The organism is Alteromonas antoniana (assembly GCF_019249295.1).
Taxonomy (GTDB): domain Bacteria; phylum Pseudomonadota; class Gammaproteobacteria; order Enterobacterales; family Alteromonadaceae; genus Alteromonas; species Alteromonas antoniana.
In genome coordinates this window covers 115344-156927 of record NZ_JAESDH010000011.1, presented here as the reverse complement: position 1 = coordinate 156927, position 41584 = coordinate 115344, and the positions used below count along the sequence as shown (strand labels likewise).

35 protein-coding genes and 1 tRNA gene (1 of these 36 running past the window's edge) are annotated in these 41584 nt (G+C 50.0%); 10 read left to right on the top strand and 26 right to left on the bottom strand.

Annotated elements, in window-relative coordinates:
• The 11 genes from JKP77_RS11340 to JKP77_RS11290 form a co-directional block, all read right to left on the bottom strand.
• Positions 1–92: GTP-binding protein (locus JKP77_RS11340; RefSeq protein ID WP_018003793.1), on the bottom strand; the 92-nt coding region annotated here is incomplete at its 3' end.
• Between the two features lie 63 nt (positions 93–155).
• Complete coding sequence (gene fusA / locus JKP77_RS11335; RefSeq protein WP_218311285.1) at positions 156–2258, bottom strand: elongation factor G; 2103 nt, start codon at positions 2256–2258, stop codon at positions 156–158.
• 27 nt (positions 2259–2285) lie between these two features.
• Positions 2286–2756 (bottom strand): 30S ribosomal protein S7, encoded by a 471-nt coding sequence (gene rpsG, locus JKP77_RS11330; RefSeq protein ID WP_218311284.1) that lies wholly within the window; start codon positions 2754–2756, stop codon positions 2286–2288.
• Positions 2757–2832: 76 nt separating this feature from the next.
• Positions 2833–3207, bottom strand: a complete 375-nt coding sequence (rpsL, locus tag JKP77_RS11325; RefSeq protein WP_014951037.1) for a 30S ribosomal protein S12 — start codon at positions 3205–3207, stop codon at positions 2833–2835.
• A gap of 312 nt (positions 3208–3519) precedes the next feature.
• Positions 3520–7698, bottom strand: coding sequence for a DNA-directed RNA polymerase subunit beta' (gene rpoC / locus JKP77_RS11320; protein ID WP_218311283.1), 4179 nt, complete (start codon positions 7696–7698; stop codon positions 3520–3522).
• Positions 7699–7778: 80 nt separating this feature from the next.
• Positions 7779–11807 carry a DNA-directed RNA polymerase subunit beta gene (rpoB, locus tag JKP77_RS11315; protein ID WP_218311282.1) on the bottom strand — a complete coding sequence of 1343 codons (4029 nt, stop codon included), beginning with the start codon at positions 11805–11807 and terminating at the stop codon, positions 7779–7781.
• 292 nt (positions 11808–12099) lie between these two features.
• On the bottom strand, positions 12100–12471 hold the full coding sequence (gene rplL / locus JKP77_RS11310) for a 50S ribosomal protein L7/L12 (protein WP_218311281.1): 372 nt from the start codon (positions 12469–12471) through the stop codon (positions 12100–12102).
• A gap of 56 nt (positions 12472–12527) precedes the next feature.
• Positions 12528–13046, bottom strand: a complete 519-nt coding sequence (gene rplJ / locus JKP77_RS11305; RefSeq protein WP_218311280.1) for a 50S ribosomal protein L10 — start codon at positions 13044–13046, stop codon at positions 12528–12530.
• Between the two features lie 307 nt (positions 13047–13353).
• Positions 13354–14049 (bottom strand): 50S ribosomal protein L1, encoded by a 696-nt coding sequence (gene rplA, locus JKP77_RS11300; RefSeq protein WP_218311278.1) that lies wholly within the window; start codon positions 14047–14049, stop codon positions 13354–13356.
• 4 nt (positions 14050–14053) lie between these two features.
• A complete protein-coding gene (gene rplK, locus JKP77_RS11295; protein WP_169211502.1) occupies positions 14054–14482 on the bottom strand; it encodes a 50S ribosomal protein L11 in 429 nt (142 codons plus the stop codon).
• 130 nt (positions 14483–14612) lie between these two features.
• A complete protein-coding gene (locus JKP77_RS11290) occupies positions 14613–15812 on the bottom strand; it encodes a serine hydrolase domain-containing protein (protein ID WP_218311277.1) in 1200 nt (399 codons plus the stop codon).
• 192 nt (positions 15813–16004) lie between these two features.
• Between JKP77_RS11290 and JKP77_RS11285 the strand changes: the two genes are divergently transcribed.
• Both JKP77_RS11285 and JKP77_RS11280 read left to right on the top strand, forming a co-directional pair.
• Positions 16005–16538, top strand: coding sequence for a methanogen output domain 1-containing protein (locus JKP77_RS11285; protein WP_218311276.1), 534 nt, complete (start codon positions 16005–16007; stop codon positions 16536–16538).
• Positions 16519–17481 carry a sensor domain-containing diguanylate cyclase gene (locus tag JKP77_RS11280; protein WP_218311275.1) on the top strand — a complete coding sequence of 321 codons (963 nt, stop codon included), beginning with the start codon at positions 16519–16521 and terminating at the stop codon, positions 17479–17481. Before JKP77_RS11285 ends, JKP77_RS11280 begins: the two co-directional genes overlap by 20 nt.
• Before the next feature lie 186 nt (positions 17482–17667).
• Here the strand turns inward: JKP77_RS11280 and nusG are convergent, their stop codons facing one another.
• From nusG to JKP77_RS11255, 5 genes are all read right to left on the bottom strand, one after another.
• The gene (gene nusG, locus JKP77_RS11275; RefSeq protein WP_218311273.1) at positions 17668–18213 is read right to left on the bottom strand and encodes a transcription termination/antitermination protein NusG; all 546 of its coding nucleotides are present in this window, start codon (positions 18211–18213) and stop codon (positions 17668–17670) included.
• Between the two features lie 3 nt (positions 18214–18216).
• Positions 18217–18594 carry a preprotein translocase subunit SecE gene (gene secE, locus JKP77_RS11270; RefSeq protein ID WP_218311272.1) on the bottom strand — a complete coding sequence of 126 codons (378 nt, stop codon included), beginning with the start codon at positions 18592–18594 and terminating at the stop codon, positions 18217–18219.
• Between the two features lie 246 nt (positions 18595–18840).
• Positions 18841–18917, bottom strand: a tRNA-Trp gene (locus tag JKP77_RS11265).
• 171 nt (positions 18918–19088) lie between these two features.
• On the bottom strand, positions 19089–20930 hold the full coding sequence (locus tag JKP77_RS11260; protein ID WP_218311271.1) for an ABC transporter ATP-binding protein: 1842 nt from the start codon (positions 20928–20930) through the stop codon (positions 19089–19091).
• Positions 20931–21099: 169 nt separating this feature from the next.
• Entirely contained in the window at positions 21100–21717 is a 618-nt protein-coding gene (locus JKP77_RS11255; RefSeq protein ID WP_218311270.1) for an RraA family protein, read from the bottom strand.
• A gap of 306 nt (positions 21718–22023) precedes the next feature.
• Between JKP77_RS11255 and JKP77_RS11250 the strand changes: the two genes are divergently transcribed.
• A complete protein-coding gene (locus JKP77_RS11250; RefSeq protein ID WP_218311268.1) occupies positions 22024–24096 on the top strand; it encodes a M13 family metallopeptidase in 2073 nt (690 codons plus the stop codon).
• 140 nt (positions 24097–24236) lie between these two features.
• On the opposite strand, the gene JKP77_RS11245 is transcribed toward JKP77_RS11250, so the two are convergent.
• The 7 genes from JKP77_RS11245 to JKP77_RS11215 form a co-directional block, all read right to left on the bottom strand.
• The gene (locus JKP77_RS11245) at positions 24237–24647 is read right to left on the bottom strand and encodes an ACT domain-containing protein (RefSeq protein WP_218311267.1); all 411 of its coding nucleotides are present in this window, start codon (positions 24645–24647) and stop codon (positions 24237–24239) included.
• Between the two features lie 354 nt (positions 24648–25001).
• Positions 25002–26384, bottom strand: a complete 1383-nt coding sequence (gene dbpA / locus JKP77_RS11240) for an ATP-dependent RNA helicase DbpA (protein ID WP_218311265.1) — start codon at positions 26382–26384, stop codon at positions 25002–25004.
• Complete coding sequence (locus JKP77_RS11235) at positions 26385–27938, bottom strand: substrate-binding periplasmic protein (protein WP_218311264.1); 1554 nt, start codon at positions 27936–27938, stop codon at positions 26385–26387.
• Between the two features lie 24 nt (positions 27939–27962).
• Positions 27963–28994: a dihydroorotase gene (pyrC, locus tag JKP77_RS11230; RefSeq protein WP_218311263.1), complete on the bottom strand. Its 1032-nt coding sequence runs from the start codon at positions 28992–28994 to the stop codon at positions 27963–27965.
• 270 nt (positions 28995–29264) lie between these two features.
• A complete protein-coding gene (locus JKP77_RS11225) occupies positions 29265–29828 on the bottom strand; it encodes a PhnA domain-containing protein (protein WP_218311262.1) in 564 nt (187 codons plus the stop codon).
• A 218-nt stretch (positions 29829–30046) separates the two neighbouring features.
• The gene (locus JKP77_RS11220) at positions 30047–30592 is read right to left on the bottom strand and encodes a lipocalin family protein (RefSeq protein WP_218311261.1); all 546 of its coding nucleotides are present in this window, start codon (positions 30590–30592) and stop codon (positions 30047–30049) included.
• Entirely contained in the window at positions 30579–31259 is a 681-nt protein-coding gene (locus JKP77_RS11215; protein ID WP_218311260.1) for a cupin domain-containing protein, read from the bottom strand. The genes JKP77_RS11220 and JKP77_RS11215 overlap by 14 nt, the downstream gene beginning before the upstream one ends.
• A gap of 287 nt (positions 31260–31546) precedes the next feature.
• Between JKP77_RS11215 and JKP77_RS11210 the strand changes: the two genes are divergently transcribed.
• A complete protein-coding gene (locus tag JKP77_RS11210; RefSeq protein WP_218311300.1) occupies positions 31547–32497 on the top strand; it encodes an aldo/keto reductase in 951 nt (316 codons plus the stop codon).
• Positions 32498–32887 (top strand): SMU1112c/YaeR family gloxylase I-like metalloprotein, encoded by a 390-nt coding sequence (gene gloA2 / locus JKP77_RS11205; RefSeq protein WP_218311259.1) that lies wholly within the window; start codon positions 32498–32500, stop codon positions 32885–32887.
• Between the two features lie 58 nt (positions 32888–32945).
• On the opposite strand, the gene JKP77_RS11200 is transcribed toward gloA2, so the two are convergent.
• A complete protein-coding gene (locus JKP77_RS11200; protein WP_218311258.1) occupies positions 32946–33839 on the bottom strand; it encodes an ROK family protein in 894 nt (297 codons plus the stop codon).
• The gene (locus tag JKP77_RS11195; protein ID WP_218311298.1) at positions 33823–35046 is read right to left on the bottom strand and encodes an MFS transporter; all 1224 of its coding nucleotides are present in this window, start codon (positions 35044–35046) and stop codon (positions 33823–33825) included. Before JKP77_RS11195 ends, JKP77_RS11200 begins: the two co-directional genes overlap by 17 nt.
• Before the next feature lie 379 nt (positions 35047–35425).
• On the opposite strand from JKP77_RS11195, the gene JKP77_RS11190 reads away from it, so the two are divergent.
• Both JKP77_RS11190 and JKP77_RS11185 read left to right on the top strand, forming a co-directional pair.
• Entirely contained in the window at positions 35426–37375 is a 1950-nt protein-coding gene (locus JKP77_RS11190) for an alpha-amylase family protein (RefSeq protein WP_218311257.1), read from the top strand.
• A gap of 508 nt (positions 37376–37883) precedes the next feature.
• Positions 37884–38093 (top strand): hypothetical protein, encoded by a 210-nt coding sequence (locus JKP77_RS11185; RefSeq protein ID WP_218311256.1) that lies wholly within the window; start codon positions 37884–37886, stop codon positions 38091–38093.
• 150 nt (positions 38094–38243) lie between these two features.
• On the opposite strand, the gene folE is transcribed toward JKP77_RS11185, so the two are convergent.
• On the bottom strand, positions 38244–38933 hold the full coding sequence (gene folE / locus JKP77_RS11180) for a GTP cyclohydrolase I FolE (RefSeq protein ID WP_218311255.1): 690 nt from the start codon (positions 38931–38933) through the stop codon (positions 38244–38246).
• A 165-nt stretch (positions 38934–39098) separates the two neighbouring features.
• Here folE and folM point away from each other — a divergent pair, with 165 nt between their 5' ends.
• The 3 genes from folM to JKP77_RS11165 all read left to right on the top strand — a co-directional run.
• A complete protein-coding gene (gene folM, locus JKP77_RS11175; protein ID WP_218311254.1) occupies positions 39099–39806 on the top strand; it encodes a dihydromonapterin reductase in 708 nt (235 codons plus the stop codon).
• A gap of 93 nt (positions 39807–39899) precedes the next feature.
• Positions 39900–40979: an agmatine deiminase family protein gene (locus JKP77_RS11170; protein ID WP_218311253.1), complete on the top strand. Its 1080-nt coding sequence runs from the start codon at positions 39900–39902 to the stop codon at positions 40977–40979.
• Positions 40960–41584 carry the 5' portion of a carbon-nitrogen hydrolase gene (locus JKP77_RS11165; RefSeq protein WP_218311252.1) on the top strand. Its footprint extends 269 nt past the window's final position, so only the first 625 of its 894 coding nucleotides appear in the window; its start codon is at positions 40960–40962; its stop codon lies beyond the right edge, outside the window. The genes JKP77_RS11170 and JKP77_RS11165 overlap by 20 nt, the downstream gene beginning before the upstream one ends.

Here is a 41584-nt window from a genome sequence, read left to right as displayed (position 1 = left end):
GCTGCAGTCAGAGTGGTTTTACCGTGGTCAACGTGGCCGATTGTACCCACGTTTACGTGGGGTTTCGTACGTTCAAATTTTTCTTTTGCCATTTTTCTCGTTTCCTAAGTTAAAAGTCCGACCCAATATAGACCGGACCGAACCTTCATTAAGATTTAGATTCTTGCTTCAATAATAGCTTGCGCAACATTGTTAGGCGCTTCGGAATAATTGAAGAACTCCATTGAGTATGACGCTCTGCCCTGTGTCTGAGAACGCAGGTCAGTGGCATAGCCGAACATTTCTGAAAGTGGCACTTTAGCACGAACAATTTTAATGCCCGCTACACCTTCGTCCATACCTTCGATCATACCGCGACGACGATTAAGGTCACCAACGACATCACCCATCCAGTCTTCCGGAGTGGTTACTTCAACTTTCATCATGGGCTCAAGCAACACCGGATTTGCTTCCGCGGCGCCTTTTTTGAAACCCATTGAGCCGGCGATCTTAAACGCCATTTCAGAAGAGTCAACATCATGGAATGAGCCATCGAACAAGGTAACCTTTACATCAAGTACCGGATATCCTGCGACCACACCACTTTGCATTTGCTCCTGAATTCCTTTATCAACCGCTGGAATGAATTCTTTTGGAATCACGCCACCGACGATTTCATTTACGAACTCGTAGCCCTTGCCTTCTTCCTGCGGCTCAATGCGCAGCCAGACGTGACCGAATTGTCCCCGGCCACCGGACTGTCGAATAAACTTGCCTTCGACTTCCACTTTCTTGCGGATAGTCTCGCGGTACGCAACCTGGGGATTACCCACGTTACATTCCACTTTAAATTCGCGCTTCATACGGTCGACAATAATGTCCAGGTGGAGTTCACCCATTCCTGAAATGATTGTCTGACCTGTTTCATCATCTGTCTTAACGCGGAAAGACGGGTCTTCAGCAGCCAGTTTATTTAGCGCAATACCCATTTTTTCCTGATCGGCCTGTGACTTTGGCTCAACGGCAATTGAAATTACCGGATCCGGGAACTCCATACGCTCCAGCGTAATGATGTGATTTGGATCACATAGCGTGTCACCGGTTGTCACATCTTTCAGTCCGATCGCAGCGGCGATATCGCCAGCGCGAACTTCTTTTAACTCTTCACGATCTTTCGAGTGCATCTGCACTATACGACCGAAGCGCTCACGCTTGCCTTTTACCGGGTTGTAGACGGTGTCACCCGTATTGACTACACCCGAATAGCAGCGGAAGAATGTCAGTGTGCCCACGAACGGGTCGGTGGCAATCTTGAATGCCAACGCCGAGAACGGCTCGCTGTCATCTGCTTTACGATGCGCTTCAGTTTCGTTTTTGTCGTCCAGGATACCAGTGATGGGTTTCACTTCGGTGGGTGATGGTAAATATTCAATCACCGCATCCAGTACTGCCTGAACGCCCTTATTCTTAAATGCGCTACCACACGTCGCCAGAACAATCTCATTGTTCAGGGTACGGGTACGCAGTCCGTGACGGATTTCCGCTTCGGTCAGCTCTTCGCCTTCCAGGTACTTTTCCATCAGTTCTTCGTTTGCCTCAGCGGCCGCTTCAATCATCTCTGAGCGGTACTTTTCGGCTTTTTCTACATACTCAGCAGGGATGTCTTCGTAAGTGAAGGTCATACCCATGTCTTCAGAATTCCAGTTGATAGCCTTCATTTTCAGAAGGTCAATAACGCCACGGAATTCTTCTTCGGCACCAATGTTCAGTTGAATCGGAACACAGGTTGCGCCTAAACGCTTGCGGATTTGCGCCACAACACGTTCAAAATCGGCGCCTGCCCGGTCCATCTTATTGACGAAAACCAGACGAGGCACCTCATATTTGTCAGCCTGTCGCCAGACTGTCTCTGATTGAGGCTCTACCCCGGAAGACCCACAAAATACGACGACAGCGCCGTCGAGAACACGCAGTGAACGCTCTACTTCGATAGTAAAGTCCACGTGTCCCGGTGTATCGATGATATTAATCCGGTGCTGGTCAAACTGCTGCTGCATTCCTGACCAGAAACAAGTTGTCGCAGCAGAGGTAATGGTAATACCACGTTCCTGCTCCTGCTCCATCCAGTCCATGGTGGCAGCGCCATCATGAACTTCACCAATTTTGTGTGACAGGCCCGTGTAGAAAAGTACACGTTCCGTGGTTGTGGTTTTACCCGCATCCACGTGTGCCACAATACCAATATTACGATAACGCTCAATTGAGGTCTTGCGAGGCATACGTCTCTCTCAGTTATTAAACGTTGATTACCAACGGTAGTGAGCAAACGCTTTGTTTGCTTCGGCCATACGGTGAACGTCTTCACGTTTCTTAACCGCAGAACCTTTGTTGTCTGCTGCATCTAACATTTCTGCAGCCAGGCGCTGAGCCATTGACTTCTCACCACGTTTACGCGCAGCTTCTACCATCCAACGCATACCCAGAGCGTTACGACGAACAGGACGAACTTCTACTGGAACCTGATAAGTAGAACCACCTACACGACGAGACTTAACCTCGACTGTAGGACGGATGTTGTCCAGTGCATCTTCAAACACATCCAGGTGTGCCTTGCCGGTTTTTTCAGCAACAATATCAAGCGCACCGTAAACGATTTTTTCAGCGACTGACTTTTTGCCGTCGAGCATTACGACATTCATGAATTTCGCAAGCAGCTGTGAACCATATTTTGGTTCAGGTAGGATTTTACGTTGACCTACGACTCTTCTTCTTGGCATCTTCTATTCTCCGTATGAATTCAGGGAAAACCCAAAACTCTAATTACTTCAGTTTGGCCTTACTAACGGAGAACCGTTAAGATTTAGGCTTCTTCGCGCCGTACTTAGAACGGGCTTGTTTACGATCGTTTACACCTGCGCAGTCCAAAGTACCGCGAACTGTGTGATAACGAACACCTGGCAGGTCTTTAACACGACCACCACGGATTAACACAACACTGTGCTCTTGCAGGTTGTGGCCTTCACCACCGATATATGAAGAAACTTCAAAACCGTTGGTCAGACGCACACGACATACTTTACGCAGTGCAGAGTTTGGTTTCTTAGGCGTAGTAGTATATACACGAGTACATACACCACGTCTTTGCGGACAAGCTTGCAGTGCAGCTACGTTGCTTTTTTCAACGGGCTTTCTGCGTGGCTTGCGCACTAACTGGTTAACTGTTGCCATTAACTAGCTCCTGATTAAAAACTACGAAAACCCGAGACAAATGTCCGGGTCCAATTTTTGCGATATTTTCGCTGTTGACCAACTCTGTGCTCGTCAGGGTTGGACAGACTCTAATACAAAAAACCGCGCCCTGTTTTTGCTGCCTTTTTAGGCTAACCAAAAATTGGGTCGCGGAATATTAATGATCAAAGCCTTGCCTGTCAAGCTGTACAAAGGATAACCACCAGATTTAACGGTATTCTTTGTCAACTTAAACGGGCATTCCCTTGCGGGAAATCTGAGTGGGGTGAGTGTTCTCACCCCACGTTAAGCTTACTCGTCAGCAGACTGCTGGCCGCTCACTTCCGCATTCAATGCTTCAGTCAGGGCCTGCTCGGCATCTGCTGCCGATACAGACATCTCTTCGATCTCTTCTTTACGGCGTTGCGCACGACGTTCGTGATAAGCGAAACCAGTACCGGCAGGGATCAGACGTCCCACGATAACGTTTTCTTTCAGACCACGCAGGTCGTCTTCTTTGCCTTGTACTGCCGCTTCGGTCAGTACGCGCGTTGTTTCCTGGAACGACGCGGCAGAGATGAACGACTCTGTAGACAGTGACGCTTTGGTGATACCCAGCAGCTGTGTTTCATACTGTGCAGGGATCTTGCCGTGTTTTTCAACTTCACGGTTAGTCACTTTCACAGTAGATACTTCAACCTGCTCGCCTTCAAGGAACTGCGTATCGCCCGGATGTGTAATGATACACTTACGCAGCATCTGGCGAATAACTACCTCGATGTGCTTATCGTTAATCTTAACACCTTGCAGACGGTAAACTTCCTGAACTTCGTTCACGATGTAGTTTGCTACCGCAGAGATACCACGCAGACGCAGGATATCATGTGGTGACTCAGGACCGTCGGCGATAACTTCACCTTTCTCGACCTTTTCACCTTCGAACACGTTCAGCTGACGCCATTTCGGAATCATCTCTTCGTAAGCATCACCCTCTGCAGGTGTGATAACCAGACGTTTCTTACCTTTGGTTTCTTTACCGAAGCCAATGGTACCTGAGATTTCCGCCAGGATAGCTGGTTCTTTCGGCTTACGTGCTTCAAACAGGTCGGCTACGCGAGGCAGACCACCGGTAATATCACGCGTTTTCGAACTTTCCTGAGGAATACGTGCCAGCACGTCACCTTCGTTAGCCATCTTGCCGTCAGAGGCTTCAATGGTAGTGAAGCTCGGCAGGCGAATTTCCTGCAGACCGAATTCGTCGCTTTCCAGGATAAGCTTAGGCTCTTTTGCATTCACCTTGGACAGGTCTTTCACCACGATACGGGTAAGACCGGTCAGCTCGTCCTGCTGCATCTCTGTGTTTGAGTCATCAACGTCCGAGAAGCTGATCTTAGCTGCACGTTCAGTGATGATTGGGTGACTATGCGGGTCCCAGTTAGCCACAACGTCGCCGGCAGAAACTGCTGCGCCGTCATCGACTGTCAGGATTGCACCGTAAGGCACCTTATAGCGTTCCTTCTCACGACCCTGGTCGTCAATCATTGTCAGTTCAGTTGAACGTGACACGATAACCACTTTGTCGTCAGAGTTACGTACGTATTTCGCATTGTGTAGCTTCAGGCTACCGCTTGTCTTAACCTGTACGCTGTTTTCGGCAGAAGCACGCGATGCGGCACCACCGATGTGGAACGTACGCATGGTCAGCTGCGTACCTGGCTCACCGATTGACTGTGCCGCGATAACGCCCACAGATTCACCGCTTCCAACCATATGACCACGTGCAAGGTCACGACCGTAACACTTCGCACATACGCCATAGTCGTTATCACAGGTGATAACCGAACGAACCTTGATCTGATCAACAGAGTTGGCTTCAAGCATATCAACCATGGCTTCGTCCAGCATGTCGTTACGCTGTGCCAGTACTTCGTCAGAACCTGGTTTAATCACATCTTCTGCAACCACACGACCCAGTACACGCTCACGTAGCGGCTCAACAACGTCACCACCTTCAATCAGCGGAGTCATCTGAACACCTTCGAAGGTGCCACAGTCGTCGTTAGTGATTACCAAGTCTTGTGCAACATCAACCAAACGACGCGTCAGGTAACCCGAGTTCGCTGTCTTCAATGCGGTATCGGCAAGACCTTTACGCGCACCGTGGGTTGAGATGAAGTACTGTAGTACGTTCAGACCTTCACGGAAGTTAGCCGTAATCGGCGTCTCGATGATTGAACCATCTGGTTTAGCCATCAGACCACGCATACCAGCCAGCTGACGAATCTGTGCGGCACTACCACGAGCACCGGAGTCGGCCATCATATAAACAGAGTTAAATGATTGCTGCTCTTCTTCTTCGCCTTTGGCATTGATAACAATGTCGGTCTTCAGGTTGTCCATCATGGCCTTGGCGACTTTTTCGTTCGCGTTTGACCAGATATCGATAACTTTGTTGTAACGCTCACCGGCAGTTACAAGACCGTTCTGGAATTGCTCCTGAATCTCGATAACTTCAGCTTCTGCTGCGTCGATGATTTCTTTTTTCGCTTCCGGGATAACCATATCGTCGATACCAACAGAGGCACCGGCAATCATTGCATAGTGGAAACCGCTATACATGATTTGGTCAGCCGCGATAACGGTGTCTTTCAGACCCAGTGTACGGTAGCAAGCGTTAAGAAGACGTGAAATCTGCTTCTTACCCATTGCCTGGTTGATGATCTCAAACGGCAGACCTTTAGGCAGAATAAGTGAGAAGATTGCACGACCTACAGTAGTGTCTGTCAGTGTCACTTTTTCTGTTTTGGTACCGTCTTCAGCAACGTCATATTCTGTGATACGTACTTTTACACGAGCGTGCAGTTCCGCGTTACCGGTACGGTACGCTTTTTCTGCTTCGTTCGGGCTGGTGAAAACCATGCCTTCACCCAGACCGTTGACTTTGTCGCGAGTCAGGTAGTACAGACCCAATACAACGTCCTGTGAAGGTACGATGATTGGATCACCGTTTGCCGGCGACAGAATGTTGTTGGTAGACATCATCAGCGCACGGGCTTCAAGCTGTGCTTCAATTGTCAGCGGTACGTGTACCGCCATTTGGTCACCATCGAAGTCGGCGTTGTAGGCCGCACATACCAGTGGGTGCAACTGAATCGCTTTACCTTCAATCAGGGTAGGCTCAAACGCCTGGATACCCAAACGGTGAAGCGTGGGTGCACGGTTAAGTAATACCGGGTGTTCGCGGATAACTTCATCCAGAACATCCCATACTTCCGGAGCTTCACGCTCAACCAGCTTCTTCGCAGCTTTAATGGTTGTCGCTAAACCACGACCTTCCAGCTTGCCGTAGATGAAAGGCTTGAACAGTTCAAGTGCCATCTTCTTAGGCAGACCACACTGGTGCAGGCGCAGCGTAGGACCAACGGTAATAACAGAACGGCCAGAGTAGTCAACACGCTTACCCAGCAGGTTCTGACGGAAACGACCTTGTTTACCTTTGATCATATCTGCCAAAGATTTCAGAGGACGCTTGTTAGAACCGGTGATAGCGCGGCCACGACGACCGTTATCCAGCAATGCATCAACTGCTTCCTGAAGCATACGCTTTTCGTTACGTACGATAATGTCAGGTGCCGCCAGGTCCAGAAGACGCTTCAGACGGTTGTTACGGTTGATTACACGACGGTATAAATCGTTCAGATCTGACGTCGCAAAACGGCCACCATCCAGTGGTACCAATGGACGTAGATCCGGTGGTAGTACTGGCAGAACCGTCATGATCATCCACTCTGGCTTGTTGCCAGATTGCTGGAATGATTCAAGCAGCTTCAGGCGCTTAGTAATTTTCTTACGCTTGGTTTCAGAGTTGATGCTGGGCAGCTCTTCACGCATCGCTGCAACGTCAGCGTCTACGTCCAGTACTTTCAGCAGGTCAAATACTGCTTCTGCACCCATTTTGGCATCAAACTCATCGCCGTGCTCTTCCAGTGAATCCAGATACTCTTCTTCACCCAGCAGTTGGCCACGCTCAAGCGTAGTCATACCTGGCTCGGTTACCACGTAAGATTCAAAGTAAAGTACACGTTCGATATCACGTAGCGTCATATCCAGCATCAGACCGATGCGTGACGGTAGTGATTTTAAGAACCAGATATGGGCAACCGGGCTGGCCAGCTCGATGTGACCCATGCGCTCACGACGTACCTTGGTCAGTGTTACTTCAACGCCACACTTCTCACAGATTACACCGCGGTGCTTCAGACGCTTATACTTGCCGCAAAGACACTCGTAGTCTTTTACCGGACCAAAGATACGCGCACAGAACAGACCGTCACGCTCTGGTTTGAACGTACGGTAGTTGATGGTTTCAGGCTTTTTCACTTCACCATAAGACCATGAACGGATCATGTCCGGTGAAGAAAGACCGATTCGAATATTATCGAATTCTTCAGTCTTGTTTTGTTGCTTTAGAAACTTTAATAAGTCTTTCACATTACTCTCCCAGCGGAGTCAGTCTCTAGAACCCGGCGCAAGCGCCGGGCCATCTCAGTCAATACGTGGCAATTGCCGTCTTACTTTTCTTCCAGCTCGATGTTGATACCCAGCGAGCGGATTTCTTTAAGTAACACGTTGAAGGATTCAGGCATGCCTGGCTCCATTCTGTGATCGCCATCGACGATGTTCTTGTACATTTTGGTACGACCGTTAACGTCATCCGACTTAACAGTAAGCATTTCCTGAAGCGTATAGGCTGCACCGTATGCTTCAAGGGCCCACACTTCCATCTCACCGAAGCGCTGACCACCAAACTGAGCTTTACCACCCAGCGGCTGCTGTGTAACCAGGCTGTAAGAACCGGTTGAACGCGCGTGCATCTTGTCGTCAACCAAGTGGTTCAGTTTCAGCATGTACATGTAACCCACGGTTACAGGACGCTCGAACGCGCGACCAGTACGGCCGTCAAACATCGTAATCTGTCCGCTTTCTGGCAGATCTGCCAGTTTCAGCATCTCTTTGATTTCCGATTCGCGAGCACCGTCGAATACTGGCGTTGCTACCGGGACACCTTTACGCAGGTTGTCAGCAAGACGCTTCACTTCATCATCAGAGAAGCTGTCGATGTCGACTTCCTGGTGGTTCTCACCCAGCTCGTACACTTCTTTTAAGAAGCTACGCAGCTTCGCCAGTTCTTCCTGCTCTTTCAGCATGCGGTCGATTTTCACACCGATACCGTGAGCAGCCATCCCTAAGTGGGTTTCAAGAATCTGACCAATGTTCATCCGCGAAGGTACACCCAGCGGGTTAAGAACGATATCTACCGGAGTACCGTGCTCATCGTAAGGCATATCTTCTACTGGCTGGATTGTCGAGATAACACCTTTGTTACCGTGACGTCCGGCCATTTTATCACCCGGTTGGATGTGACGTTTAACAGCCAGGTAGACCTTAACGATCTTCAGTACGCCTGGTGCCAGGTCATCACCCTGGGTGATCTTGCGACGCTTGATTTCAAACTTCTTATCGAAGTTTTCTTTCGTTTCTGCATGCTGATCTGCGATTTGATCCAGTTCAAGCTGCGCGTCTTCGTCTTTCAGTGTAATTTCGAACCACTTCTCACGTGGCAAGCTGTCAAGCTTAGCTTGCTCGATACCGTTACGAAGCAACATGTTCTGAGCACGGGCAAAGATGCCGTCAGCCAGAATGTTGAACTCGTCAGACAGATCTTTCTTAACCTGACGCAGTTGCATGTCTTCGATTTCCAGCGCGCGCTTGTCTTTCTCTACGCCGTCACGGGTAAATACCTGTACGTCAATTACAGTACCGTGAACAGAGTTAGGAACACGCAGAGACGTGTCTTTCACGTCAGACGCTTTTTCACCGAAGATGGCTCTTAACAGTTTCTCTTCTGGTGTCAGTTGCGTTTCGCCCTTAGGCGTCACTTTACCTACCAGAATGTCGCCGCCTTTTACTTCTGCACCGATGTAAACAACGCCTGATTCATCAAGCTTGCTTAGCGCAGATTCACCCACGTTAGGAATATCAGAAGAAATTTCTTCTGGCCCAAGCTTGGTATCACGAGCGATACAGCTTAGCTCCTGAATGTGGATAGTCGTAAAGCGGTCTTCCTGAGCGACACGCTCAGAAATCAGGATAGAATCCTCGAAGTTATAACCGTTCCAAGGCATGAACGCGATACGCATGTTCTGCCCCAGTGCAAGGTCACCTAAGTCCGTTGAAGGACCATCCGCCAGCACGTCACCGGCAACGATAGGATCACCTACGTTACAGGTTGGTTTCTGGTTAATACAGGTGTTCTGGTTCGAACGGGTGTACTTGGTCAGGTTGTAGATATCAATACCGGCTTCACCTGCCAGCATTTCTTCTTCATCAACCTTAATTACGATACGGCTCGCGTCTACGTAATCAACCACACCGCCACGCTTCGCCACAACTGTTACACCAGAGTCAACCGCAATGGTTTTCTCCATACCAGTACCAACCAGCGGCTTGTCAGCACGCAGTGTAGGTACTGCCTGACGTTGCATGTTGGCACCCATCAGTGCACGGTTAGCATCATCGTGTTCAAGGAACGGGATAATGCTGGCAGCGATTGAGACGATCTGCTGTGGAGACACGTCCATATATTTGATGTCTTCTTTCGGCATCAGCGTGGTTTCACCACGGTGACGACATGGAATCAGATCATCAACCAGTTCTCCGCCTTCGGTCAGAGCAATGTTTGCCTGTGCGATGGCGTACTGGCCTTCTTCAATGGCCGACAGATAATCGATTTCTTCGGTAACCACACCATCGACGATGCGACGGAACGGAGTTTCCAGGAAACCAAAGTCATTGGTACGCGCGAAGCTTGCCAATGAGTTAATCAGACCGATGTTTGGACCTTCAGGCGTTTCGATTGGACACAGACGACCGTAGTGCGTCGGGTGTACGTCTCGAACTTCGAAGCCTGCACGTTCACGTGTCAGACCGCCCGGGCCTAATGCAGAAATACGACGCTTGTGCGTCACTTCTGACAGCGGGTTGTTCTGATCCATAAACTGCGACAGCTGAGAAGAACCAAAGAATTCTTTTACTGCAGCAGAGATTGGCTTGGCGTTGATCAGATCCTGAGGCATCGTGCTATCAAGATCGCCTAAGCTCAGACGTTCTTTAACCGCACGCTCAACACGTACCAGACCGACACGGAACTGGTTTTCTGCCATTTCACCAACAGAACGGATACGACGGTTACCCAGGTGATCGATATCGTCCACCTCGTCTTTACCGTCACGGATTTCGATCAACTGCTTCATCACAGAGACGATATCGTCACGATCCAGCGTACCGTTGCCAACCAGTTCTTCGCGGCCAAGGCGACGGTTGAACTTCATGCGACCAACAGAAGACAGATCGTAACGCTCTTCAGAGAAGAACAGGTTATCGAACAACGTTTCTGCAGCGTCTTTCGTTGGTGGCTCACCAGGACGCATCATGCGGTAGATTTCTACCAGTGCTTCCAGACGGTTTGTGCTTGAATCGATGCGCAAGGTGTCGGAAATATACGAACCGTGATCCAGCTCGTTAATGTAAAGCGTTTCGAATTCTTTGATACCGGCCTGGCTCAGCTCTGCCAGATTTTCCAGTGTCAGTTCATCGTTTGCATTTACAATCACTTCGCCAGTGTCTTCGTTAACGTAAGTCGCCGCGAACACTTTACCAATCAGGTATTCTGCTGGTACTTCAAGCTCAGTGATACCGGCTTTTTCAAGACTGCGAGTATGACGCGCAGAAATACGACGGCCAGTTTCAACAACCACGTTGCCTTCTTTGTCCAGAATTTCGAATTGCGCCGTTTCACCACGCAGACGATCCGGAACCACTTCCATCATCAACTTATCTTTATCGATGCGAACCTGCACTTTCTCGAAGAACATTTCCAGAATTTCTTCTGTTGTCATTTCCAGTGCACGTAAGATGATGGTTGCAGGCAATTTACGACGACGGTCGATACGTACAAACAGGTTATCTTTTGGATCGAATTCGAAATCCAGCCAAGAACCACGGTATGGAATAACTCGAGCGTTATACAATACTTTACCAGACGAGTGCGTTTTACCTTTGTCGTGATCAAAGAATACACCAGGGGAACGGTGCAGCTGCGATACGATAACACGCTCTGTTCCGTTAATGACGAACGTACCGTTCTCTGTCATTAATGGAATCTCACCCATGTACACTTCTTGTTCTTTAATGTCTTTTACGGTACCTGGGGCGGCTTCTTTATCGAATAATACTAACCGCAGCTTTACTCTTAAGGGAGCGGAATAAGTGACACCACGAATTTGACATTCTTTGACGTCGAATACCGGCTCACCCAGACGATAGCTTACATACTGAAGCTCTGAGTTGCCTGAATAGCTTTTGATAGGGAATACAGAGCGGAAGGCAGCTTCCAGTCCGTACTGACCATCAGAATCGATTTCAATAAATTTTTTGAAGGAATCAAGCTGAATTGAAAGAAGGTATGGAATTTCCAATACCTGTGGGCGTTTGCCAAAATCCTTACGGATACGTTTCTTTTCGCTATAAGAGTAAACCATGGGTTCCTCAGCCTGCTGATTTATGACCCAACCTGCTGTTCGATAAATGCACTAGACAAGCACCAAACAACAAACTTCCACGACCCTTTTCCGGGCAATTCGACCAGCATACAACAAAATTTAACCAATTATTAGTTAACTTATTGGTTTTATGCTTTTTTTGGTGAACTTCCGGAGTTCCTGATAATGCACAGTTAAGGGCTAAAAACTGTACACCCTACAGCGCAAAAAGGCTGGTGGTCAATAATAACCACCAGCCTCGCCGTCTCAGGCAGGTAATCTGAATGTCAGATTACTTGATTTCTACTTCTGCACCAGCTTCTTCAAGCTCTTTCTTCAGTGCTTCAGCTTCATCTTTGCTTACGCCTTCTTTGATAGCTTTAGGAGCAGATTCAACTACTTCTTTCGCTTCTTTCAGGCCAAGACCAGTTGCGCCGCGAACTGCTTTGATAACTGCAACTTTGTTACCACCGAATGAAGTCATAACAACGTCGAATTCAGTTTTCTCTTCTGCAGCTTCAGCAGCAGCTACTGGTGCAGCAGCTGCAACAGCAGCTGTTGCTTCAACGCCGAATTTTTCTTCAGCTGCTTCGATTAGCTCAACCAGTTCCATAACTGGCATTTCAGCAATCGCGTTCAAGATATCTTCTTTGGTTAGAGCCATTTCTCTAAACTCCTGGGTTTAAATAGTTAAAAAAATCAATATGCCAAAAACGCCAATTACTTGGTGTCTTTGATCGCCGCCAATACGCGCACAAATTTGGTAGGTACTTCGTTGATAGTTTGAACGAATTTGCCCACCGGTGCTTTGAAGGTTGCAAGTAGTTTCGCAAGCGCTTCGTCGCGGGTCGGAAGTGAAGCCACTGCATCCAGTTTTTCTGGACCAAGAAGACCACTACCAATAGAAAGTGCTGTAACTTTCAACTTATCGTTTGACTTCGCATAGTCTTTGAAAAGACGCGCTGCACCACCCGGTGCATCAATAGAGAAGCCGTAGATAAGAGGACCAGTTAAAGCGCTGTCCAAGTCTGCAAATTTACTGTCTGCCAGAGCGCGTTTCGCCAGAGTATTACGTACAACCTTCAGGTATACGCCTTGCTCACGAGCTTTAACACGCAGGTCAGTCAGTTCTGCAACTTCCATCCCACGGTATTCAGCGACGGCAACGGATAGAGCGCGAGATGCAACTTCGGATACCTCTGCTACGATCTCTTTCTTTGCTGCTAAACCTAGTGCCACTGAGTTCACCTCTTTGTATCTGATGCGTTCACAATCATTTGCTTACCACATCAGGGTTCACAGATTGATATCGCGGGCTTTCGCCGTTGATACCGCTCTACGGTGTTTGTTACCCCAGAGAGTCTGAGTCAAACCACCGTCTGCGCAGGCTGTTGGATTAAGTCACACATTGAATGCAAAAGTTCTCTTACCTCTTTTGCTGTATGACACCTGCGGTCTTGGACGGGAGCTGCAGTCAAGCACTGCTGTCTTACAGCTCCAACCCATAACCTTTCAGAGACGTTGGTGAAATATCACCAACCAAGAATTACTGACCTACACTGGCCTTATCAAGCGTTACGCCGGCGCCCATTGTGGTGCTCAGGCTAACTTTCTTGATATAGGTACCTTTAGCAGAAGAAGGCTTGGCTTTCTTCAGTGCTTCCAGCAGCGCTTCCAGGTTTTCCTGAATTTGGTTTGCTTCAAAAGCAATTTTACCAATGCTTGCGTGGATGATACCGTTTTTGTCGTTTCTGTAACGAACCTGACCAGCTTTTGCATTTTTAACAGCAGTGGCTACGTCTGGCGTTACTGTGCCAGTTTTAGGGTTAGGCATCAGGCCACGTGGACCAAGAATCTGACCTAGCTGACCAACAACGCGCATCGCGTCAGGGCTGGCTACAACCACGTCAAAGTTCATTTCGCCTTTCTTAACCTGTTCAGCCAGGTCTTCCATACCTACGATGTCGGCACCGGCTTCTTTTGCTGCGTCAGCGTTAGCACCCTGGGTGAAAACAGCAACGCGAACGTCTTTACCAGTACCGTTAGGCAGTACAGTTGCACCACGAACGTTTTGGTCAGATTTCTTCGCATCGATACCCAGGTTAACAGCTACGTCAACACTTTCAGCGAACTTGGCAGTTGCCAGCTCTTTAAGAAGGGCAACCGCTTCGCTGATTTCGTATTCTTTAGTCGCGTCTACTTTGTCGCGGATCAGGCGAGCGCGTTTAGATAATTTAGCCATTCGATTAGTCCTCTACGTTCAAGCCCATTGAGCGAGCAGAACCCGCAATAGTACGTACTGCTGCGTCCAGATCAGCGGCAGTCAGATCCGGCTCTTTAGTCTTGGCAATTTCTTCCAACTGAGCACGGGTAACTTTACCCACTTTTTCTGTGTTTGGACGGCCTGAACCGCTCTTGATACCCGCAGCTTTTTTCAGCAGGTAAGAAGCAGGAGGCGTTTTTGTTTCGAATGTGAAAGAACGATCTTCGTATACCGTAATTTCTACAGGTACCGGAGCGCCTTTCTCAAGGCTTTCTGTTTTCGCGTTGAACGCTTTACAGAATTCCATGATGTTCACACCATGCTGACCCAGTGCAGGACCAACTGGTGGAGAAGGGTTTGCAGCACCAGCTGCAACCTGAAGCTTAATTAAGCCAGTTACTTTTTTAGCCATTTTGCTTACTCTCGTGTTTGGGTCTAGCGCCTCGCAAATATCGAGATTATTTGCTCCAACGGCTCCCCGTTCCGTTTAAAAGGGCGCGTAATGTACAACAATTAGCCATGCACCGCAAGCCCTGTATTGGTTATTTTTTGTGGTTTCCCCCAACGTTTTCCATATCCGCTAAAAAAGCACTTGCCAGTGGCGATTTGACTATCTCAGCTTTGGTCAGGCTATTGTCCCAGTAAATGGCTTCGCTGTTGGCAAGGATTATCAGTGCCAACTGACGTTCAGGAACCCGCAGGTACATGGCTGAGTAACCATTTTCCGGGTCCCATCCGCTATGCCACATCAGCTTATGGCTCCCTGTTTTTTCAAAATACCACCCATAGCCATAGGGTGCAGGAGAACCATCATTGAAGGTGGGCCAGCGTGATAAGGTATCTTTCACATTCTCAGGCAATACGTCTCCTTGCATAACGTAGCGCTCGAATTTTACCAGATCAGACACAGTTGAGACGATACCTGCCCCGCCTGCAATGTGTTTATCCGGTTGCGCCAGCTTTATCAGTCTGTCTTCTGGTGTGATGTTAAAGCCGTCTGCCATGCGCTGTAATACCCTGGCTTTCTGTGGGTCCCACATACTTCCCATGGTATCGGTCATTCCAGCCGGACTCAGCAGGCGTTTTTCTATCTGGCGTCCGAGTTCATTGTGCCTGCCCTCCACGGCATCTACCCCGGCTCCCAGCTTGTGTTCTAAATGTCTGGATAACCTTGAGTACAGGATGGGGTTATACATGAAGGTAGTCCCCGGCTCGCCATTCGACTGATGTTTGAGAATGTGGTCAATCGTGATTCCCGGGTCGCAGGTCATTCCCGCTGCAAACGGAATTGTGGTTGACGCCAGCCATTCGCATAAACCGGTAAAGTCTGGCGTGTCAGCGGCGCGTTCTTCCAGGTCAATGCTATTTTCGTGTGCCAGCGCCAGGTAGGTCATCGCGACGAACGGCTTCGTAACCGACGCAATCCAAAACGGTGTATCCAACGTGACAGGCACTTCCTTATTTTGCTCTGCATAGCCATGCGCAAACTGCCATACAGGTTGTCCGTCGTACACTACCGCTGCAGCAACACCCGGAATGTGATGCGTGCTGATATGTTGTTTGAGTGCATTTTCGAGTAGCGGCCACTCAGAATCAGGTTCATCAGCGTGGGCAGATGCGCCACTAAGCACCGATAGCTGTATGAACATCGTGAGTAAGGTAGTAAAACGATACGCTCTGGCAAGGCCTTTCTTCTTACCTTTCCGCCCAGAGATTGATTCCATACGCGTTGTTTGCATCATAATCACGTCCTTTGAATATCGACGTTGCCACGCTATCACGTTCCTTTCCTCAGGCTAACTACTGCTGACATATTCATTGTAAGCAACGGTTACGGATGCATTAGAAACTTGTCATTTTAGGCTGTTCATTTGACGTACCGCCTGTGCGCAACTATCACTTACCTTCGGAAGGATTTCGAATAAGGAGTTGCGATGGCGGCTTATGATGATATTGGACAAATAATCGCCAGCAAAGATATTAGTGTAAACAAAGAAACGTTTTACCTGTCTATACTGACCGAGCTGGATTCACTAATGGAAGATGTCATTGGCACAGAGGAGTGTCGCGGCTTTCTTGGGATGGTAGCAGATAAAATCAGCGTGTTGTTCCAGCATCAGTATCAGCAAGCAGTGCCTGATATGCTGATGTCTCCTTTAAACATTGCGCATATCCTTGTTGACCTTAAACGGCGTATTGGCGGTGAATTTAGTATCCGCAGTGTTTCGCCGGTAAAAATTGTGCTTCACAATAAACGATGTCCGTTTGGCGACGCCGTAATTCAGAGGCGTTCTCTGTGTGCCATGACAGCAAATGTTTTCGGAAAAATCACCTCTGATGCCACCGGATATGCCGCAATCGAGCTGGATAAGACTATCGCGAATGGCGATGGGCATTGCAACATTATTATCCATCTTAAACCTGACAACGTAGATCATGAGATTGCCTATGAGTTTTTCTCTGGATAAAGAGGACCTGGAAAAACATATCAGCACCCGGGCAATCATGGAAAATATCACAGAGGCTGCGGTTATCACAGATCACGCTGGCAACGTACTGCATTACAACAACCGCTTTTCTGAGCGATTTTACGGAGGCCAGGTGGGCGATGCGTTACCGCAGTTTGCCGAAGTGATATCCCGCCACGGCTCTGTCAGTGAAATATTGCAGCGCGCATTACAAAAAAACGGACTAATTCCGTTTCGTATTTGTTTCCGAACGCAGTCTTACAAGGATCCTGTTACACCCGCTTATGCGTCAATGCTTCAGTCCCGGTTAACCGGTAAACCGATGGCAGTGCTGGTTCAGCTTGATGAGCAGCTTTCCCGGTTTACAGCAAGGCTTCGCGATATTGCTGAACAAAAGCGTTCGCAGGGAGCGATGTTGCGTAAAGCCCGTCTCGAGTCCACAACTGATCCGTTAACCGGCTTAAACAACCGGCGCTTTATCGCCAGCTATCTGGAGCTTTACTGGCACAACTATCAGCGCAGTAGCGACGACTGCACGGTCATCTTCATTGACCTTGACCACTTTAAAAAAATCAATGACCAGTACGGCCATGACGCTGGCGATCTTGTTTTAAAACGATTTGCAGAATTGATGCGCCATGCTGCACGTGACGGCGATGCGCTGGGTCGTTGGGGAGGCGAGGAATTTATTGCAGTCCTGCCGCAATGTACTGTCGATCAATCCGCTATTTTTCTCACCCGTCTTCAGAATATCCTCAAAGGGCAGATATTTAACCGGGATCGGGCCCCATTTTCCGTCTCTTTCAGCGCAGGAGTTGCAAGCTTATCGCAGTCGCGCTCAGTTGAAGATGTCATTCGACTGGCTGACAATGCCGTATATTCTGCAAAAGAAGGAGGGCGCAACCGATTTGTTATCCACCGAAAAGACATGTTATGGGAATGACAGAAGCAGTCTTTTCCTCGGTTGAAGCCCGGTTTTGATTATTTGCGCGTGTAAGGCTGGCATAACTTTTTTATTCGGTTGCACCTGACAGCGTCTGATGAGCTTCCATAGACCGCCTGCCGCTTTTCAGAACAGACACAAAAAAAGCGACCGAAGCCGCTTTTCTATATTCAGTTAAAAAGACGCTTAGCCTTTTTCTACCTGACCAAATTCCAGATCTACCGGGGTAGAACGACCGAAAATCAGTACCGACACTTTCACGCGGCTTTTTTCGTAATCGACTTCTTCTACCACACCGTTGAAATCGGCAAATGGACCATCGGTAACGCGAACCACTTCGCCTGGTTCGAACAAGGTTTTTGGCTTTGGCTTATCCACCGATTCTTCAAGACGGTTAAGGATAGCGTCAGCTTCTTTCTGTGAAATCGGCATAGGACGGTCTGATGTTCCGCCGATAAAGCCCAGCACACGAGGAACGCTTTTCACCAGGTGCCATGAATCTTCATTCATTTCCATTTCTACCAGCACATAACCAGGGTAGAACTTGCGCTCAGATTTACGCTTTTGCCCGGCACGCATTTCAACCACTTCTTCGGTGGGTACTAAAACCTGACCAAAATAGTCTTCCATGCCATGCATTTTGATGTATTCAAGCAGCGTTTTCTTTACGCGAGACTCATACTGAGAATAAGCCTGTACCACGTACCATCTTTTTTTGTTTTCTTCAGACATACGTTACGCTCCTATTCCCGTGATAAAACTTACCAGACGCACCAGAATGCCATCAATACCCCACAGCACCAGCGCCATGACCAGTGTTGCGGCCAATACGATAAGCGTGGTCTGGTTGGCTTCCTGACGTGTGGGCCAGACAACCTTGCGCACTTCCATGCGAGATTCTTTGGCAAAGTTCAGAAAGGTGCTGCCCTTTTCCGTGGTAGCGGCAATAAAGCCAGCGATAACCACAACAACAACAGCAACCAGTGCACGATACAGTACGGAAATTTCACCGTACATGGTATTGGCGGTTACCAGTCCAGCAAGCAGTGCGAACACTACCAGCCATTTTAACATGTCCAGTGGGTTGGACTGTTTTTCCGTTTTTTCGCTCATGTCACGATCCTAGCACTACTGCGTCGTTTTAAATCAGCCGCGAAATTACGCGGCTGACGAATAATCTGGCAGGGGTGGAGGGATTTCCTCAGATACATCCTGTATCTGACCGCAAGCGGCGCATAAGCGGCACAAATCGTTCCCGACGATTTGTCAAACCCCGATGGCGGTTCTCACCCTCCACCGTTATGCTCTCCGATTGCGTTTGGGAATTAATCCATCCTGCAACGTATCAATTTCAAAATTTGGCAGGGGTGGAGGGACTCGAACCCCCAACCATCGGTTTTGGAGACCGCTGTTCTACCAATTCGAACTACACCCCTAAATGTCATTATTCATGACAAATTTTACTTACACTGCCCTTGTGATAGTAGCGTCATTTCTGAGGAAAGTGCGGTATCGCAAGGGAGGGAGGCGTATTATACTTAACCGCCCCTCAGATACAAGCGCTTTATGCCACCATCACATATTTGCTTTTATCGCCTTCTCAGGGCTTATTCCACGCCAATGAAACCTCCCGTCTGATGCGCCCACAGTTTGGCATAAATGCCGTTCTGCGCGACCAATTCAGCATGCGTGCCAGATTCCACAATCTGGCCTTTATCTAATACGAGCAAACGGTCCATCTGCGCAATGGTCGACAGGCGGTGCGCAATCGCCAGCACGGTTTTGTTTTCCATCACCTTGTTCAGGCACTCCTGGATCGCAGCTTCCACTTCTGAATCCAGCGCCGATGTTGCTTCATCGAGAATAAGAATGGGCGCATCTTTAAGTAACACTCTGGCAATAGCAATGCGCTGGCGCTGACCGCCGGACAGTTTAACCCCGCGCTCTCCAACGTGCGCGTCATAGCCGGTACGACCTTCGCTGTCAGATAATGACTGAATAAATTCGTGGGCTTCGGCCTGTTTGGCGGCAGCCATCATTTCCGCTTCCGTCGCATCCGTTTTGCCGTAAATGATGTTGTCACGCACCGAGCGATGCATCAACGACGTATCCTGTGTCACCATACTTATTTGCGAGCGCAGTGCTTCCTGTGGCACGTCATAAATGCGTTGACCGTCTATCAGAATGTCACCGCTTTGCGTGTCATAGAAGCGCATCAGAAGATTCACCAACGTCGACTTACCGGCCCCGGAACGCCCCACTAAACCGACTTTTTCACCCGGTTTAATGCGTATATTCAAATCTTTAAACACATTGATAGGCAAGGCGTCGTTACCCTGATACGAGAAATCCACCTGTTTAAAGTCGATACTTCCGCCTGCTACCGTAAGCGGCGCAGGTTTGTCTTTATCTTTGACACTCACGGGTTTTGCGAGCGTGTTGATACCATCCTGCACGGTACCTAAATTCTCAAACAGTGCGGTGACTTCCCACATGATCCAGTGTGACATGCCGTTCAAACGCAAACACAGGCTGATAGCCACCGCGATATCACCGGGTGAGACAATGCTCTCCATCCACAGGTAAATCGACATAGCACCTATGGTAAATATCAACAGCGCATTAGCCATCTCGACACAGAATTCCAGCACCGTCACCAGACGCATTTGCGGATATACCGTGGATAAGAAATTTCCCATACTTTCACGGGCATAGTCTGCTTCGCGCTGACTGTGGCTGAACAGTTTGACGGTGGTGATATTAGTGTAACTGTCAACGATACGCCCGGTCATGATAGAGCGTGCATCGGCCTGTCGCTGCGACACTTTTTTAAGCTTAGGCACCAGCACTTTCAATATCATTACGTAGACAACAAACCACACCAGAAGCGGCATAGCCAGACGCCAGTCGGTCGCAAATATCAGCACCACCATAGATATGAAATACACACTGATGTACACCATCAAATCGAGTAGTTTCATTACGGTTTCGCGCACGGAAAGGGCGGTTTGCATTACTTTGGTGGCAACGCGTCCGGCAAATTCATCCTGAAAGAAACTTAAACTTTGCCCCAGCAAGTAGCGGTGTGCCTGCCAGCGAATGCGCATGGGATAATTCCCCAGCAGAGACTGACGGCTTAACAGTGAACGTAGGAGGATAAATCCGGGGATGAAAACCACCACGGTGAGGCCCATGCCGATTAGCGTCCATTTTTCATTTTGCAGAAAGGTACTGCGATCCTGCTCAGAGAACCAGTCGACCAACTGGCCTAAAAAGCCAAACAGCGCCACTTCCAGTACCGCCACTATCGCGCTGAGTACTGATACTGCCAGAATGACTTTCCACATGCCCTGCGTGTAGTAGCGACAAAACGCTAAGATCCCCTTCGGAGGCTGGGTAGGTTCGGCATCGGGAAACGGCTGCGTGAGACGCTCGAAAAATGAAAACATAACTTCCTGCAATTAAGTGATGGAGCCCGGAGGGCCCATACTTTACCTTGCAGAGGTTTGACAGTACAGCGCAGGTCGGGCATCGCACTGTTAAGCTGCAACTCGCCGCTCCGACCTAAGAAAATTCAGCATGGCGTCGCAGCGTGATTTCAGCCAGGTTGAATTGGCGTCAGTCTTCCTGAAAGCCCAGTTCTGCAAGAATTGATTCCACCTTTTCACTGTGCTGAGCCTGCCACTCATCTAACGTCATACCGGCGTCTTTGTCGGCGCGCTTTTTCGCTATGGCAAAGGCGTCTTCCGCTTCAGCTTTTGGTATAACAGCGATGCCTTCTTCATCGGCTATCACCATGTCGCCAGGGTTTACCAGTACTCCACCACAGGTTATCGGCTGGTTAAGCGGGCTTAGCTGCTTCTTAGCGCCGGGTTTTGGCACCACGCCATAGGCGTACACCGGGAACTGCATGTCACGCACTTCCGCACCGTCTCGTATCACGCCATCGACTACAAAGCCTTTGATACCGCGGCGCTGCGCGATAGCGCACACATTACCACCCGCCACCGCAAAGGCGTCGTCGGCTTCCACCACAATAATATCGCCGGGATTAGCGCGATAAATGGCCGCGTGCAACATAAGATGGTCGCCCGGCTCGCACTTTACGGTGAAAGCCGGGCCAGCAATGCGCGGCGCACCGTCCCACAAGCAACGAATCTGATAATCCATAAACTGTTTACGAGGAAGGGCATCTGCATAATCGCAGACCGAAACTGCTGCATAATCCGTGGTCATAAAGCACCTTTTTTCTGGTTGGACGTTATTAGGAGATTACAGGGCAAACTGACCTGTAAGCACCGCGACCGGAATACATGATTTGTTGCTCACTATATCAGTCAACACAAAGAAAGTTGTTACAACATATGTATGTTCACTATAAACCGCTTTTTTGATCATCCACTCCGTGCTAGAAAAGTGGTCTCACCGTGTTTAACACACCCGTATTAGTAGATGCGTAAACGGAAGGGGCAGACAAGCCTCTGGATTTACTGGCCTGCAGTCAGTCACTTTCCCAAGCGCACCCGTTTTAGGATAACACCCATGGGCAGAACATTACTTAGCCTCAGTGTGGTACTGGCATTATCCGCCTGTAGCCCGCAAAACAGTAAAACTACCTCAACCGCGACAACGCCAGCAGCAAAGCAGGAACAGGCTGAGCAGAGCCTTACTTCCGGCGTGATCGAAGAAAATATGGATACCTCCGTCGATCCTGGCGATGACTTTTTCCGCTATGTAAATGGCAAGTGGGTGGACTCACTGGAGATCCCTGCTGATAAATCTTCTTATGGCAGCTTTACTATCCTGCGTGATGAGTCTCAGGATGACGTGATGGCGATCATCAAAACGTCTGCCGAAGGCGATTTCAAAACCGGCAGTGACGAGCAGAAAGTGGGCGATTTTTATCGTGCTTATATGGACATGGAAACCCGTAACGCCAAAGGTATGGAACCCATTGCCAGTGAACTGGACATGATTGAGGCCATCTCGAATTACTCTGAGCTGGCATCGTACTTTGCTTATGCTAATCGTTACGGCTTTGGTGCGCCATTTGCCATGGGACAAACCCCGGACTTCAAATCTCCTGAGCAATACATGATTTATACCTGGCAAGCCGGGTTGGGTCTGCCAGAAAAAGACTATTACTTTAAAGACGATGAAGCGTCGCAGAAAATTCGTGATGCTTACGTGAAACACATCGAAAAAATGTTCACGCTGGCAGGCTTTGAACAGCCAGCAGAAAGCGCAAAGAAGCTGATGGCGTTAGAGACTACCATCGCCGAACTGCACATGAAGAAAGAGGACACACGGAATTGGGCGGCGAACTACAACAATGTTGAAGTGGCTGAACTCAAAACCCTGATGCCTGAGTTTGACTGGACCGCATTTCTGGCGCAGGCCGAGCTGCAGGATCTGGAATCCGTCGTGGTTCTGCAAACCGATTTTATGAAGCAAATTGACGCCCTGATTGCCAATACGTCGCTGGAAGACTGGAAGACCTTTCTTCAGTGGGGACTGTTGAATGCTTCTGCAACACGCCTGACACAAGATCTGGACGACGCCAACTTTGCTTTCTACAGCACCGTATTAAACGGCGTGGAAGAGCAGCGTCCACAATGGCGCCGTGCTGTTGACCTGTTAAATAACCATGTCGGCGAAGTTATCGGTAAAGTGTATGTGAAGAAGCACTTCCCCCCTGAAGCGAAAGCTCGCATGCTGGACATGGTGAATAACCTGCTACTGGCATACAAAGACAGTATTGAAGAGCTTGACTGGATGACCGATGACACCCGTCAGCAGGCGTTGGATAAGTTATCCAAATTCACAGTGAAAATTGGTTACCCTGACCAGTGGAAAGACTACTCTGCCCTTACAGTAGAAGCCGATGATTTGTTCGGTAACCTGAAGCGCTCCGCCGATGCGCAATATGAAGAAATGCTGAAGAAACAAGGCGGCCCGGTCTGGAAACATGAGTGGGGCATGACACCGCAAACCGTGAATGCCTATTACAACCCGACACAAAACGAGATCGTGTTCCCTGCCGCTATATTGCAGCCGCCATTTTTCGATATGAATGCGGAAGATGCCGTCAACTACGGCGGTATCGGTGCGGTTATCGGCCATGAAATCGGCCACGGGTTTGATGATTCGGGCAGTACCTTTGACGGTGACGGTGTACTTCGCAACTGGTGGACTGATGCGGATCGCAAAGAGTTTGAAAACCGCACTGCCGAGCTGGTTTCTCAGTACAACGAGTTTGAGGCGCTACCGGGCTTATTCGTTAACGGCGAATATACACTGGGCGAAAACATCGGCGACCTGGGCGGTATCAGCATTGCACTGAAGGCGTACCATATGTCATTGGACGGCGAAGAATCGCCTGTCATGGATGGCTTTACGGGCGACCAGCGCGTATTCATTGGCTTTGGTCAGGTGTGGGCAAACAAGTATCGCGATGAAGCACTTCGCAGCCGTATTCAGACCGATACGCACTCTCCCGCACATTTCCGGGCAAATGGTGCGGTGCGTAACGTACCTGAATTCTATCAGGCCTTCGATGTGGAAAAAGACGACGAGCTTTATCTGCCGCCTGAAGAGCGTGTCAAAATCTGGTAACAACTTAAAAAAACGACAAAGCCGGCTTTCGCCGGCTTTTTTTGTCTAAGCTTGTCGATGTATTTCTTTACTCTGCGAGGTCTGTCTGGATGCTGAGCTCAACATGATTGTGTCCGCGCATTCGAAGACAACCAGCGGGCTTACTCCACGATTTCAGCCTGCAAACTTGCCAGTGCGGATACCGCTTCTTCGGCGCGACTTTCCGGAACAAATATGTGGTCATGGTAATAGGCCGCCACCACATTTGCACTGATGCCAAAATGCGTCAGGGCGGCGGTCATTGCTGACGTCATACCCACCGCATCAAGACTCGAATGTACCTCACAGGTGATACAGCGGAATTTGCCTTCAAACGCCAGCGCGTTTTCCTTCGCGTAGCCCACCTCCGTAATCAGCGTAATACCTTCCTTTTCACGAAACATGCCTTTTACACGAGGGTCCAGTAACGCAAGCTGCTCAGGCTCGGTAGTGGTGACAAACACATAGGTTTCATCGCTCAGCACCGGCATCAGATTTTGCAGCAGCGTTGCCAGTACAACTTCTCCGGACATGATTTCTCCTGTTTGAGGTTAGTATTATCAGACGCGTTATTCGTCTGATAACGGAATGTGCTAAATTGATCACCGACAAACGCCGCAATAACACCATAACATGGCGCGGTTCAGACATTGTCGGAGACGTTGGCAAGTGAGGGTAACCTGCGCGCTAAGCCTGTTCACTGCCAGGCAGCAGGATATCATAACGCCACCTGCCCAGCGAATTCAAACCTGGGGCAGCGAGCGCCAGTAAGGGCGCACATTGCGCAACATTGTGCGCGTAAAATTCCGCACATCACATGCTACGCCGACGCGCCTAACCGGAAGCCTGACTTATGGATCCGCGCGGTTACTGCTAGCAAAAAGCGTTTAACTGGTCAGGCGCTTAGCCCTTATCCGCTTGCCTTTGATTTTGCCTTCACGGAACAGCCGCATCGCCCGCTTAACACTGCGCAGTTTGATTGCGATGTAGCTCTGGCTGCTTTGCACGGCAATGTTGCCAATATCTTCGCCAGGGACTTCAGCATCTTTGGTGAGCGCCCCCACCAGGTCGCCAGGCCGCAGCTTTTGCTTTTTGCCAGCCTGCAGCACAATGCAATCGTACTCGGGCTGGACAATACGGTTTTTGTGAAAACGTAACGCCTGCGCGCCTTTCTCCGGGATGGCAGACGCCGCGCGCTCAGTAATTTTCTTCCAGTGGAACACGTCTTCGGGGGTTAACAGCGTGACTGCGATACCTTGCTTCCCGGCACGCGCCGTACGACCGATCCGGTGCACATGGGCCTCAGGCTCTTCACTCACTGAGAAATTGACCACACACGCAACATCTTCAATATCCAGGCCGCGTGCGGCCACGTCCGTAGCCACCAGCACATTCAGCGCATCACTGGCAAAGCGCATTAACACATCCGTGCGCGCCTGCTGCTCCATATCGCCCTGCAGCCCGTCGGCACTGAACCCTTCGGTAATCAGCTCATCGACGACTTCTGCTACCTGTCTGCGGGTATTACAAAACACAATCGCGCTGGCGGGTTGATAGTGGGTCAGTACGGCCTTTAGCGTCTGCATTTTTGTGTGAGGCAGCGTCTCGTAAGCCACCTGCTCGATGGCCGGCGTATGGCTTTGTTGCGAGGTAACATCAACGTGCTCAGCCTGCTGCAGATAGGTTTGCGCTATGCTGGCAACCTCGTCAGTGTAGGTGGCTGACATCAGCAAGGTCTGCACCTGGGCGGGTACAGCAGAAAATATAATACTGAGATCTTCCTCAAAGCCCATATCCAGCATGCGATCGGCCTCGTCCAGAACGCGACAGCGAATGCCGCTCAAATCCAGACGACGACGCTGAACGTGGTCCATTACGCGCCCCGGAGTACCAACAACAATGTGGCTACCGTGTTTCAGCGACTGAATCTGTGGCCCCATCGGCTGGCCGCCACAAAGCGTCAGCACCTTCAGATTGGGGATATACCGGGCAGCCATTCTTACCTGCTCTGCTACCTGTTCCGCTAACTCACGGGTTGGACACAATATGATTGCCTGAGGATGAAACAGGCTGGTATCAACAGCCTGAATACACGGGATCGCGAAGGCCAGGGTTTTCCCGCTGCCGGTTTGCGCCTGTGCCATGACATCTCTGTTATCAAGCGTAATCGGCAGCGTGGCTGCCTGGACTGGCGAGAGTTCAGTGATGTGGTTGTCTTTCAGCGAACGAACGATATCCGGATGAACCGGCAAGCTGTCAAAGGTAGCCAACTATTTTTCCTTTTTCCAAAGATTCACGATGCCATTATCAACGTGTTGAATTAGATTGTGGCGCTGCATCATTTCCAGAGACCAGGCCTGTGACCATTCCCGATAGGCCTCAGACTGCTTAACCTTTTCAGCAGCACTGCGCAGGCGCTCCGCCAGCAAGGGGTTGGTACCCGATTTAGACAGCGCCAGATACGTATCTGTTGCCTGATAGTTCAGTGCCAGCGACACGTCATCACAAGACCGTTCGAGGCTTTTGCAGGCCACATCTACCGCCCCCTCAGAACCAAATATATAGTCAGCATCGTGACTCAATAGCGCTGCCATTGCCGTTTCCCAGGAATCAAAAGACAGCGTTTTCAAACCGGCTTCACGCGCCGCTTGTCCGCGATAGTCCTTTCGGATAACAGCGATGGTGGCATCAGCAGGAACCTCTTTCAGGCTGTTAACCGCTGGCGCATCGATGGTGTATAGCCCATGCATATTGCGCGTAATTGGTGTGATCCAGTGAAACAATGTCTCTCTGTCAGGCGTGCGCGCCACAGAGAAGGCCAGCACATTCGGTTTGCGCGCGGCCTCGCGCATAATACGCTCCCACGGCGCCGATAAAATAGGTCGTTCAAGATCAGCCTCTGCCAGAATGGCCCTGACCAGATTTGCGGCATAGCCCGTTACCTCGCCTTTTGCGTCTGGCTCACTGAAATGGCGGACATAATCCGCAATTACCCACAAATCGTCAGTCTCGAGAGCAAATGGTTGCTGAAAACTGATCACCCCTTCACTGACTTCGACAGCCACTCCCATTTTGTCCAACTTGGGAAGGACTGTCTCAAGAAGAGTGTCAAAGGCAGAAGAAGATTTGTATCGTGTCGCGGCAACGGTCAGCTTCGCGGCAAGCGCGGCGTTATCAGGATGCTTTGGTAACACCAGATAGTTGTATGACGTGTTCCAGTCGATAACAGGAACCAGGTCACCGCAATTTAAGCGGTTTCGCTTGCAGATAAGTTGTAAACCAATATGCGAGAAGAAAACACCATCTGCCCGGTCTTTTAACACAGCGCCAATGGCTTGTTCCCAAGAGTTCAGCGACATCACGTGAGCAATGTCGTTATCTTTGAGAATGGTTTCCCGGTAGTCGCCGCGCATGGCGCTGACAGTGCCGATATCTTTCAGGCGAACGACCGAACGTCCGACGACAGGGTGACTTCGTTTCACAAACATGGCGACATGGCTTGCCGTCATGGGCGTGATCCAGTAGTAGTCATCTTCTCTGGCGGGCGTGCGGGCGACCGATGTTGCCAGCATCAAATGGTCTTTTTCCATTGATGACAGCACCCGGGAAAACGGCATAGTGATGAGAACAGCGGTTAGCCCGGCTTCGTTCAGAATACCCTGTACAACGCGAACGTTAAAACCTTCAGCGTTACTATCAAGATTCTCGCTGAAAACCGGCAATGGCGATACCGCGACGGTAATGGTGTCACTGGCACGAGTTGCCAGAGAAACCAGTAAGGCCAGTAGTATCAGCCAGGGGAGTTGCCAGTAAGACCGCTTCATTATACTTACCCTTTACGCCAGCGACTATTCCAGCTTCCACTGCAATGTCTGACCTGCATAGAAAGGCACCATGTCGGTGCCATCTGGCAGTGACACGGAATCAGGTACCTGCCACGCAGTTTTTACCAGCGTAATGGTGCCGGTATTTCTGGGCAAACCATAAAAGTCAGCGCCGTTTTCGCTGGCAAACGCTTCCAGTTTATCCAGCACGCCCAGCTGCTCAAACATCTCAGCATAGAGCTCTATCGCACTCCAGGCGCTGTAACAACCCGCACAGCCACAGGCATTTTCTTTTTTGTGACGGGCGTGCGGAGCAGAGTCGGTACCCAGGAAGAACTTTCGATTCCCCGAAGCAACCACGTCCTGTAGCGCCTTTTGATGAATATTCCTTTTAAGTACAGGAAGACAGTAGTTGTGAGGACGTACCCCGCCTACCAGCAAATCGTTGCGGTTAAGTAGCAGGTGTTGCGGTGTTATCGTAGCACCTACCTTGTCACTGGCATCTTTAACAAAGCTTGCCGCATCTGCCGTGGTGATATGCTCAAATACCACTTTCAGACCCGGGAAGGCCGCTACGATAGGCTGCAGGTGGGTATCGATAAACACTTTTTCACGGTCGAATATATCGATATGGTTTTCTGTCACTTCACCGTGAATAAGCAGTAACAGGCCGTGCTCCTGCATCGCTTCAAATACCGGGTACAGCGCTTCAATACCGGTGACTGCCGCATCCGAGTTGGTGGTTGCACCAGCAGGGTAAAGCTTACAAGCCACCACACCGGCGGCTTTTGCCTGTGCTATGTCGTCTGGCGTCGTCGTGTTTGTTAAATACAGCGTCATCAGCGGTTCGAACTGACTGGCTTTAGGACGGGCATCAAGTATGCGCTGTTTATAGTCCATTGCCATACCGGCGGTAATTACCGGCGGTACCAGATTTGGCATAACAATAGCACGGGCAAAGCACCGTGCCGTGGCCGGCACTGTCTCTTGCAACATATCGCCGTCGCGAAAGTGCAGGTGCCAGTCATCTGGCGTTCGGATAGTAAGCGTCTGCATGAAACCTCATCTCTCGTTCTGCTGTCAGCCGCCCAAGCGGCTTATGTTCACTGTAATAGAACGGCAGTCTTACCGCTGCCGTTTTGTATTCGCTATAACCTGTGTTGTGTCGTCAGTTGGTCCGTCAGTCAGGCTACAGGCGTTTTTCACCTGTCCGCCAGCCGAACCACACATGTTTTACGTTTTGTGTTTGCAGTCTGTAACCGCAGTGTGGATATGCCTGCAAACGCTGGGCACGGCCCGGATGTTATCCAGGCCGCGCGCCAAGACCTAACTTTTCTTGGTATAGGCGGCGATGATAACGATACGCGTACCGTTCACTCTGCCTTCGATATGCGCGGGGTTATCGCTCAGGCTGATATTCCTGACCGGCGTGCCGCGCTTCGCGGTGAAGCCCGCACCCTTGACGTTAAGATCTTTAATCAGATGCACGTTGTCCCCCGGCATCAGTGGAGTGCCGTTGCTATCCAGCGTCGGTTCACGCGACTCGTCAGCAAGACCGGCCTCTGCCCAATCCTTAATGGCATCATCAAGATACATCATGTCCAGCAGGTCCTGCGCCCAGGTCTCACTACTTAGTTTTTTCAGCATCCGGTAGGCGATAACCTGTACGCCGGGCACCTGCGACCACATGGCATCGTTCAGACAGCGCCAATGGTTCATATCAATATCCTGCTCACCGCTCAGTTGCTCTCGACAGCTTTGGCAGGCAAGGATAACGCTATCGGCGTCTTCTGTAGCCGATGACGGCACGACGTAGGTTGCGAGTGATTCTGTGCTACCACATAACTCACAGACACCATTTGCCCGTGCAACAATTCTTTCTTCTAACACGCGTAAATTTCCCTTTGTTAACTACCGGCAGTATAACAGAACACGTGGTGCGATGCTGTGCTTTCAAAGAGAGATAACAGCGTGCTGACGATTACGGGGAAACGCCGGAACGAATGCGCCGGCGAGAGAGTAAAAGTGACAATATGGTGCCCGGTGCACGTATGCTCGGGCAAGCGCGGTTGAGGAAAGAAGTGTACAGCTTCGATGTAGCCTGAAAACTATTCCTGTGGGCGGTTTTTCTGATCCACGTAAATCAGATCACCGGTTGCATAGCCTTTTTGCGCGGCTTGCGATACCAACGCGTCAACCGTTTCGTCCGGCAGCGTGGGCGTTCTTGATAAAATCCACAAATAGTCTTTGTCAGGACCGGTGACCATCGCGTAGTCATAGCTGTCGTCCAGCGTGAAAATCACATAGCTGGCGTAAAAGGGGCCGAAAAATGACACTTTGAGGTGTCCCACGTTTGGGGCATCGACAAAATAGGCTTTTCCTTCTGCCTGTTCCCATTCTCCCGACTCTGCCTTGTAGCCGCGGTTAATGACCGAAATCCCGCCGTCATCACGCGGTGAGTACTGCGCAGTCACGTGTGACAGCCCTTCCTCAAAAGGGTGTGGCAGACGGGCGATTTCATACCATTCACCAAGATAGTTATCGAGCTCAAAGTTCTGAATCGGTTCGACATTTTCTGGTTTCCCGGTGCAGGCCCCGAGCAGCAACAGCATACTTACCACCCCACCCCATGTGATTCCCTTATACCACTGCATTGCGTTTCTCCAAATGTAAATAGTGTCCGGTTTTGTATAACAGCGTTGCGCCCTGGCTGCCGCTGGTAACCACAGTGTGGTCGTCAGGCGAAAATCGCAACCAGCCAGGCGAGGCAATCGTGGCCTCATTGACAATGAGCGAGCCTTCGACGATCAGAATTTCCCGGCCCTGTGCAGCATGAGTGCAACGCCACGGAGTATCCCCGTCAAGCTGCACCATCATCGTGTTTTCCTGATGAAACTGGTGCAGTAGAAACGTCTTTTCTGCAGGTACCTTTCCCTGATTCCAGTGCCAGTGTGACCGGTCCACCACTATCTGACGTTTGTCACCAGGCTGGAAATAGCACAGTTTTACAAACAGCGTGCAGCCGGGTTTCGATGACGGTGTGTGTGATGTACCTGGCGGATTACGGAAATAACTCCCGGCTGGGTAGTCACCTTTTTCGTCGCTGAACACACCGTCCAGCACAAAAATCTCTTCCCCTCCGGTGTGCACATGGGGCGTAAACGACGAACCGGGATCATAGCGTACCAGCGATGTCGCTCGCCCTGATTCTTCTCCTTCGCGCTCCAGTTTTTTACGCCAGACACCCGCTGCGGGTGATGCCTCCCACTCCATCGTGGTGGTATCAACAAACACAGATTCTGAATAGTTTTGATTCAACATCGACTTACCTGCTTCTTTTTGTCTTTTTACAGCGTCTATGGCATGTGGTGGCTAATAAAAGCGCAATAGCCTGGCTGTGGTAACGAATACGAATTTGTATAAACATGATACACATACTCCCGAGGAACCATTCTGTATCAGTCTCTTATACCCATCCGTAACAGTGTGTGCTCACTTAACGCGCACAGTTACGGATGGGAATTACATACTTTTCCTAACCCAATGCCTTCATGCTACGCTACATCGCAAAGTTGAAATAATAAAACATAAAAAGGTAATTTCGCATGATGAACGCATTGTTTCCGTCCGCCAGCAGGCTGGTATATGGCTGTATGGGCCTTGGCGGTGACTGGGATCAATCACCTCCCACTTCTGAACATGTAACGCAGGCAAGAACAGTCATCGATTCAGCGCTGGAAAACAATATCACGGTATTCGACCACGCTGATATTTATACCTTTGGAAAGGCCGAGACCGTATTTGGTGCGGCACTCAAAGAAGCTCCGGCACTTCGCGAAAAAATGATTTTACAATCAAAGTGCGCGATACGGTTTGAAGACGAGCACGGCCCCAAGAGATACGACTTTTCCAAACAATGGATTACGTCCTCCGTCGAAAACAGCCTGTCCCGCCTGCATACCGACTACCTGGATATTCTTTTGCTCCATCGCCCGGATCCATTAATGGAAGTAGATGAGGTCTGTGAAGCGTTGTCTGCGCTAAAGCAAGATGGAAAAATAAAGCAGGTCGGCGTGTCCAACATGCACGGACACCAGATTGCTTATTTGCAACACGCTCTGGATATGCCGGTGGTGGCAAATCAGATAGAAATGAGCCTGGCGTTCCGGGACTGGGTGGAAGACGGCATGACAACCGGCAGCATGGAAAACCGCTCGATGGGCTTTGCGCCCGGCACGCTGGAATACTGTATGCACAATAATATCCAGCTACAGGCGTGGGGCAGCCTGGCTCAGGGCCGTTTTAGCGGTGGGCAGTTCCAGCACGACAACGACAAGGCTGTGGCGGCGCTGGTTTCGACCCTTGCAGCCGAGTATCAGACAACATCTGAGGCTATTGTGCTGGGCTGGCTGATGCGCCATCCTGCCAATATCCAACCCGTTATTGGAACCACCAATCCGTCACGGATAGACGCGTGCGCCAAAGCCTGCGATGTCTCTCTGTCTCGCGAACACTGGTACGCTCTACTGGAAGCCGCTCGCGGACAGGAAGTTCCGTAAATGAATATTAACGGCATTCACCATGTGGCGATCATTTGCAGCGACTACCCTAAATCCAGGCAGTTTTATACTGAGGTGCTGGGTTTCACAGTCATAGCCGAAAACTATCGCGAAGCGCGGCAGTCATATAAATGTGACCTGGGACTGCCTGACGGCACCCAAATTGAGCTGTTTTCGTTCCCTGACGCGCCGAAAAGACCTTCCCGTCCTGAAGCGCAAGGTCTGCGTCACCTGGCTTTCAACGTCAATGATCTGGATGCTGCCATCGCCTCACTGCATTCTCACGCTATCGAATGCGAGCCTGTCAGAGTGGACGAGTACACCGGCAAACGCTTTACATTTTTTGCCGATCCGGATGACTTACCGCTGGAACTGTACGAGATGCGTTAGTAAGTTGCACGCCAGCAACTGCGCTGGCGCGTTTCTGCGCTTAGCGAAGAATAAGCGATCAGGCGCCGGTCTCATCCAGCAGCGCAAGCGCCCCAAACAACCCTGTCCGCCCCTCCAGACCAGGCAGCACCAGAATGTTGTCTACTGCAACACCGTCAGGAAATACCACATAGTCTTTCAAATAGTCATTTGTGCGTTTCACGATACGCTCGATGAGTCCTGGCGTTTGCATTACCCCGCCGCCGAACACGATCTTTTCTGCACTGAGCGTGACCAGAATATTATGGCTGAACTGGGCAAGCACATCGGCCAGCCCATCCCAGGCAGGGTGATCACTCCCGAAAGTATCCGAAGGTTGGCCCCAGATTTTGCCTAAAGCGGTACCTGATGCCAGCCCTTCCACGCAGTTCTCGTGGAACGGGCAGACCCCGGTCTGCCCCTGCGGCGGCGTTACCAACATATGGCCCATCTCCGGATGCACAGCACCATGCACAGGCTTGCCGTTGATCACCAGACCACCGCCAACCCCGGTTCCCACTGTGACATAGACAGAAACCTGCGTCCCTTGCGCAGCGCCCCAACGGTACTCAGCAAGCGCAGCAGCATTTACGTCGGTATCAATTTTTACGTCTACGCCAAGTGCTTCCTCAAAGTGACTGGCCAGCGGCGTGTTCGACCAGAATGGTTTGGGAGTTTGCGTAATAAACCCGAATGTCTTTGAGGCCGGGTGTAAATCCAAAGGACCAAAACTCGCAATGCCAAGACGCGCAAAGTGGTGCCCCTGCTGCCGCTGCGCAGCAAAAAAATCCACACACTGGGCCAGCGTCTCACCGGGAGTGGTGGTGGCGATACGCTGTTCACCAAGAACACGTCGGTGCCCATCGACGATAGCACAATTAAACTTGGTGCCACCGGCCTCTATTACCGCGTAGCAATTATCCGTTAGCGCCATATTCTGATGCCTCAATCTCGGTCAGTCGTTTCTGGGTTGGATTTTTCAGATAGTTATACACCAGTCCGATGAATAACAGGGAAGCAAAGCCGGTGGCGACGATAAAGCCATACTTGGCATCACCGCCCATACTGTCACTGACAATTCCCATGATCAAAGGTCCTGCTGCGGCACCGGCTGCAGTGAAGAACAGGATCACGCCAGCAACGCTGCCGTGCTGATGCTTTGGAAAGCAACTAATACCTTTAGAATTAAACGTAGGATAAATCACCGACATGAAAATGCCTGAAAGTGGGAATAAGTAAAGTGCCACCTGCTTTCCGCCAGCCAGGCCAAAGCCAAAACACAGCACGATTGCCCCACTGAATACCATGAGTACCAGCGCCCAGTTAAAATGTGACATCATCCAGATACCCACAAACCTGCCCGCAGCGCGCAAAACAAAAAAGGCGGTCACTGAGTAAATTGCCAGCGTCCGCGCCATGCCGTCTGAATAGCACTCGTAGGTCGCTTGTACCGACATGGCGTCACAAATCAAATAACTCGGCATCCATACATAAATCGCACTTTCTGCCGCCACATACAGAAATGCGCCCATGGAAAAGCCAAACGCATAAGGGTTTTTCACCAGAGCCAGGCTTTGTTTTACCGACACCTGTTCGGCTTCGCTGCGATGGGTTCTGACATAGCTTGGATAGCGCACCAGCAGCGCTACCACAATCAACAGGGTGCAAACCCCGCCGGCAATCACGTAAAGCCACTGCCAGGCAACGCCTTGATGGATCAGGTAAGCAACCAGCAAAGGTCCGATAATGGCCCCGACACCAAAAAAGGCCTCGGCACCGTTCATGGTAGACGTATGCTGGCGCGTGGAAGTAGAAATATCGCCAATCAGCGCCAGTGCGCCGGTTTTAAATATACCGACGGCAATACCGGATAAGGTCATCAGACTGACGATAAAGACAAAGTCGTTGGCAATCATAAAGCTGTAGCAGGCGATACCAAACACGGCCAGGCCAATAATAATGGTGGGTTTTCTGCCAAGCTTATCAGCAAGAAAGCCTAAGAATAGTCCTGATAACGCAATTCCTAACATAGGAAGCGAGTGCATCAGGCTGGCCTGAGCATTCGTGACGGAAAACGCGATTTTCACTTCCTTGATGATTTCACCAACGGAATCTGACGTCATCGCAAACATCATGAACATCAGATAAGTCAGCCAGCGAATCACCTGACTATTTTTGGTATTACCTGTCATAACGAGTTGTATCCTCTTTACCGGCGAGCCGGACATCCTCGGCATCACCTGCGCTCATTCTCAATGTGACACATAACACATTATTAACAAGACAGACCCGTGCCTTAATGCATTATTCCTGCGTCTTCACCACCGAAAAATCGAATTAAAAGCCCCGTATATCAAGGCTGCCACGAATAAGAAGCAATTTTAATTTGAAAATATCACTTAATCGTTTAAGATTAAAAAATTAACAGAATTGAAAAATAGTGTAAACCAGTTTATTTCGTCTGACAGATAAACTGATTCACTACAGCAGGTGATGCCGCAACGGCATGTGGAGCGATATATGAATTATGCAGCAGATAGTCAGCAATGCCTGGCTCGAATTGTCGACACGCTGGATTTCAGTGTGCTTTCAAAAAAAGACGCGGCGCTGTTTCTGAATCGGCTGACTACGCATTTCGAGGCGCTGTTTACGCGCTACACCGAAGTATATGGTCATCAGTACGATTGTCACTGGCACCTCCACCAGCTTGTTGAAGTTTTGCTTGAAGGCATGAAAGCACGAAAGCCGGCCATGAAAAAGCTGGATACACAGCGACTTGCTGAAGGCGACTGGTATAAGGATGAAAAGCAGGTCGGCATGGCGTGCTACGTTGATCTGATGGGTCCGACCCTTCGCGATCTTATTACTAAAATTCCTTACTATCAGTCGCTGGGTATTACCTATCTTCACCTGATGCCGCTTTATGCGTCCCCTGAAGGCGACAGCGACGGGGGCTACGCTGTGTCGGATTACCGAAAGGTAAATCCTGCACTGGGCAACATGAAAGATTTGCGCGAGCTTGCCGCCGAATTGCAGAATGCAGGAATTAACCTGGTGCTGGATTTCGTTTTTAATCACACATCAGATGAACATGCGTGGGCAAAAGCAGCGCTGACCGGTGATAAACGTTATCAGAATTACTATTACCTGTTTGACGACCGCACTGTGCCTGACCAATACGAGCACACGTTGCGCGAGATATTCCCTCAGGTACGGCGTGGCAGTTTTACCCACAATGAGACGCTGGATAAATGGGTCTGGACCACATTTAACAGTTTTCAGTGGGATTTGAACTACAGTAACCCGGAAGTGTTTAATGCCATCACATCGGAAATGCTGTTTCTGGCCAACATTGGTTGCGCGGCACTGCGTCTGGATGCTCTTGCTTTTATCTGGAAAGAAATGGGCACAAACTGCGAAAATCAGCCCAAAGCCCATACGCTGATTCAGGCATTTAACAGTTGTCTGCAAATCGTTGCGCCTGCGGTAGTGTTTAAATCTGAAGCCATTGTGCATCCTGATGAGGTCGTGAAGTACATTCGTAAAGACGAATGTCAGCTGTCATATAACCCGCTACTGATGGCCCTGCTGTGGAACAGCCTGGCCACACGAAAAACCCGGCTACTCACCCGCTCTATGCAAAAAAGCTTCGCCATTGCGGATGACTGTACATGGGTGAACTACGTACGCTGTCATGATGATATTGGCTGGACCTTTGATGATGCGGTTGCACAGGACCTGGGAATTAATCCTTACGATCACCGTTATTTCCTGAATCAGTTTTTTACCGGTCGTTTTGACGGCAGCTTCGCCAACGGCGTACCGTTTGCAGAAAACCCGTCTAACGGTGATTGCCGAGTCTGCGGTTCACTGGCATCACTATGTGGGCTGGAAGGCGCGCTTGAGGCGGGCGACACAAAAGGTGTCGATGAGGCAATCAAGCGTATGCTGCTGCTTTACGGAATTACCTTTAGCATCGGTGGGATCCCGCTGATTTACTCCAGTGATGAACTGGCACTGTTGAACGATTACAGCTATCTGGATGACGATGCCAAACGTCATGACGATCGCTGGGTAAATCGCATTGCGGTAACAGACGATGAAATTGCCATGGCGCTTGCTGACACGGATACCAACCTGAGCCTGAAAGAAAAAAGCCAGAGAGCGGTATTTAACGGGCTGCGAACTATGCTGTCGATCCGTAAATCTCACGCCGTTTTTGGCCGCGCCCGAACTTACATCCTTGATACCGGCAATGTGCATTGCTTCGCTTTTGTGCGGGTAAATGACAACGGTGAAAAATTGCTGGTTACCGCGAATTTCAGTGAGTTTGTGCAACAGATAAGCGGTGACATTCTGAACGCGGTAGGTCACCAGCCTTGTAATGACTTACTGACAGGTGCCTCACTCAGGGGCAGCGAGGACATCATTACGCTGCAACCCTTCCAGCAAGCATGGTGGGCGGTATGAGCCACCACTCAGACGTCCGGTAACGGACATTCTGCTTCCCCTTTCTTAGGGTGCTACCAATAAATCTGGGTGTCCCGGTAGTACCCTTTTTTCTCTCTGAACACCGCACTAGCTCATCCGCTCCTAATCAGACAGCGCCTTTTTCTCAACGATGAAATTTTTTTAATTTATCGTGCCGATGAAGCGAACTTTCCGTCGTTAACTCACGTAACCTTTTGAATTAGCAAGCACGTCGCTGCGAGGAACCTCTGTGAAGTCTAACTGCACGACCTTCATTTTGATTGAAGCATTATTGCCAATTATAAAGCGCTCAAAATTCGTACTTTAATTGTAGGGCATTTCTTTTTCTGCCGACTATACTTCACACAAAGGCAACGGGGTGTGTCGACGGGTGCAAAGTCACCTTAAACGCATTGCCGATTCGAGCTTACACAGTTTCGGAATATTTTTATTACTTATCAGCGAGGATACGGACATACCTCGCTCACTGCCTCTTCAAGGACACCGAATGACATCGACGAATCATCTTGAATATCTTTGCCCTCAGTGCGGCCATGTGAACGGCATTGCCCAGGAAGAAATTAAAGATATGTATCAGGAGCAGTATGCAGCATGCGCTAATTGCCACAGCCAGTTGGAGTTGGTGCCCGCCTGTGGTATTGGCGATCAGATTAACCTTGTAGTGTCTGTTGCGACGCCGGATCTCCCCCCAAGGTAGCCGTATTTGCTGCCAGCATCAGTTGGCTGACAATAGCGTATTGGTACACTGAAAAATCACTTTCCCGCATGACATGAATGCTGTTCGGGCGTGAGCGACACGACGTGAAACAAGTAACGGTAACACGTATGTGCGCCCGCCCGGCATTGATCAGGATTTATAGAAGAACTCGCGGCGTAAATCTTTGTCGATCAGGAACTGACCGCCCAAAGCAGAAGTACGGGTATATGAACTGGTATCGCGTATACCACGTGCTTTCACGCAATAATGTGTAGCATTAATCGATACTGCAACGTCTTCGGTGCCCGCCAGTGTCTGAATCGCTACCAATACCTGCTGCGTCAGACGCTCCTGAACCTGCGGACGCTGCGCAAAAAAGCCAACCAGTCGGTTAAGCTTGGAAAGCCCAATCACTGTATCTTTCGGGATATAAGCAATATCAGCCACGCCATCAATAGTGACAAAGTGATGCTCGCACGTAGACGTCAGGCTGATGTCAGAGACCTGAACCGGCTCAAAGATCTGCATTTTATTCTGAATTTGTGTGATTTTCGGAAAGTGACGATAGTCGAGCCCCGAGAAAATCTCATTCACGTACATCTTGGCAATGCGGGCTGGTGTATCTGTCAGGCTGTCATCGGTTAAGTCTAATCCCAGCGTATCCATGACATCACGCATTGCCGTTTCAATGCGCTCCCGCTTCTGCTCGTTGGTCAGGCCGGTTTCCACCATCGGCGTCTCAAGACCCTTCGCTAATAATGCGTCGCGAACCTTGCGGGCTTCTTTAGATATTGATGGGTCCAGCGCGTCACGCACTATTACCGCTTCTTTTGCTAACATTGACCTTTTCCGTATTTGTTTTACTTCTCCAACCTATACGTTTTAACGACAATGGCAGGATTAGTCACAGATAACTATATGACATAATTTTAATTTTTCACCAGCAAACTTGTTATATGTCATGCTCGTAATTACAAGTTCGCATTTCGTACCGGAGAACAGCCGTTGGATATACCCGTTCTAATCACTGGCGCCAGTCAGCGCCTTGGTCTGGCAATCGCAAAAGACCTGCTCTCTCAGTCTGTCCCTGTGATTATTACCTACAGAACACCAAAGCCTGCAGTCGAAGAGCTAGAAGCCACCGGGGCGACGACAATTCAGGCGGATTTTAGCACTCCACAGGGTATTGATCGAGCGATCGATCAAATTCTGAGTGTGTCGCCAGCGTTACGCGCAATCATACATAATGCCTCGGACTGGGAGTCTGAATCTGAACACACAGATTATCAGCAGTTGATGACTCGTATGATGCAGGTGCATGCTGTTGCACCTTATCGAATGAACCTGGCATTGTCTGGTCTGCTTACCAAACAGCCGGGGCCGGCAGATATTATTCACATGACCGATTACGTTCAGGATACCGGCAGCGACAAACATATTGCTTACGCGGCAAGCAAAGCCGCGTTACACAACCTCACCCTTTCTTTTGCCAAGAAGCTTGCCCCTAAAGTGAAAGTTAACAGCATTGCGCCTGCGCTACTCATGTTTAATGAAGGAGACAGTGATGCTTATCGCCAAAAAGCGATAAACAAATCATTACTTGAAACGGTTCCGGGTGCCGCTGAAGCGGTAAAGGCGGTTAATTACCTGCTCAGCAGCGAGTATATGACCGGCCAAACGCTGCATCTGGACGGCGGCAGACTGTTGAAATAAAGCAAAAATTTTCGCTAATCACCTAACAGTTTCATTGGTGTGCCCGTTCAGGCCCGCTATACTGTGCGCCATCAAGATTGAATGAGAGTAATAATGCAATCACCCCGCACACTTATCCCTGAATGGGCTTCCGTGGATGCCGTCATACTTGCATGGCCGCACGCCGCTACCGATTGGGCCCCCTGGCTGGAAGAGGCCAGACAGACATACCTCGACGTGATTGCGGCCGTGAATCGCTATCATGCGGGTGTCATCTTACTGTGCGCGCCAGACGATGTGCAGGATGTTCAGTCCAGATTATCGGCCAATGCCAGCGTTCTTATCGTGCCTGCTCGCTACAATGATACCTGGATGCGGGATTATGGCTTTTTAACCTGTGGCAGCCCCGACTCAGACGACGCGGTGTGTACCCCGGTGGAGTTTTCCTTCAACGGGTGGGGACAAAAGTTTGATGCCAGCGAAGACAATCAGGCCAACCAACGCTATCTGGCCGGAATGTGTCAGTCGCCGCTGGTGAGTAGTCCGGTAGTAGCAGAAGGCGGCGCTCTGGAAATTGATGCTCAGGGTCGCTTACTTTCGACAGCGTCATGTCTGCTTAATCCCAAGCGAAATAACGCTATGTCGCTGGAAGATTACGAGCGCACGTTTAAAGAGATGCTTGGGTGTCGCGAAGTCATCGTGTTCCAGCATGGCCATCTTGAAGGGGATGACACCGACGGACACATAGACACGCTGGTTCGGTTTACTCCCAATAATGGTCTGGTCATTCAGGCAGCGGATAACCGCCCGCAAGACAGCCATTACAAAGGGTTAGCCGCGCTTTGCGAAGAATGTCACGCGCGTTTACCCGACCACCAGCAGTTTCGTCTGCCGCTTCCTGATATGAAAAATGATGAGGGTGAACGGTTACCCGCGTCGTACGCGAACTTCCTGATTTGTAACCGCGCGGTATTGGTACCGGTATACGGACAGCCAGAAGATGATGAGGCAATTGAAATTATTAAGAACGCTTACCCCGATCACATTGTCGAACCCATAGACTGCTCTGTATTAGTCAGGCAGTTTGGCAGCCTGCATTGCATTTCAATGCAGGTGCCCGTAAATACATTGAAACATGAAATTATTAACACTTTGAAAAAAGGAGTGTCTATCTATGCAACCAACCACGCTTAAAGTGGGTCTGGTTCAACAGGCCGTCGCCGACAACGACAAAGCCACTAACTGGCAAAAAAGTGCTGAGCAGGTCGCCAAACTTGCGGCGGAAGGCTGCGAGTGTATCTTACTGCAGGAACTTCACAGCACCCTCTATTTCTGCCAGAACGAAGACACTGACGCGTTTGACCTTGCCGAGCCCATTCCCGGGGCTGCTACCGAATTCTTTGGTGAACTGGCCGAAAAACACAATATCGTGCTGGTAACGTCCCTGTTTGAGAAGCGCGGTTCCGGTTTATATCATAATACCGCCGTGGTCTTTGACCGCAGTAGAGAGATTGCAGGCAAATACCGCAAAATGCATATTCCTGACGATCCCGGTTTTTATGAAAAGTTTTATTTCACGCCGGGCGATATGGGCTTCACGCCAATTAAAACCAGTGTGGGTAATCTGGGGGTATTGGTCTGCTGGGACCAGTGGTATCCAGAGGCTGCCCGTCTGATGGCAATGGCCGGCGCGGATATCTTGTTTTATCCCACAGCCATTGGCTGGGATTTACGTGATACTGATGACGAGCGTGAGCGCCAGTTTGGTGCCTGGCAAACCATTCAGCGCGGTCACGCGG

Coding starts and splice junctions, on each gene's coding strand:
- fusA (WP_218311285.1), bottom strand. CDS start 2,258: ATGCCTCGCAAGACCTCAATTGAGCGTTATCGTAATATTGGTATTGTG.
- rpsG (WP_218311284.1), bottom strand. CDS start 2,756: ATGCCAAGAAGAAGAGTCGTAGGTCAACGTAAAATCCTACCTGAACCA.
- rpsL (WP_014951037.1), bottom strand. CDS start 3,207: ATGGCAACAGTTAACCAGTTAGTGCGCAAGCCACGCAGAAAGCCCGTT.
- rpoB (WP_218311282.1), bottom strand. CDS start 11,807: ATGGTTTACTCTTATAGCGAAAAGAAACGTATCCGTAAGGATTTTGGC.
- rplL (WP_218311281.1), bottom strand. CDS start 12,471: ATGGCTCTAACCAAAGAAGATATCTTGAACGCGATTGCTGAAATGCCA.
- rplA (WP_218311278.1), bottom strand. CDS start 14,049: ATGGCTAAATTATCTAAACGCGCTCGCCTGATCCGCGACAAAGTAGAC.
- rplK (WP_169211502.1), bottom strand. CDS start 14,482: ATGGCTAAAAAAGTAACTGGCTTAATTAAGCTTCAGGTTGCAGCTGGT.
- JKP77_RS11290 (WP_218311277.1), bottom strand. CDS start 15,812: ATGATGCAAACAACGCGTATGGAATCAATCTCTGGGCGGAAAGGTAAG.
- JKP77_RS11285 (WP_218311276.1), top strand. CDS start 16,005: ATGGCGGCTTATGATGATATTGGACAAATAATCGCCAGCAAAGATATT.
- JKP77_RS11280 (WP_218311275.1), top strand. CDS start 16,519: ATGAGTTTTTCTCTGGATAAAGAGGACCTGGAAAAACATATCAGCACC.
- nusG (WP_218311273.1), bottom strand. CDS start 18,213: ATGTCTGAAGAAAACAAAAAAAGATGGTACGTGGTACAGGCTTATTCT.
- secE (WP_218311272.1), bottom strand. CDS start 18,594: ATGAGCGAAAAAACGGAAAAACAGTCCAACCCACTGGACATGTTAAAA.
- JKP77_RS11260 (WP_218311271.1), bottom strand. CDS start 20,930: ATGTTTTCATTTTTCGAGCGTCTCACGCAGCCGTTTCCCGATGCCGAA.
- JKP77_RS11255 (WP_218311270.1), bottom strand. CDS start 21,717: ATGACCACGGATTATGCAGCAGTTTCGGTCTGCGATTATGCAGATGCC.
- JKP77_RS11250 (WP_218311268.1), top strand. CDS start 22,024: ATGGGCAGAACATTACTTAGCCTCAGTGTGGTACTGGCATTATCCGCC.
- JKP77_RS11245 (WP_218311267.1), bottom strand. CDS start 24,647: ATGTCCGGAGAAGTTGTACTGGCAACGCTGCTGCAAAATCTGATGCCG.
- JKP77_RS11235 (WP_218311264.1), bottom strand. CDS start 27,938: ATGAAGCGGTCTTACTGGCAACTCCCCTGGCTGATACTACTGGCCTTA.
- pyrC (WP_218311263.1), bottom strand. CDS start 28,994: ATGCAGACGCTTACTATCCGAACGCCAGATGACTGGCACCTGCACTTT.
- JKP77_RS11220 (WP_218311261.1), bottom strand. CDS start 30,592: ATGCAGTGGTATAAGGGAATCACATGGGGTGGGGTGGTAAGTATGCTG.
- JKP77_RS11215 (WP_218311260.1), bottom strand. CDS start 31,259: ATGTTGAATCAAAACTATTCAGAATCTGTGTTTGTTGATACCACCACG.
- JKP77_RS11210 (WP_218311300.1), top strand. CDS start 31,547: ATGAACGCATTGTTTCCGTCCGCCAGCAGGCTGGTATATGGCTGTATG.
- gloA2 (WP_218311259.1), top strand. CDS start 32,498: ATGAATATTAACGGCATTCACCATGTGGCGATCATTTGCAGCGACTAC.
- JKP77_RS11200 (WP_218311258.1), bottom strand. CDS start 33,839: ATGGCGCTAACGGATAATTGCTACGCGGTAATAGAGGCCGGTGGCACC.
- JKP77_RS11195 (WP_218311298.1), bottom strand. CDS start 35,046: ATGTTCATGATGTTTGCGATGACGTCAGATTCCGTTGGTGAAATCATC.
- JKP77_RS11190 (WP_218311257.1), top strand. CDS start 35,426: ATGAATTATGCAGCAGATAGTCAGCAATGCCTGGCTCGAATTGTCGAC.
- JKP77_RS11185 (WP_218311256.1), top strand. CDS start 37,884: ATGACATCGACGAATCATCTTGAATATCTTTGCCCTCAGTGCGGCCAT.
- folE (WP_218311255.1), bottom strand. CDS start 38,933: ATGTTAGCAAAAGAAGCGGTAATAGTGCGTGACGCGCTGGACCCATCA.
- JKP77_RS11170 (WP_218311253.1), top strand. CDS start 39,900: ATGCAATCACCCCGCACACTTATCCCTGAATGGGCTTCCGTGGATGCC.